The organism is Pseudomonas nitroreducens (assembly GCF_024170165.1).
Taxonomy (GTDB): Bacteria; Pseudomonadota; Gammaproteobacteria; order Pseudomonadales; family Pseudomonadaceae; genus Pseudomonas; species Pseudomonas nitroreducens_C.
Genome location: NZ_JALJXP010000006.1, coordinates 339,984 through 397,654, shown reverse-complemented (window position 1 = coordinate 397,654; position 57,671 = coordinate 339,984). Strand labels below are relative to the sequence as shown.

General features: G+C 65.3%; 49 protein-coding genes and 1 riboswitch (2 of these 50 cut by a window edge). Of the genes, 15 read left to right on the top strand and 34 right to left on the bottom strand.

Annotation, left to right across the window (positions count from 1 at the left end; all coding sequences use genetic code 11):
* The 11 genes from hemE to J2T47_RS14995 all read right to left on the bottom strand — a co-directional run.
* Positions 1-912, bottom strand: the 5' portion of a protein-coding gene (hemE, locus tag J2T47_RS15045) for a uroporphyrinogen decarboxylase (protein WP_253448135.1). The gene continues 153 nt to the left of window position 1, outside the view; the window shows 912 of its 1,065 coding nt (coding positions 1-912); its start codon is at positions 910-912; its stop codon lies beyond the left edge, outside the window.
* Between the two features lie 279 nt (positions 913-1,191).
* Positions 1,192-2,610: an FAD-dependent oxidoreductase gene (locus J2T47_RS15040; RefSeq protein WP_081515425.1), complete on the bottom strand. Its 1,419-nt coding sequence runs from the start codon at positions 2,608-2,610 to the stop codon at positions 1,192-1,194.
* A gap of 27 nt (positions 2,611-2,637) precedes the next feature.
* Positions 2,638-7,083, bottom strand: coding sequence for a glutamate synthase large subunit (gene gltB / locus J2T47_RS15035; RefSeq protein WP_253448132.1), 4,446 nt, complete (start codon positions 7,081-7,083; stop codon positions 2,638-2,640).
* A gap of 461 nt (positions 7,084-7,544) precedes the next feature.
* A complete protein-coding gene (locus tag J2T47_RS15030; RefSeq protein ID WP_253448130.1) occupies positions 7,545-9,236 on the bottom strand; it encodes an AAA family ATPase in 1,692 nt (563 codons plus the stop codon).
* Between the two features lie 6 nt (positions 9,237-9,242).
* Positions 9,243-10,349, bottom strand: coding sequence for a 3-dehydroquinate synthase (gene aroB, locus J2T47_RS15025; protein WP_253448127.1), 1,107 nt, complete (start codon positions 10,347-10,349; stop codon positions 9,243-9,245).
* A 50-nt stretch (positions 10,350-10,399) separates the two neighbouring features.
* Positions 10,400-10,918 (bottom strand): shikimate kinase AroK, encoded by a 519-nt coding sequence (aroK, locus tag J2T47_RS15020; protein WP_081515781.1) that lies wholly within the window; start codon positions 10,916-10,918, stop codon positions 10,400-10,402.
* Positions 10,919-10,926: 8 nt separating this feature from the next.
* Positions 10,927-13,005, bottom strand: coding sequence for a type IV pilus secretin PilQ (gene pilQ / locus J2T47_RS15015; protein WP_081515421.1), 2,079 nt, complete (start codon positions 13,003-13,005; stop codon positions 10,927-10,929).
* Between the two features lie 53 nt (positions 13,006-13,058).
* Positions 13,059-13,583, bottom strand: a complete 525-nt coding sequence (gene pilP / locus J2T47_RS15010; protein ID WP_192293164.1) for a type 4a pilus biogenesis lipoprotein PilP — start codon at positions 13,581-13,583, stop codon at positions 13,059-13,061.
* A complete protein-coding gene (gene pilO / locus J2T47_RS15005; protein ID WP_253448122.1) occupies positions 13,580-14,230 on the bottom strand; it encodes a type 4a pilus biogenesis protein PilO in 651 nt (216 codons plus the stop codon). The genes pilP and pilO overlap by 4 nt, the downstream gene beginning before the upstream one ends.
* A complete protein-coding gene (gene pilN, locus J2T47_RS15000) occupies positions 14,227-14,820 on the bottom strand; it encodes a type 4a pilus biogenesis protein PilN (RefSeq protein WP_253448119.1) in 594 nt (197 codons plus the stop codon). Before pilN ends, pilO begins: the two co-directional genes overlap by 4 nt.
* On the bottom strand, positions 14,820-15,884 hold the full coding sequence (locus tag J2T47_RS14995; RefSeq protein WP_017520515.1) for a pilus assembly protein PilM: 1,065 nt from the start codon (positions 15,882-15,884) through the stop codon (positions 14,820-14,822). Before J2T47_RS14995 ends, pilN begins: the two co-directional genes overlap by 1 nt.
* Positions 15,885-16,070: 186 nt before the next feature.
* On the opposite strand from J2T47_RS14995, the gene J2T47_RS14990 reads away from it, so the two are divergent.
* Positions 16,071-18,500 carry a penicillin-binding protein 1A gene (locus J2T47_RS14990; RefSeq protein ID WP_253448115.1) on the top strand — a complete coding sequence of 810 codons (2,430 nt, stop codon included), beginning with the start codon at positions 16,071-16,073 and terminating at the stop codon, positions 18,498-18,500.
* A gap of 176 nt (positions 18,501-18,676) precedes the next feature.
* A complete protein-coding gene (locus J2T47_RS14985) occupies positions 18,677-19,144 on the top strand; it encodes a hypothetical protein (RefSeq protein ID WP_253448113.1) in 468 nt (155 codons plus the stop codon).
* Here J2T47_RS14985 and J2T47_RS14980 read toward each other — a convergent pair.
* From J2T47_RS14980 to tkt, 8 genes are all read right to left on the bottom strand, one after another.
* The gene (locus J2T47_RS14980) at positions 19,138-19,632 is read right to left on the bottom strand and encodes a YgjP-like metallopeptidase domain-containing protein (protein WP_253448110.1); all 495 of its coding nucleotides are present in this window, start codon (positions 19,630-19,632) and stop codon (positions 19,138-19,140) included. The genes J2T47_RS14985 and J2T47_RS14980 overlap by 7 nt on opposite strands.
* 50 nt (positions 19,633-19,682) lie before the next feature.
* Positions 19,683-20,453: a class I SAM-dependent methyltransferase gene (locus tag J2T47_RS14975; RefSeq protein WP_253448107.1), complete on the bottom strand. Its 771-nt coding sequence runs from the start codon at positions 20,451-20,453 to the stop codon at positions 19,683-19,685.
* Between the two features lie 37 nt (positions 20,454-20,490).
* Complete coding sequence (locus J2T47_RS14970; protein WP_253448105.1) at positions 20,491-20,904, bottom strand: hypothetical protein; 414 nt, start codon at positions 20,902-20,904, stop codon at positions 20,491-20,493.
* 73 nt (positions 20,905-20,977) lie between these two features.
* Entirely contained in the window at positions 20,978-22,042 is a 1,065-nt protein-coding gene (gene fba, locus J2T47_RS14965; RefSeq protein WP_253448102.1) for a class II fructose-bisphosphate aldolase, read from the bottom strand.
* Between the two features lie 120 nt (positions 22,043-22,162).
* On the bottom strand, positions 22,163-22,498 hold the full coding sequence (locus J2T47_RS14960; protein WP_253448098.1) for an MliC family protein: 336 nt from the start codon (positions 22,496-22,498) through the stop codon (positions 22,163-22,165).
* Between the two features lie 423 nt (positions 22,499-22,921).
* Positions 22,922-24,085, bottom strand: coding sequence for a phosphoglycerate kinase (locus J2T47_RS14955; protein ID WP_253448095.1), 1,164 nt, complete (start codon positions 24,083-24,085; stop codon positions 22,922-22,924).
* A gap of 29 nt (positions 24,086-24,114) precedes the next feature.
* Positions 24,115-25,161 (bottom strand): erythrose-4-phosphate dehydrogenase, encoded by a 1,047-nt coding sequence (gene epd / locus J2T47_RS14950; RefSeq protein ID WP_138213923.1) that lies wholly within the window; start codon positions 25,159-25,161, stop codon positions 24,115-24,117.
* A gap of 91 nt (positions 25,162-25,252) precedes the next feature.
* The gene (gene tkt, locus J2T47_RS14945; RefSeq protein WP_253448092.1) at positions 25,253-27,250 is read right to left on the bottom strand and encodes a transketolase; all 1,998 of its coding nucleotides are present in this window, start codon (positions 27,248-27,250) and stop codon (positions 25,253-25,255) included.
* 224 nt (positions 27,251-27,474) lie between these two features.
* Here tkt and J2T47_RS14940 point away from each other — a divergent pair, with 224 nt between their 5' ends.
* The 3 genes from J2T47_RS14940 to ligB all read left to right on the top strand — a co-directional run bounded on the left by J2T47_RS14940 (position 27,475) and on the right by ligB (position 31,500).
* Positions 27,475-28,476, top strand: a complete 1,002-nt coding sequence (locus J2T47_RS14940; RefSeq protein ID WP_253448089.1) for an ArsR/SmtB family transcription factor — start codon at positions 27,475-27,477, stop codon at positions 28,474-28,476.
* Between the two features lie 17 nt (positions 28,477-28,493).
* Entirely contained in the window at positions 28,494-29,684 is a 1,191-nt protein-coding gene (gene metK, locus J2T47_RS14935; protein WP_253448086.1) for a methionine adenosyltransferase, read from the top strand.
* Positions 29,685-29,832: 148 nt separating this feature from the next.
* Entirely contained in the window at positions 29,833-31,500 is a 1,668-nt protein-coding gene (ligB, locus tag J2T47_RS14930) for an NAD-dependent DNA ligase LigB (RefSeq protein WP_253448084.1), read from the top strand.
* Between the two features lie 5 nt (positions 31,501-31,505).
* Here the strand turns inward: ligB and J2T47_RS14925 are convergent, their stop codons facing one another.
* A complete protein-coding gene (locus tag J2T47_RS14925) occupies positions 31,506-32,810 on the bottom strand; it encodes a ferredoxin reductase family protein (protein WP_253448080.1) in 1,305 nt (434 codons plus the stop codon).
* Between the two features lie 171 nt (positions 32,811-32,981).
* Here J2T47_RS14925 and J2T47_RS14920 point away from each other — a divergent pair, with 171 nt between their 5' ends.
* Complete coding sequence (locus tag J2T47_RS14920; RefSeq protein ID WP_253448077.1) at positions 32,982-33,728, top strand: metallophosphoesterase; 747 nt, start codon at positions 32,982-32,984, stop codon at positions 33,726-33,728.
* Here the strand turns inward: J2T47_RS14920 and J2T47_RS14915 are convergent.
* A complete protein-coding gene (locus J2T47_RS14915) occupies positions 33,725-34,723 on the bottom strand; it encodes an alpha/beta hydrolase family esterase (protein WP_253448073.1) in 999 nt (332 codons plus the stop codon). The genes J2T47_RS14920 and J2T47_RS14915 overlap by 4 nt on opposite strands.
* A gap of 178 nt (positions 34,724-34,901) precedes the next feature.
* On the opposite strand from J2T47_RS14915, the gene J2T47_RS14910 reads away from it, so the two are divergent.
* Positions 34,902-35,300 carry a DUF1090 domain-containing protein gene (locus J2T47_RS14910; protein WP_253448070.1) on the top strand — a complete coding sequence of 133 codons (399 nt, stop codon included), beginning with the start codon at positions 34,902-34,904 and terminating at the stop codon, positions 35,298-35,300.
* A gap of 44 nt (positions 35,301-35,344) precedes the next feature.
* On the opposite strand, the gene J2T47_RS14905 is transcribed toward J2T47_RS14910, so the two are convergent.
* The 3 genes from J2T47_RS14905 to J2T47_RS14895 all read right to left on the bottom strand — a co-directional run bounded on the left by J2T47_RS14905 (position 35,345) and on the right by J2T47_RS14895 (position 37,274).
* Positions 35,345-35,812: a c-type cytochrome gene (locus J2T47_RS14905; protein ID WP_253448066.1), complete on the bottom strand. Its 468-nt coding sequence runs from the start codon at positions 35,810-35,812 to the stop codon at positions 35,345-35,347.
* A 144-nt stretch (positions 35,813-35,956) separates the two neighbouring features.
* Positions 35,957-36,343, bottom strand: coding sequence for an MAPEG family protein (locus tag J2T47_RS14900; protein ID WP_253448063.1), 387 nt, complete (start codon positions 36,341-36,343; stop codon positions 35,957-35,959).
* Positions 36,344-36,443: 100 nt separating this feature from the next.
* Complete coding sequence (locus J2T47_RS14895; RefSeq protein ID WP_253448060.1) at positions 36,444-37,274, bottom strand: EamA family transporter; 831 nt, start codon at positions 37,272-37,274, stop codon at positions 36,444-36,446.
* Between the two features lie 146 nt (positions 37,275-37,420).
* On the opposite strand from J2T47_RS14895, the gene J2T47_RS14890 reads away from it, so the two are divergent.
* Positions 37,421-38,035 (top strand): LemA family protein, encoded by a 615-nt coding sequence (locus tag J2T47_RS14890; RefSeq protein WP_192293211.1) that lies wholly within the window; start codon positions 37,421-37,423, stop codon positions 38,033-38,035.
* On the top strand, positions 38,032-39,024 hold the full coding sequence (locus J2T47_RS14885) for a TPM domain-containing protein (RefSeq protein ID WP_253448057.1): 993 nt from the start codon (positions 38,032-38,034) through the stop codon (positions 39,022-39,024). Before J2T47_RS14890 ends, J2T47_RS14885 begins: the two co-directional genes overlap by 4 nt.
* A gap of 19 nt (positions 39,025-39,043) precedes the next feature.
* Here the strand turns inward: J2T47_RS14885 and J2T47_RS14880 are convergent, their stop codons facing one another.
* From J2T47_RS14880 to gcvA, 5 genes are all read right to left on the bottom strand, one after another.
* Positions 39,044-39,820 carry an ABC transporter ATP-binding protein gene (locus J2T47_RS14880; RefSeq protein ID WP_253448054.1) on the bottom strand — a complete coding sequence of 259 codons (777 nt, stop codon included), beginning with the start codon at positions 39,818-39,820 and terminating at the stop codon, positions 39,044-39,046.
* Positions 39,820-40,626: an ABC transporter permease gene (locus tag J2T47_RS14875; protein ID WP_184588097.1), complete on the bottom strand. Its 807-nt coding sequence runs from the start codon at positions 40,624-40,626 to the stop codon at positions 39,820-39,822. The genes J2T47_RS14880 and J2T47_RS14875 overlap by 1 nt, the downstream gene beginning before the upstream one ends.
* An 83-nt stretch (positions 40,627-40,709) precedes the next feature.
* Positions 40,710-41,717, bottom strand: coding sequence for an ABC transporter substrate-binding protein (locus J2T47_RS14870; RefSeq protein WP_253448051.1), 1,008 nt, complete (start codon positions 41,715-41,717; stop codon positions 40,710-40,712).
* 194 nt (positions 41,718-41,911) lie between these two features.
* Positions 41,912-42,319: an acyl-CoA thioesterase gene (locus J2T47_RS14865; RefSeq protein ID WP_045215897.1), complete on the bottom strand. Its 408-nt coding sequence runs from the start codon at positions 42,317-42,319 to the stop codon at positions 41,912-41,914.
* Positions 42,320-42,424: 105 nt separating this feature from the next.
* Positions 42,425-43,333, bottom strand: coding sequence for a transcriptional regulator GcvA (gene gcvA / locus J2T47_RS14860; RefSeq protein ID WP_253448048.1), 909 nt, complete (start codon positions 43,331-43,333; stop codon positions 42,425-42,427).
* A gap of 228 nt (positions 43,334-43,561) precedes the next feature.
* Between gcvA and J2T47_RS14855 the strand changes: the two genes are divergently transcribed.
* From J2T47_RS14855 to J2T47_RS14830, 6 genes are all read left to right on the top strand, one after another.
* Complete coding sequence (locus tag J2T47_RS14855) at positions 43,562-44,743, top strand: acyl-CoA dehydrogenase (RefSeq protein ID WP_253448044.1); 1,182 nt, start codon at positions 43,562-43,564, stop codon at positions 44,741-44,743.
* Between the two features lie 124 nt (positions 44,744-44,867).
* Complete coding sequence (locus J2T47_RS14850; RefSeq protein ID WP_253448041.1) at positions 44,868-46,091, top strand: CaiB/BaiF CoA transferase family protein; 1,224 nt, start codon at positions 44,868-44,870, stop codon at positions 46,089-46,091.
* A gap of 330 nt (positions 46,092-46,421) precedes the next feature.
* Positions 46,422-46,534: riboswitch (S-adenosyl-L-homocysteine riboswitch) on the top strand.
* Positions 46,535-46,542: 8 nt separating this feature from the next.
* Positions 46,543-47,949 (top strand): adenosylhomocysteinase, encoded by a 1,407-nt coding sequence (gene ahcY / locus J2T47_RS14845; protein WP_253448037.1) that lies wholly within the window; start codon positions 46,543-46,545, stop codon positions 47,947-47,949.
* Between the two features lie 58 nt (positions 47,950-48,007).
* A complete protein-coding gene (locus J2T47_RS14840) occupies positions 48,008-48,538 on the top strand; it encodes an HD domain-containing protein (protein ID WP_253448033.1) in 531 nt (176 codons plus the stop codon).
* A gap of 54 nt (positions 48,539-48,592) precedes the next feature.
* A complete protein-coding gene (gene metF / locus J2T47_RS14835; protein WP_081515389.1) occupies positions 48,593-49,441 on the top strand; it encodes a methylenetetrahydrofolate reductase [NAD(P)H] in 849 nt (282 codons plus the stop codon).
* Between the two features lie 154 nt (positions 49,442-49,595).
* Positions 49,596-51,692: a DEAD/DEAH box helicase gene (locus J2T47_RS14830; RefSeq protein WP_253448030.1), complete on the top strand. Its 2,097-nt coding sequence runs from the start codon at positions 49,596-49,598 to the stop codon at positions 51,690-51,692.
* 207 nt (positions 51,693-51,899) lie between these two features.
* Here J2T47_RS14830 and J2T47_RS14825 read toward each other — a convergent pair whose 3' ends face one another.
* The 5 genes from J2T47_RS14825 to J2T47_RS14805 form a co-directional block, all read right to left on the bottom strand.
* The gene (locus tag J2T47_RS14825; RefSeq protein ID WP_253448027.1) at positions 51,900-52,634 is read right to left on the bottom strand and encodes an amino acid ABC transporter ATP-binding protein; all 735 of its coding nucleotides are present in this window, start codon (positions 52,632-52,634) and stop codon (positions 51,900-51,902) included.
* Positions 52,627-53,529 carry an amino acid ABC transporter permease gene (locus J2T47_RS14820; RefSeq protein WP_301295549.1) on the bottom strand — a complete coding sequence of 301 codons (903 nt, stop codon included), beginning with the start codon at positions 53,527-53,529 and terminating at the stop codon, positions 52,627-52,629. Before J2T47_RS14820 ends, J2T47_RS14825 begins: the two co-directional genes overlap by 8 nt.
* A gap of 133 nt (positions 53,530-53,662) precedes the next feature.
* Positions 53,663-54,460 (bottom strand): transporter substrate-binding domain-containing protein, encoded by a 798-nt coding sequence (locus tag J2T47_RS14815; protein ID WP_253448024.1) that lies wholly within the window; start codon positions 54,458-54,460, stop codon positions 53,663-53,665.
* 223 nt (positions 54,461-54,683) lie between these two features.
* The gene (gene mdoH / locus J2T47_RS14810) at positions 54,684-57,257 is read right to left on the bottom strand and encodes a glucans biosynthesis glucosyltransferase MdoH (RefSeq protein WP_253448021.1); all 2,574 of its coding nucleotides are present in this window, start codon (positions 57,255-57,257) and stop codon (positions 54,684-54,686) included.
* Positions 57,250-57,671: the final stretch of a glucan biosynthesis protein G gene (locus tag J2T47_RS14805; RefSeq protein ID WP_437180981.1), read on the bottom strand. The gene runs 1,150 nt beyond the window's last position; the window shows 422 of its 1,572 coding nt (coding positions 1,151-1,572); its start codon lies beyond the right edge, outside the window; it ends in the stop codon at positions 57,250-57,252. Before J2T47_RS14805 ends, mdoH begins: the two co-directional genes overlap by 8 nt.

Genomic DNA, 57,671 nt, shown 5'->3' with positions numbered 1-57,671 from the left:
GGCTTCCGGCTTGGCGTAGAGCACCGCCGGGTCCATGTTGCCCTGCAGGGCCACCTTGTCGCCAACGCGGGCGCGGGCGCTGCCGATGTCGCAGGTCCAGTCCAGGCCGAGCGCCTCGGCACCGGTGTTGGCCATGGATTCCAGCCACAGGCCGCCGCCCTTGGTGAAGAGGATCACCGGCACGCGGCGCCCTTCGTGTTCGCGGATCAGACCGTCGACGATCTTCTGCATGTAGGCCAGGGAGAACTCCTGATAAGCCGCCGCCGACAGCGCGCCGCCCCACGAATCGAAGATCTGCACCGCCTGGGCACCGGCGAGGATCTGGCCGTTCAGGTAGCTGGTGACCGACTGCGCCAGCTTGTCCAGCAGCGCGTGCAGGGCCTGCGGATTCTCGTAGAGCATCGCCTTGGTTTTGCGGAAGTCGCGACTGGAGCCGCCTTCGACCATGTAGGTGGCCAGGGTCCAGGGGCTGCCCGAGAAGCCGATCAGCGGCACGCGGCCGTTCAGCTCGCGGCGGATGGTGCGCACGGCGTCCATCACGTAGCCCAGGTCCTTTTCCGGATCGGGGATCGGCAGCGCCTCGATGTCGGCCAGGTTGCTGACGACCTTCTTGAAGCGCGGACCTTCGCCGGTCTCGAAGTACAGGCCCTGGCCCATGGCGTCGGGAATAGTGAGGATGTCGGAGAAGAGGATCGCCGCGTCCAGTTGCGGGTAGCGGTCCAGCGGCTGCAGGGTCACTTCGCAGGCCATCTGCGGGTTCATGCACAGGCTCATGAAGTCACCGGCCTTGGCGCGGGTGGCGCGGTACTCCGGCAGGTAGCGGCCGGCCTGGCGCATCATCCAGACAGGGGTGACATCGACGGGCTGTTTGAGCAGGGCGCGGAGGAAGCGATCGTTCTTCAAGGCAGTCATAACGGCATCCGGCAAAAAAGTGCGGGTATTTTCGCAAAGCCCAAAAGAAAAGGCACGGCGGGTGCCGTGCCTTTCGTCCATCGCGGCATTCTGCCGCAGCGGTAGGTGTACTACTCATTTCTTGGAAATTCGTGCCAGTGATTTCCCTCTCCCCCCGCCCTCTCCCTGAAGGGAGAGGGAGCTGTCCGCAGCGAGAGGGTAGTTCCGAACCCTCCGGCAACGCCGATCGGTCCCCTCTCCCTTCAGGGAGAGGGTTAGGGAGAGGGCCGTAGCGGCCGGCTAAACGCCGAGGTAGTCGAGGATGCCTTCGGCGGCGGTGCGGCCTTCGAAGATCGCCGTCACCACCAGATCGGAACCGCGGACCATGTCGCCACCGGCGAAGATCTTCGGGTTGCTGGTCTGGTGCTTGAACTGCGAAGCCGCCGGGGCGATGACGCGACCCTGGCTGTCGATTTCCACCTGATGCTGGTCGAACCACGGGGCCGGGCTTGGGCGGAAACCGAAGGCGATCAGCACGGCTTCGGCCGGGATGATCTCCTCGGAGCCCGGGATCGGCTCGGGGCTGCGACGGCCACGGGCGTCCGGCTCGCCGAGACGGGTCTCGACCACCTTCACGCCTTCCACCTTGTCCTCGCCGACGATGGCGATGGGCTGGCGGTTGAAGAGGAACTTCACGCCTTCTTCCTTGGCGTTCTTCACCTCTTTGCGCGAGCCGGGCATGTTCTCTTCGTCACGGCGGTAGGCGCAGGTCACGCTCTTGGCGCCCTGGCGGATGGAGGTGCGGTTGCAGTCCATCGCGGTGTCGCCACCGCCCAGTACCACGACGCGCTTGCCCTTCATGTCGACGAAGTCTTCCGGCGACTTCTCGAAGCCCAGGTTGCGGTTCACGTTGGCGATCAGGAAGTCCAGCGCATCGTGCACGCCCGGCAGGTCCTCGCCGGGGAAGCCGCCTTTCATGTAGGTGTAGGTGCCCATGCCCATGAACACGGCATCGTACTCATCGAGCAACTGCTCCATGGTGACGTCCTTGCCGATCTCGGTGTTCAGGCGGAACTCGATGCCCATGCCGGTGAAGACTTCACGACGGCGCGAGAGCACCTGCTTCTCCAGCTTGAATTCGGGGATGCCGAAGGTCAGCAGGCCGCCGATTTCCGGGTTCTTGTCGAACACCACCGGGGTCACGCCGTTGCGCACCAGCACGTCGGCGCAGCCCAGTCCCGCCGGGCCCGCGCCGATCACGGCGACGCGCTTGCCGGTGGGCTTGACCTTGGACATGTCCGGGCGCCAGCCCATGGCGAAGGCGGTATCGGTGATGTACTTCTCCACCGAGCCGATGGTGACCGCGCCGAAGCCGTCGTTGAGGGTGCAGGCACCCTCGCACAGGCGGTCCTGCGGGCACACCCGGCCGCAGACTTCCGGCAGGGTGTTGGTCTGGTGGGAAAGCTCGGCGGCGGCGAGGATGTTGCCTTCGGAGACCAGCTTCAGCCAGTTGGGGATGAAGTTGTGGACCGGGCACTTCCATTCGCAGTACGGGTTGCCGCAGCCCAGGCAACGGTGGGCCTGGTCAGCCGCCTGCTGCGGCTTGAACAGGTCGTAGATTTCCACGAACTCGCGCTTGCGCTGGCGAAGAAGCTTCTTCTTCGGATCCTTGCGCCCGACTTCGATGAACTGGAAGTCATTGTTAAGACGTTCAGACATTTTCAGACCTCATCAAACTTCAGGCGCTTATTGCGGGTTGGCACGAGTGCTGGTCAGCAGCGAACCGAGGCTGGCGGCCTTCGGTTTCACCAGCCAGAACCGACGCAGGTAGTCGTCGAGGTTCTCCAGCAGATGCGCGCCCCACTCGCTCGCCGTTTCCGCCACGTACTCGACCAGCACCTTGCGCAGATGGTTGCGCTGGGCCTCCATCGCTTCGCCGCTGATCCGCTGGATTTCCACCAGCTCATGGTTCACGCGGTCGACGAAGGTGTTGTCCATGTCGAGGACATAGGCGAAGCCGCCGGTCATGCCGGAGCCGAAGTTGTAGCCGGTCTTGCCCAGTACGCAGATGAAGCCGCCGGTCATGTATTCGCAGCAGTGGTCACCGGTACCTTCAACCACGGCATGGGCGCCGGAGTTGCGCACGCCGAAACGCTCACCTGCGGTGCCGGCGGCGAACAGCTTGCCGCCAGTGGCGCCGTACAGGCAGGTGTTGCCGACGATGGCCGACTCCTGCGACTTGAACGGGCTGCCCTTGGGCGGGGTGACGATCAGCTTGCCGCCGGTCATGCCCTTGCCGACGTAGTCGTTGGCGTCGCCTTCCAGGTACAGGTGCAGGCCGCCGGCGTTCCACACGCCGAAGCTCTGGCCCGCAGTGCCCTTGAAGCGGAAGGTGATCGGCGACTTGGCCATGCCCTGGTTGCCGTGAACCTTGGCGATCTCGCCGGAAATCCGCGCGCCGATGGAACGGTCGCAGTTGCAGATGTCCAGTTCGTACTCGCCGCCCTTGGCGCCCTGGATGGCGGAGCGCGACAGCTCGACCATCTTCTCGGCCAGCAGGCCCTGGTCGAACGGCGGGTTCTTCTCGACTTCGCAGAACTGCGGCTTCTCGGCCGGGATCAGGTCGCTGCCCAGCAGCGGCGTGAGGTCGAGGTTGCCCTGCTTGGGCGTCTCGCCCGGGAGGATTTCCAGCAGGTCGGTGCGGCCGATCAGTTCTTCCAGGCTGCGCACGCCGAGCTTGGCCAGCCACTCACGGGTCTCGCTGGCGATGAAGGTGAAGAAGTTCACCACCATGTCCACGGTGCCGATGAAGTGGTCCTTGCGCAGCTTGTCGTTCTGGGTGGCGACGCCGGTGGCGCAGTTGTTCAGGTGGCAGATGCGCAGGTACTTGCAGCCCAGGGCGATCATCGGCGCGGTGCCGAAGCCGAAGCTCTCGGCGCCGAGGATGGCTGCCTTGATGACGTCCAGGCCGGTTTTCAGGCCGCCGTCGGTCTGCACCCGGACCTTGCCGCGCAGGTCGTTGCCGCGCAGGGTCTGGTGCGCCTCGGCGAGGCCCAGCTCCCACGGGGAACCGGCGTACTTGATGGAGGTGATCGGCGAGGCGCCGGTACCACCGTCGTAGCCGGAGATGGTGATCAGGTCGGCATAGGCCTTGGCCACGCCGGCGGCGATGGTGCCGACACCCGGCTCGGAGACCAGCTTCACCGAGACCAGCGCCTGCGGGTTGACCTGCTTGAGGTCGAAGATCAGCTGGGCGAGGTCTTCGATGGAGTAGATGTCGTGGTGCGGCGGCGGCGAGATCAGGGTCACGCCGGGCACGGCATAGCGCAGGCGGGCGATCAGGCCGTTGACCTTGCCGCCGGGCAGCTGGCCGCCTTCGCCGGGCTTGGCGCCCTGGGCCACCTTGATCTGCAGGACCTCGGCGTTGACCAGGTATTCCGGGGTCACACCGAAGCGGCCGGTGGCCACCTGCTTGATCTTCGAGCTGCGCAGCGTGCCGTAGCGCGCCGGGTCTTCGCCACCCTCACCGGAGTTGGAGCGGCCGCCCAGGCGGTTCATGGCTTCTGCCAGGGCTTCGTGGGCCTCCGGCGACAGCGCGCCGAGGGAGATGCCGGCGGCGTCGAAGCGCTTGAAGATGGATTCCAGCGGCTCGATCTCGTCCAGGCTCAGCGGCTGCTCGCTGGTTTTCACCTTGAGCAGGTCGCGCAGCATGGACACCGGACGCTGGTCGACCAGCGCGGTGTATTCCTTGAATTTGGCGTAGTCACCCTGCTGCACAGCGGCCTGCAGGGTGTTCACCACGTCCGGGTTGTAGGCGTGGTATTCGCCGCCGTAGACGAACTTCAGCAGGCCGCCCTGCTGGATCGGCTTGCGGTTGTTCCAGGCCTCGAAGGCCAGCAGCTTCTGCTCGTTCTCGATGTCGAGGAAGCGCGCACCCTGGATGCGGCTCGGGGTACCCGGGAAGCACAGACCGGTGACTTCGTCGGCCAGGCCGATGGCCTCGAACAGCTGGGCGCCACGGTAGGAGGCGATGGTGGAGATGCCCATCTTCGAGAGGATCTTCAGCATCCCCTTGGAGATGCCCTTGCGGTAGTACTTGAAGACCTCGTAGAGGTCGCCCAGCACTTCGCCAGTGCGGATCAGGTCAGCCAGCACCTCGTAGGCGAGGAACGGGTAGACCGCGGACGCACCGAAGCCCACCAGCACCGCGAAGTGGTGCGGGTCACGGGCGGTGGCGGTTTCCACCAGGATGTTGGAGTCGCAGCGCAGACCGGTCTGCACCAGGCGGTGGTGCACGGCGCCGACGGCCAGGGCCGCATGCACCGGCAGCTTGCCGGGGGCGATATGACGGTCGGAGAGCACCAGCAGGACCTTGCCGGCGCGCACGGCTTCCTCGGCCTGGTCGGCGATGTTGCGCACGGCCGTCTCGAGACCGACGGACTCGTCGTAGTTCAGGTCGATGTGGTGCAGGTCGAAGCCCGGGCGCTCCAGGTTCATCAGGGTCCGCCACTTCGCCGGGGAGATCACCGGGGTGGTCAGGATCGCCTGGTTGGCGTGGTGCGGGGACTCTTCGAAGATGTTCTGCTCGATGCCCAGACAGGTTTCCAGGGACATCACGATCGCTTCGCGCAGCGGGTCGATCGGCGGGTTGGTGACCTGCGCGAAGACCTGGCGGAAGTAGTCATAGGGCGAGCGGATGCGCTTGGACAGCACCGCCATCGGGGTGTCGTCGCCCATCGAGCCAACCGCTTCCTGGCCCTGCTCGGCGAGCGGGCGCAGCACCTGGTCACGCTCCTCGAAGGTGACCTGGAACATCTTCATATACTGCTTGAGCTGGTCGCCGTCGTAGCTGGCAACGCCCTGGTCATCGTCCAGGGTGGCCTGGATGCGCAGCGCGCTCTGGCGCAGCCACTGCTTGTACGGGTGGCGCGACTTCAGACGGTTGTCGATGTCTTCGGTCTGCAGCAGCTGGCCGGTCTCGGTGTCCACCGCGAGGATCTGGCCCGGGCCGACGCGGCCCTTGGCGATGACGTCCTCGGGCTTGTAGTCCCACACGCCGATTTCCGAGGCGAGGGTGATGTAGCCGTTCCTGGTGGTGACCCAGCGCGAGGGACGCAGGCCGTTGCGGTCGAGCAGGCAGACGGCGTAGCGACCGTCGGTCAGCACGACGCCGGCGGGGCCGTCCCACGGCTCCATGTGCAGCGAGTTGAATTCGTAGAACGCGCGCAGGTCGGCGTCCATGGTCTCGACGTTCTGCCAGGCCGGCGGAATGATCATGCGCAGGCCGCGGAACATGTCCATGCCGCCGGTGACCATCAGCTCGAGCATGTTGTCCATGCTGGAGGAGTCGGAGCCCACGCGGTTGACCAGCGGGCCGAGCTCGTCGAGATCGGGCATCCATTCGTTGGCGAACTTGGCGCGACGGGCCTGGGCCCAGTTGCGGTTGCCGGTGATGGTGTTGATCTCGCCGTTGTGCGCCAGCAGGCGGAACGGCTGGGCCAGCGGCCATTTCGGCAGGGTGTTGGTCGAGAAGCGCTGGTGGAAGACGCAGATGGCGGTCTTCAGGCGCTCGTCGGAGAGGTCCGGATAGAAGGCGGCGAGGTCCGCCGGCATCATCAGGCCCTTATAGATGATGGTCTTGTGCGAGAAGCTGCAGATGTAGTGGTCGGCGTCCTCGGCGTTGGCCACGGAGGAGCGGCGACGGGAGCTGAACAGCTTGACCGCGAATTCCTGGTCGGAGAGGCCTTCACCGCCGATGAACACCTGCTCGATCTGCGGCAGGCGCTCCAGCGCCAGGCGACCCAGAACGCTGGTGTCGATCGGCACCTTGCGCCAGCCGACCAGCTTCAGGCCGGCGCGCTCGATCTCGCGATTCATGTTCGCGCGGGCGGCTTCGGCTTTCACCGGGTCCTGGTTGAAGAAGACCATGCCCACGGCGTACTGCGCAGGCAGCTCGGCGCCGAAGGACTCCTGGGCGACGGCGCGCAGGAACTGGTCGGGCTTCTGGATCAGCAGCCCACAGCCGTCCCCGGTTTTCCCGTCCGCGTTGATCCCACCTCGGTGGGTCATGCAGGTCAGTGCTTCGATGGCGGTTTGCAGAAGTTCGTGGCTTGCCTCGCCCGTCATATGGGCGATCAGACCGAATCCGCAGTTATCCTTGAACGTCTCAGGATGGTACAGACCTGCTTTCATAGGGAACTCTCACCGGCAAAACTTTTATAAATTCCAGGGTCTGCTGACGTTTCACCATCGCCCTGTTTCGCCGTGCAGGCTCGTTTCCCGCGCACCCTAAAGGCTCGGGCCGCATCTATCGTGCAGCGCCGTTGTAGCCCCTGGTTCACCTGGAATGACCATCCCGCACGAGTTGCCACGTCTTACCCAACGTAGCGGCGGTGACGGCCCTGGCCATGACGAAACGTCAGCAGACCCTCTTCAAGCACTTCGCCTGTCTACTCGCTCAAGCGGCAAGTTTCCGATAGGCAAAGGGAGGTCATTGTACACATGGGGAAAGCGACGTCACTGTTTTTTTTGACGCACTGCTGACACCCGATGTCGCATTTTTATAAGAATGCAGCAAAAGACACAAGCCAATAAAAAAGCCGAACCCCAGGGTACGGGGCTCGGCTTTTTCAGTATTGCGACACTGCGACCTTTCAGCGCGCCCCGGCGATGTCCTGCTGGATGCTGGAGAACGGACGAGCCCAGGGCTTGGAAGCCTGGATCTTCGCCGGCAGCTTCTTGATCGCTGCCTGTGCGGCAGTACGATCGGCGAAGTTACCGTAGGTCACGACGTAGAACGGCTTGCCCTGCAGGTTCTTGCGGAAGTAGCGGTAGTCACCACCACCCTGCTGGCTGATGAAGGCCTTGGCGCTGGCTTCGGAGCCGGTGCCCAGCACCTGCACGGAGTAGCGCGAACCGGCCTGGGACTGGTACCAGCTGCTGCCACCGGCACTACCGGTAGCTGCAGCGGGCTTGCTGGCGGCGGTCGCCGGCTTGGCGCTGGCGACAGTAGTGGCCGGCTTGGTCGCAGCCGGCTTGGCAGCCTGGACAGGCTTGGCCGGCGCGGTGGCGGCAGGTTTGACCGGCTCCGGTCGCGGAGTGGGCGCAGGCGTCGGGGCCGGCTGGATGGCAGCCTGCTGCTGGACGGGAGCCGCCGGCACCGGGTTCAACGGTTTCGGGCCATTGTTCGCCAACGGGGTCACTGGCGGCGCAGTGGTGGTCACGGTCGGCGGAATGGCGGCGGAAGGCATGGCGCCTTCGTCGGCATCTTCCTGGCCACCGGCCTGGGCCATGGGTTCGCGGATCACCGGCTGGCTTTCGCCTACCAGCGGCAGCGGCAGCGGCTGGTTGGAACCCGCGAACTCCACCGACGGGCCATTGCCCTGGGCATCCGGCTGCGGCTGCGCGCTCGGCTGCGGCGCAGCACCACCACCCAGCGGCAGTTGCGACGACGTCTGCGCGGCAGTGTTGCTCGCGGTCTCCGGCTTGGTGGTCTTGCCCTGCATGAACCAGGCAGCGATGACGCCGATGGCGACCACACCGAGGATCGCCAGGTGCTTCTTCGGCAGCTTGAAGCCGGCACCGGCGGCTTTGCGCTCGCCACTGCGATCAGCCAGCATTGCTTCGATCATGGCGTCGCGAGCGGTCTGGTTGATGGTGCCGGGCCAGCCGCCGGATTGCTCGTGGATGTCGGCCAGCAGGTCGGCCGAGATCAGCTCGATGCCCTGGCCAGCGCCCTCGAGGCGCTGCGCCAGGTACTCGCGGGTCTCTTCCTCGCTGTACGGCTGCAGTTCGATGGCGTGGAAGCGCTCCTCGCCCTCGGACAGGACCTCGAGGCGCGACAGCAGCTCGGGCTCGCCGAACAGGAAGACGTGCAGGCGCGCTTCGGAATTACCGGCGGCCAGCAGCAGGAGGACTTCGAGGGCGTCTTCGCGCAGTTGCTCGGCGTCATCCACCAGCAGATAGACGTCCTGGCCGGTGATCGCCAACTGGGCGACCTTGGCGAGAATCGCCTCGATGCTGGTCTGAGTGATGCCCAGCCCTTGCGCCAACTGGCGCAGCAGGGTGGCCTCGTCAGTCACCGAGCGACCGGAAATCACCACGCTGGAGACGGCATCCTTGTTGGTGCTGGCCACCAGGGCCTGGCGCAACAGGGTCTTGCCGCTGCCCAGCGGGCCGGTGACGGCCAACAGCAGCTGGCTGTAACGCGCCAGGTGGTGCAGCTGCCCCAGTACGGGCTTGCGCTGCGCCGGGAAGAACTTGAAGCCCGGAACCCGCGGTGCGAACGGGTCGTGGCTGAACTGGTAGTGGGCCAGGAAGGCCTCATCGGCATGCAAGCTGGACATGGGACCTCAGTGTTTTCCTGCCTGACCGACCAGTGCCTGGTAGTCAGCGCGCAGTGTTTCTTCCAGAATCTCACGGGGGAATTCGGCGGTGACGACCGCGCCCCCCAGCCCTTGGAGCAATACAAGACGCAGACGGCCATCGAGCACTTTCTTGTCGACGGCCATGTGCTCGAGAAAATGCTCGGCATTCATTTCCTGCGGCGGGACCACCGGCAACTTCGCTGCAGCGAGCAGGCGGACGCCACGATCGAGTTCGGCAGTTGTCAGCCACCCCAGCCGATGCGACATCTCAAGTGCCATCACGGTTCCCGCACCCACGGCTTCGCCGTGCAGCCAGACGCCATAACCCATGTGGGTCTCGATGGCGTGGCCGAAGGTATGGCCCAGGTTGAGGGTCGCGCGCACGCCGTTTTCCTTCTCGTCGGCGCCAACCACGCGGGCCTTGGCTGCGCAGGAGCGCTCGATCGCCTCGGTCAGCGCCGCCTGCTCCAGCGCCAGCAGGTCATCCATGTGCGCTTCCAGCCAGGTGAGGAAAGGCTCGTCGCAGATGAAGCCGTACTTGATCACTTCCGCCAGGCCCGCGGACAGCTCGCGCGGCGGCAGGGTCTTCAGGGTCGCGGTGTCGATGACCACGGCCTGGGGCTGGTAGAAGGCCCCGACCATGTTCTTGCCCAGCGGGTGGTTGATGCCGGTCTTGCCGCCCACGGAGGAGTCCACCTGGGACAGCAGGGTGGTCGGCACCTGGATGAAGTCGACGCCGCGCTGGTAGCAGGCCGCGGCGAAACCGGTCATGTCGCCGATGACACCGCCGCCGAGGGCGATCAGGGTCGTCTTGCGGTCATGGCGCGCGGTCAGCAGGCCATCGAAGATCAGTTGCAGGGTTTCCCACTGCTTGTAGGCCTCGCCGTCAGGGAGCACGACCGTGGTGACCTTGTAGCCGGCCAGGGTCTTCTGCAGTCGATCCAGATACAGCGGCGCGATGGTTTCGTTGGTGACGATGGCTACCTGACGGCCGCGAATGTGCGGCTCGAAGTAGCGCAGATCGTCCAGCAGCCCCTCACCGATGTAGATCGGGTAGCTGCGATCGGCCAGATCGACGTTGAGTGTGCGCATGAAACCCCCAGGCAAGAAAGGGGACTAGGATACCGCAGATTGCAGCGCCGTTAATGGCGCTCCAACTCACGCAGGCGCTCGATGATCTCCAGCACGACAAGACGCGGAGGCCGCTCGTCGGTTTCGATGATCACGTCGGCAATTTCGCGATAAAGCGGATCGCGCATCTGCATGAGATCACGAAGGATCTGCTCCGGATTGGGCTTCTGCAGCAACGGGCGATTCTTGTCGCGCGCCGTTCGGGAAATCTGCTGCTCGACCGATGCGTGCAGGTAGATCACCTTGCCGCCACCCTTGAGGATGAGCCGATTGGCGTCACGCATGACGGCGCCACCGCCCGTGGCGATGACCATGCCCCCTTCATCGCACAGCTCGGCCAGCATCGCCTGCTCACGCTCACGGAAGCCAGCCTCGCCCTCGACATCGAATATCCAGGGGATGTTGGCTCCGCAGCGCTGCTCGATCTCTTTATCCGAATCTTTGAAGACGAGGTGAAGCTCTTTGGCGAGAAGACGCCCGATGGTGCTTTTACCAGCTCCCATCGGGCCTACCAGAATCAAATTGGACACGACATTGATCAACGGCCGATTGCAATGGCCTGATTATTCATGATCCGCGGGGTAAGGAAAACCAGCAGCTCGTTCTTGCTGTCGGTCACATAGTCGTTCTTGAACAGGCGGCCGATCATCGGCACGTCGCCCAGGAACGGCACCTTGGCCGTGGACTTGGTCTGGGTATTGGAGAACACGCCACCGATCACGATGGTTTCGCCATCGTTGACCAGCACTTTCGCGTTCACCTCGTTCTTCTTGATCGGCGGCACGCCGTTCAGGGCGTTGGCGTAGTCCGGCTCGTCCTTGTTGACCTTCACTTCCATGATGATGCGGTTGTCCGGAGTGATCTGCGGAGTCACCTCCAGGGACAACGCCGCTTCCTTGAAGGACACCGAGGTCGCGCCGCTGGAGCTGGCTTCCTGGTAGGGAATCTCCGAGCCTTTCAGGATCTTCGCGGTTTCCTTGTCCGAGGTGACGACCTTCGGCTGGGACACCACTTCACCGTTACCGGTTTTCTCCATGGCGTTGAGCTGGAGGTCCAGGATGGTGTTGTTGGTGGTGAAGCCGATGCTGATGCCCGAAGTCGGGGTGGCATTCGACGTGCCCAGGTCAACGAAGGTGTTGCCGGTACTGTTGGTACCGCCGGAGACATCGAAGTTGCCGTGGCCAGAGAGCGAACCGCTCCAGTTCACACCCAGTTCCTTGGTGTAATCGACGTTGGCTTCGACGATGCGCGCCTCGATCATCACCTGACGAACCGGGATGTCCAGCTGGGCGACGATGCGGCGCAGCTCGTCCAGGCGGTCCTGGGTCTGGTAGGCGATGATGCTGTTGGTACGGTCATCCACGGTGATCGAACCGCGATTGTCACCCTGTGCCGCCGCTGCGACACCCGGAGCGCTGGCACCGCTGCCGGTCACCGAGCTGAACAGCTTGGCGATATCAGCAGCCTTGGCGTAGTTCACCTGAATCAGCTCGCGACGCAGCGGAGCCAGTTCGGAGATCTGTTTCTGCGCTTCCAGCTCCTGGCGCTCGCGAGCCGCGATCTCGTCAGCCGGCGCGACCAGCAGTACGTTGCCGACCTTGCGCTTGTCCAGACCCTTGGTCTTGAGTACCAGGTCCAGCGCCTGATCCCACGGCACGTTCTGCAGGCGCAGGGTGATGTTGCCCTGTACGGTGTCCGAAGCCACCAGGTTCAGGTCGGTGAAGTCAGCGATCAGCTGCAGCACCGAGCGCACATCGATGTCCTGGAAGTTAAGCGACAGTTTTTCACCGGTGTAGGCGAAGGTGTCCTTCTTGCGCTTCTCGGCATCGTCCTGGGTCAGCGGCTTGATGCTGACGGTCATGCGATTGTCGGTCTGGTAGACGAGGTAGTCGTACAGGCCGGTCGGCTCGATGGTGATGCTGGCCTTGTCGCCGACGGCGGAAGCATTGACCAGCTGTACCGGGGTAGCGAAGTCCTTCACGTCCAGGCGGACGCGCAGGTTGTCCGGCAGTTGGGTACGCGGGAAGTCCAGGCGAATCTTGCCGCCCTGCTCCTGAATGTCCGGGCTGACAGTCGGATCGGACAGATCGATCACGACATTGCCTTCGCCCTGCTCGCCACGCTGGAAGTCGATGTTACGAATCGCCTTGCCAGCGGGAACGTACGGTTTGGGCTGAGCGGGCCTGGCGGCCGGAGCAGCTGCCGGCGCCGCGGAGGCGTAGGAGCTGGAAGTCGCTGCGCCCGCACCGACCACGACGTACAGATTCGAACCTTCCGCCCGGGTGCTGTAAGGCACCAGGGTCGCCAGATTGACGATCAGGCGAGTACGGTCCTTCGCCTCGACCACGGTCAGGCTGCGGGCATTGCCCACTCCCAGCTCGCGGTTCTTGCTGCCCAGCTTGTTCTGCACACCCGGGAGGTCCAGCGCGATGCGCGCCGGCTGCTCGATGGTGTAGCCACGCGGCGCAGCCACCGGCTCGTCGAAGCCCAGCTTCAGCTCCACGCGATCGCCCGGCAGGGCCGCCACGTCGACACTCTGCAGGTTCGCGGCCAGCAGGGCCGGCGCGAATACGGCCGCGAGCACGGAAATGCCGAGGCGGGAAAGCTTTCTATTCATCGTCTGAATCCGTCGTGCAGACTGCTGTTTGTTATCCATGTTCATCCCCGCCCTTAGGAGCGTTCCTTGAGAGTCAGACTGCGCGGACGCTCCAGCCAGCCACCCTCACCATCAGGAACGATTTCAATCACGTCGATCTTGGCTTCGTTGATCGCAACGATCTTGCCGTCGTTGCGCCCAAGGTAGTCACCCACTCGTACCCGATGCACCCCTCCTGCACCTTTGACGAGAGCAAATACCTGACTGTCCTTGGCCAGGGTGCCGACCATTTCGAAGGTTTCTATGTTGAAGCCCTCGAGAAACTGCTTGACCCGTGTTTCATCGGGCTTGATGACCCTGTTGCCCTTCTGCTTGACCGCCAGGTCGATCTTCACCGGCGGCTGGAAGGGGCTGCGCAGAGACGAAGCACTATAGGTAAAGGCCTCGTAGGTCTGGAACTTGGGTAGCGGCTCGATCGTCCCCTTCGGGCGGGCGCGGACTTCGTCCATATAGCCCTGCAGGTCGGCAAAATCACTGCCCGAACCACAACCGTTCAAAGTCAGGAGCAGGAAACTGCAAATGATCAGGCGCCCCCTCATTTCTTCGCTCCCGCAGTCGGGGCAGTCGCTTTCACGCCCTTGTCGTTGTACCGGTAGGTTTTCGCCAGGATGCTCATGCGCAGCTTGGAGGTGCTGTCCGAACTCGCCGGTTTGATATCGAAGTCATGCAGCGTGACGATCCGCGGCAGGCTGGACACGCCACTGACGAAGGTCGCCAGGTCGTGGTACCCACCGACGACACTGATCTGGATCGGCAGTTCGATATAGAACTGCTGAGTCACTTCCGGCAGCAGCTTGATCTCTTCGAACTCCAGACCGCTACCCAGGCCCGTGCGGGTGATGTCTTCCAGCAGGCCGGGCACCTCGGTATCACTCGGCAACTGGCGCAACAGGGCGCCGAAGGATTCTTCCATCTCCTTCATCTGCACCTTGTAGGCTTCCAGGTTCGCCGCCTGGAAGGCCTTGGTCGAGAACTGCTGCTTGAGGGTCTGCTCTTCCTCGCGGTTGCGATCGAGCTGATCCTGCAGGTCCTTCAGATGGAAGTTGTAGCCAAGCGCCAGAACCACGGCCATCAGCAGGATGCAGGCGATGACCTTGACGGCTGCCGGCCAGGAACCAAGGTTGTTCAGGTCAAGATCGTTGATATCGACCTTGCGCAAGCTCTCAAGAGAACTGGCCAGACTCATTTCTTGGCTCCTTGCGAGGTACTCTGCTTGTCCTGCTCCTCGCTGCCGGGCTGGGTCTGCTGCACCGTCAACTGGAAGACGTTCGCCTGATCCAGGGCTCCCTGGGTAACGGCCTTCACTTCGGTCAGGTTCGGCGAAGTCAGCCACTCCGACGAATCGAGGTTGCGCATGAGATTGGAGACGCGGTTGTTGGACTCGGCCGCGCCGGCAATGGAAATGGACTTCCCGGACATCTTCAGCTCAGTGAAGAAGACGCCATCGGGCAAGGTGCGGACCAGCTGGTCGAACACCCGGCCGATGATCGGGCGGTTGCCCTGCAGGTCCTGAATGATCTTCATCCGCTCCAGCAACTGCTGGCGACGAGTCTTCAGCTCGCTGATCTCCTTGATGCGCGCATCCAGCACGGCGATTTCCTTGCGCAGGAAGTCGTTGCGTGCAGTCTGGTTCTCGATGGCCGAGTTGAAGTACTGATCACCCAGGAAAACGATTGCACCGGAGGCCAGCAAAACGGCCCCCAGAATCACCAGGAAGCGCTGCTTGCGCTCCTCGCGCAGCTGCTCCCGCCACGGCAATAGGTTGATGCGTGCCATCAGTCGAAACTCCTCATCGCCAGACCGCAGGCAATCATCAGCGCGGGCGCATCACTGGCCAGCGCACCGGCGTTGACCTTGCCGCTCAGCACCATGTCGGCGAACGGGTTGGCCACCAGGGTCGGAGTACCGATCTTCTGCTGGATCAGGCGATCCAGGTCAGGGATGGAGGCAGTGCCTCCCGCCAGCAGGATGTAGTCCACATCGTTGAACTGGCCGGCCGCGAAGAAGAACTGCAGCGAACGCGACACCTGCTGAACCACGGCGTCCTTGAACGGCTGCAGCACTTCGCTGTCGTAGTCATCCGGAAGACCGCCCTGCTTCTTGGCGAGCCCCGCTTCCTCGACCGACAGTCCATAGCGACGCTGGATCTCTTCGGTGAGCTGACGCCCGCCGAACAGTTGCTCACGCGTATAGATGGTGCGGCCATGGTGCAGGACGCTCAGCGTGGTCATGGTGGCGCCGATATCGACCACGGCAACTGTGAGCTCGTCGGCATTGCCGCCCAACTGATCTCCCAGCAGACTGAACGCTCGCTCCAGCGCGTAGGCTTCGACGTCGACGACCTTGGCCGTCAAGCCCGCGAGCGCCAGCGCAGCTTCACGCACCTCGACGTTCTCCTTCCGACAGGCGGCGAGAAGAACATCGACGCGATCCGCATTGCGTGCGGACGTGCCCTGCACCTCGAAGTCGATCGCGACTTCTTCGAGGGGATAGGGGATGTACTGGTCGGCCTCGATCTTGAGCTGATTCTCCAGCTCGTCGTCCGAGAGTCCACCGTCCATCTCGATGGTTTTAGTGATGACCGCCGAGCCGGCAACCGCGACCGCAGACGTTTTCACTGCGGTCCGCGCCTTGGCGACCACACGTGACAACGCCTGGCCGACACCCTCCAGCTCAGCGATGTTCTTTTCTACCACTGCATTGGGCGGGAGCGGCTCGACAGCGTAGGCCTCTACCTTGTAGCGGCCTCCAGAGCGGCTCAATTCGAGAAGTTTGACCGAAGTCGAACTGATGTCTATCCCCAGCAGCGTGTTCGCTTTCTTATTGAAGAGCCCTAGCACGACTGATTTCCTATCAGCATCCGAGACTTACGGACGATTTATGTTTTTCCACATTAGATACCAGACTTGACAGCTTCGCAAATGGCTCGCCAGCAAAAAAACTGCTTATAATGTGATCAGCTTTTCCCTTTTTACCGCGCCATCCGCTTAACTCTTTCTTTTCCCTGGAAATCCAAGACCTTCCCGATGCGCCTGCTGAAGTTTCTGTGGTGGACCTGCGTCACCATTATTTGTGGAGTGCTGCTCAGTTTCAGCGGCGCCTATCTGTACCTCAGCCCGAACCTCCCGTCCGTGGAGGCCTTGCGCAATGTGCGGTTGCAGATGCCGCTGCGCGTGTACAGTGCTGATAACAAATTGATAGCAGAGTTTGGCGAGATGCGCCGAACGCCGATTCGATTTGCTGAAATCCCCCCGGATTTCACCCACGCACTGTTATCGGCTGAAGATGACAATTTCGCCAACCATTATGGCGTGGACGTCAAAAGCCTGATGCGTGCTGCCGCGCAATTATTGAAGACCGGCCACATCCAGACCGGCGGCAGTACCATCACCATGCAGGTGGCGAAGAACTACTTCCTCACCAACGAGCGCAGTTTCTCCCGCAAGATCAATGAGATCCTGCTCGCCCTGCAGATCGAGCGCTCGCTTACCAAGGACGAGATCCTCGAGCTCTACGTCAACAAGATCTACCTGGGCAACCGTGCTTACGGCGTCGAAGCTGCCGCACAGGTCTATTACGGCAAGTCCATCAAGGACCTGAGCCTGGCGCAGATGGCGATGATTGCCGGCCTGCCCAAGGCGCCGTCGCGCTACAACCCGCTGGCCAACGCAGCGCGCAGCCTGGAACGACGCAACTGGATTCTCGAGCGCATGCTCAAGCTCGGCTTCATCGACCAGCCGCGTTACCAGGCCGCCATCCAGGAGCCGGTTGGTGCGTCCTACCACGTCCAGACTCCGGAACTGGCGGCCCCGTATATCGCCGAGATGGCCCGCGCCGAACTGGTCGGCCGCTTCGGTGGCGACGCCTACACCGAAGGCTATCGCGTCTACACCACGGTACGCAGCAACCTGCAGGAAGACGCCAACACCGCCCTGCGCGAAGGCCTTCAGGACTACGATCAGCGCCACGGTTACCGTGGCCCCGAAACGCGCCTCCCCGGCAAGACTCGTGACGCCTGGCGCCAGGCCATCAGCCAGCAGCGCCCGCTGGGCGGTCTTGAACCGGCCATCGTCACCCAGGTCGAGAAGAGCGGCGCCATGGTCATGACCCGCGACGGCAAGGAGGAAGCCCTGAGCTGGGACGGGATGAAGTGGGCCCGCCCCTACCTGAGCAACAACAGCATGGGGCGCATGCCCAGCCAGCCCAGCGACGTGGTGCAGGCCGGCGACGTGATCCGCGTGCAGCGCAAGGACGACGGCTCGCTGCGGCTGACCCAGGTGCCGGCCGCGCAGAGCGCCCTGGTCTCGCTCAATCCGCAGGACGGCGCGATCATGGCGCTGGTGGGCGGCTTCTCCTTCGAACAGAGCAACTACAACCGCGCCACCCAGGCCCGTCGCCAGCCCGGCTCCAGCTTCAAGCCGTTCATCTACAGCTGTGCGCTGGACAACGGCTTCACCGCCGCCTCGCTGATCAACGATGCCCCGGTGGTGTTCTACGACGAATACCTGGACAAGGTCTGGCGTCCGAAGAACGACACCAACACCTTCCTCGGCCCGATCCCCATGCGCGAGGCGCTGTACAAGTCGCGCAACATGGTGTCGATCCGCATCCTGCAGGCCCTGGGCGTCGACCGAGCGCGCAATTGCATCAGCAAGTTCGGCCTGAACAAGGACGATCTGCCGCCGAACCTGTCCATGGCCCTGGGCACCGCGACCCTGACGCCCATGGAGATCGCCAGCGCCTGGACCGTCTTCGCCAACGGCGGCTTCAAGGTCGCGCCCTACATCGTGCAGCGCATCGAAAGCCGCGACGGGCAGGTGCTGTACCAGGCCAACCCGCCGAGCATTCCGCAGAACGAAGAGCAGGTGCAGGCGCAGCCACAAGCGGCCGCCACCGACGCCTTCGGCAACGATGACCCGAGCCAGGCCAAGACCACCATCGAGCCGGCGGCCGCCGAACGCGTCATCGATGCGCGCACCGCGTACATCATGACCAGCATGCTGCAGGACGTGATCAAGCGCGGCACAGGCCGTCGCGCCCTGGCACTCAAGCGCGATGATCTGGCGGGCAAGACCGGCACCACCAACGAATCGAAGGACGCCTGGTTCTCCGGCTTCAACGCCGACTACATGACCACCGTCTGGGTGGGCTTCGACCAGCCGGAAAGCCTCGGCCGTGCCGAATACGGCGGCAACGTCGCCCTGCCGATCTGGATGCGCTACATGGGCGCGGCACTGAAGGACAAGCCGTCGCACCTGCTGCCCGAGCCACCCGGCCTGGTCAGCCTGCGCATCGACCCGGTCACCGGCCGCGCGGCGCCTCCGGGCACCCCGGGCGCGTACTTCGAACTGTTCAAGAACGAAGACACACCGCCGTCGATGAACGAACTGGCGCCCGGCAGCGCTCCCGGCAGCGGCATGCCGGCGGACGAAGAAGCGCCGATCGACCTGTTCTGACAGAGAGGCCCCTCCCCGGAGGGGCCTTCTCATTTTCGGGAATCATTCCCGACAAAGTTATGGCATTTCGCCAAATCATTGATTAATCTGGGCTTTGCAGCGGTGAACAACCCCAGACGACCGACCCCATCCGGCGCGTCAGGGGCTTCCCGCAGCAACTTCATCAGGAGTTTCGGATGCCACGCGCCCTGCCAGGCTGGCTGTTCTGCCTGATTGCCCTTCTGCTCGGCGCGCCCTTGCTGCGCCTGCTCGCGCAACCCCGCTCGCTCGAATCAGCGCCCGACCTCGTCTATCTCGACCAGATGCTCGCCGTGCTGATTGCCAGCGCCGGCCTGGCGGGGTTGCTGATTGCCTTCCTGCTGCGCCTCGCCGGGCGAGTCCTGGTGGCGCTGGCCCTTCTGGTGCCGGCAATCGGCCTTTGCGCGTGGCACCTCACCCACACCCATCTCGGCCCGGTCTCCCCCACCACAGAGCAATACGAGTGGCTGCTGGCGGGCCTCGTGGCCTACGCACTGGTACTGGCGGGCACCAACTGGCTGAACCGGGGCGAGAGCGGCCCGCGCGCGGCGCTGCGCTACCTGGGCCTTGCCCTGCTGCTGCCGTGGTGCCTGGGGCTGCTCTATCTGGGGCGCCTGTACTACTGAGGCAGGTCGCGCCAGGTCAGGTAGACACGCAGGTCGAACTCCAGCTGGTGATAGCCGGGCAGCATGTGCTCACAGAGCTGGTAGAAGGCCTTGCTGTGGTCGCGCTCCTTCAGGTGCGCCAGCTCGTGGACGACGATCATCTGCAGGAATTCGGGGGCCGCGTCCTTGAACAGTGAGGCGACGCGGATTTCCTTCTTCGCCTTGAGCTTGCCGCCCTGCACCCGGGAGATCGCCGTGTTCAGGCCCAGCGCGCGCTGCACCACGTCCAGCTTGTTGTCGTAGAGCACCTTGTCCACCGCCGGCGCGGTGCGCATGTACTGCTGCTTGAGATCCATGGCATAGCCATACAGCGCCTTGTCGCTCTGTACGTCATGACGACCGGGATAGCGGCGCTCCAGGTACTCGCCGAGGCGGTCCTGCTCGATGAGCTGGCGCACCTGATCCTGGAGTTGTGGCGCATAGGCCTGGAGATAGCGAAGCGGCTGCATGGGAAACGGACTGGCGGAGGAAACGTCCGCCAGTCTACCGCATTCCCCGGTCAGGCCAGCGCACGGGTGCTGTAAGCCTCGGTGCGATAGGGGAAGGCAACTTCGCTGCGCCCCTTCAGCGCCGGGTGCGTGGCGATCAGCTCATGCAGTTGCTCGGCGACGCGCCGCTTCTGCTCGTCGGGCAGCGCCGCGATAAAGCTCACCGACAGAGTGCGCGCAACAATCACCTGCTCCGGCGGACCGATGTGCTGGTAGCTGAACTCGCGCAGGCGCAGGTCTTCGAAGCGCGAACCCGCAAAGGCGCGCCGCCATTGCCCGGTGTGGAAGCGCGGCGTGCTGCCTTCGTAGCGCTCGAGAATGCGCGTCACCTGGGCGACCCAGTCGACGCGCTCGTCGCGCACATTCCAGACCAGCCCGAGGTGGCCACCCGGCCGCAGCACGCGATGGATTTCTTCCAGCGCGCGCTCGTCGGCGAACCAGTGGAAGGCCTGGGCGCAGGTCAGCGCGTCGATGCTTTCCGCCACCAGCGGCATCGCCTGGGCCGTGCCACTGAGCACCTTCACCGCAGGCAGAGTGGCACTCAACTGTTCGCGCATCGCCGCCACCGGCTCGATGGCGGCGACCTGTGCACCGGTACGCAGCAATAGGGAAGTGAACTTCCCGGTACCCGCGCCGAGGTCGACCACCTCTTTGCCGGCCCCTATGCCCAGCTCTTCGCCGAGCCAGCCCAGCAGCTCTTCGGGATAGTCCGGTCGCCCGTGGGCGTAAGCTTTCGCCTCGCGGGAGAAACCCTCCTGCGCACTGTCATGTACATCCGTCATCGTGCCTCCAGAGCCGGACCGTCCCGAGCACCAGCGCTCAGCGGAACCGGCAGGTCTTTCCATCCAGATAACTACGGTAGCAGGCGAGCAGGCGCGATTCCTTGATACGGCAGCGCTTCTGCCGGCATTCGCTGGAGAACTCGAAGCGCCCACCGTCCGGATCGGCCAACTGGATGCGAATCGCCGGCCAACCCTTCTTCGGTGCCTTTTCCGGCGTGCTGAGCACGCGGTTCTCGTTCTCCACCAGGGCCGCACCCGCCTCGGCATAATCGAAGACGAACAGCAGCGTGCGCGAGGTTTTCAGCGTGCACTCCTGATGAGTCAGGCAATTCTGCGCGTCCACTGGCAGCTCCACCGGCGGCCTGGGCGGCGGTGCGGACGGCTGCGCCGGGCGCAGCGAGCAACCGGCGAGTAACGCCAGCAGTAGAACGGAAAGCAAGGCGCGCAGCATCGATGGCTTCCTTCTGGCAGATACGAAAGAGCCCCGCAGGGCGGGGCTCTTCAAGGTCAAAACCGGCGCGGGATCAGTTGACCTTCGACACCAGCTCACCCTTGGCGTAACGCTGGAACATGCCTTCCAGGGAGATCGGCTTGATCTTCGAGGCATGGCCGGCAGTGCCGAAGGCTTCGTAGCGGGCGATGCAGATATCACGCATGGCGACGATGGTCTTGGCGAAGAACTTGCGCGGGTCGAACTCGCTCGGCTGCTCGGCCATCATGCGGCGGATGGCACCGGTGGAGGCCAGGCGCAGGTCGGTGTCGATGTTGACCTTGCGCACGCCGTGCTTGATGCCTTCGACGATTTCCTCGACTGGCACGCCGTAGGTTTCCTTGATGTCGCCGCCGAACTCGTTGATCACCTTCAGCCACTCTTGCGGCACCGAGGAGGAGCCGTGCATCACCAGGTGGGTATTGGGGATGCGCTTGTGGATTTCCTTGATGCGCTCGATGGAGAGCACGTCGCCGGTCGGCGGCTTGGTGAACTTGTAGGCGCCGTGGCTGGTGCCGATGGCGATGGCCAGGGCGTCGACCTGGGTCTTCTTGACGAAGTCGGCGGCCTCTTCCGGGTCGGTCAGCAGCTGGCTGTGGTCCAGCACGCCTTCCGCGCCAACGCCGTCTTCCTCGCCGGCCATGCCGGTTTCCAGGGAGCCCAGGCAGCCCAGCTCACCTTCCACGGAAACGCCGCAGGCGTGGGCGAAGGCAACGGTCTGCTGGGTGACGCGGACGTTGTAGTCGTAGTCGGCCGGAGTCTTGCCGTCTTCCTTCAGCGAGCCGTCCATCATGACGGAGGAGAAGCCCAGCTGGATGGAGCGCTGGCAGACGTCAGGGCTGGTGCCGTGGTCCTGGTGCATGCACACCGGGATGTGCGGGAATTCTTCGATGGCCGCAAGGATCAGGTGGCGCAGGAAGGGCGCACCGGCGTATTTGCGGGCACCAGCGGAGGCCTGCACGATCACCGGGGAATCGGTCTTGTCGGCCGCTTCCATGATGGCGCGCATCTGCTCGAGGTTGTTGACGTTGAAAGCCGGAACGCCGTAGCCGAACTCGGCGGCGTGGTCCAGCATTTGGCGCATGCTGATGAGTGCCATGGTCTTCGCTTCTCCCAGAAGTCAGGCTCGGTTTCACGAGCCCCTTAACTACATGTTTGGAAGCCTGCCGCAGGGGCAGGCCGTGTTCAAGTCTTCCGGCGCATGCCGGACAATCGGCGCTCAGGGCGCCTTGCAACCACGGCCGATCAGGTCGTTGCTCTCGACCCAGTAGACCAGGCCCTGGTCACCTTTGATGCTCAAGCCGATCAGCCCGTCGCTATAGAAAGCGCCGGAGCCGCCGGGTTCCTCTTCCAGGTGATGAACCACGTCATCCTCACCCAGCTTCAGGTCGACGACCGACTTGCTGGGGTCGACGTAACGCCACCGCACCTCGGCCTGGCTGTCGCAGACCCAGTGATTCCAGCCGCCCTGCGCAGCGGAGTTGCCGCCTGTCGAGTGACTGGAACAACCCGCCACCAGCGCAAGCGCCAGGACCGGGACGAGATAACGCAGCATCGGGCGATTCTCCTTCGGGCGGACACGCCGCCGGATATCCAATACGCCAGATTGCCCGTCCCGCCGCAGGAACGCCAGTGCCGCCTGCACCGGGGCGCGGGCGGCACTGTCAGATCGTGATCCCGGCCGCCACGCCGCTGCCTCAGGGGCAGTTCACCGGCTTCTGGTCGGGCGTCGGATCGCCGCTGCTCTGGCTATCCACCCGTTCGCGGTTCTGGTCCGAGGGCACCATGACCGAGGGCGGGCTCATCACTTCACAGGTACTGGGGACTCCACCGCTTCCGGTACAGCCGACCAGCACGAGACAAAACGACAGCAGAGGGGTGACAGCTCGCATGACCGTTCTCCTTGGCATCCGTACTAGGCTTGTGACCCGGGGATGCCGCAGAGGTTTGCTTTACTGTCGCCCGCCTGCCGTGCGGATCAGGCCTTGGCGCGCTGCTCCAGCACTTCCACGGCCGGCAGGACCTTGCCCTCGACGAACTCGAGGAAGGCGCCACCACCGGTGGAAATGTAGGAGATCTGCTCGCCGATGCCGTACTTGTCGATCGCCGCCAGGGTGTCGCCACCGCCGGCGATGCTGAAGGCGGAGCCTTCGGCGATGGCCTTGGCCAGGGTCTTGGTGCCTTCGCCAAACTGGTCGAACTCGAACACACCCACCGGACCGTTCCACAGGATGGTCTTGGAGGTCTTCAGCAGCTCGGCGAACTGGGCGGCGGTCTTCGGGCCGATGTCCAGGATCATGTCGTCGTCGGCCACGTCGGCGATGTCCTTGACGGTGGCGACGGCGGTCTCGGCGAACTCCTTGGCAACCACCACGTCGACCGGCAGCGGCACGCTGACTTTGGCGGCGATGGCCTTGGCGGTATCGACCAGATCGGCTTCGTACAGCGACTTGCCGACCTTGTGGCCCGCCGCGGCGAGGAAGGTGTTGGCGATGCCGCCGCCGACGATCAGCTGGTCGCAGATCAGCGCCAGGCTGTTGAGCACGTCGAGCTTGGTGGACACCTTAGAGCCGGCGACGATGGCGGCCATCGGGCGCGCCGGGTTGCCCAGGGCCTTGCCCAGGGCTTCCAGTTCGGCAGCCAGCAGCGGGCCGGCCGCGGCGACCTTGGCGAACTTGGCCACGCCGTGGGTCGAGCCCTCGGCGCGGTGGGCGGTGCCGAAGGCGTCCATGACGAATACGTCGCACAGGGCCGCATATTGCTGGGCCAGCTCGTCGGCGTTCTTCTTCTCGCCCTTGTTGAAGCGCACGTTTTCGAACAGCACGACTTCACCCGGCTTCACTTCAACGCCGCCCAGGTAGTCCTTGACCAGCGGCACGGCGCGGCCCAGGGCCTTGGACAGGTAGTCGGCGACCGGCTGCAGGCTGTTCTCCTCGGAGAACTCGCCTTCGGTCGGGCGGCCCAGGTGCGAGCAGACCATCACCGCCGCGCCCTTCTCCAGGGCCAGCTTGATGGTCGGCAGCGAGGCCAGGATGCGCGCGTCGCTCTTGACCACACCGTCCTTCACCGGAACGTTGAGGTCTTCGCGGATCAGCACGCGCTTACCTTGGAGGTCGAGGTCGGTCATCTTCAACACGGTCATGACAGTCAGTCCTGTTGGGGCTGTTTTGATTAACGTTCGGTAGCGGCGACCCGCAGGAAGTGCCCTGCGGTGTCGAGCATGCGGTTGGCGAACCCCCACTCGTTGTCGAACCAGGCCAGCACGTTCACCAGCCGGGGGCCGGAAACGCGGGTCTGGCTGCCATCGACGATGGCCGAGTGCGGGTCATGGTTGAAATCGCAGCTGGCGTGGGGCAGCTCGGTGTAGGCCAGCAGGCCTTTCAGCGGGCCTTCGGTGGCGGCCTGGCGCAGCACGCGGTTGATCTCCTCGGCGGAGGTATCGCGGGAGACCTGCAGGGTGATGTCCAGGGCCGAGACGTTGACCGTCGGTACCCGAATGGCTTTGGCCTGGATTCGCCCGGCGAGTTCCGGCAGCAGGCGCTCGATGCCGCGTGCCAGCCCGGTGGACACCGGGATCACCGACTGGAAGGCCGAGCGCGTGCGGCGCAGGTCTTCATGGTGGTAGGCGTCGATCACCGGCTGGTCGTTCATCGCCGAGTGGATGGTGGTGATCGAGACGTACTCGATGCCCACGGCCTCGTTCAGCAACTTGAGCAGCGGCACGCTGCAGTTGGTGGTGCAGGATGCGTTGGACACCAGCGTCTCGGCGCCGGAGAGGCCCTGCTGGTTGATGCCGAAGACCACGGTGGCGTCGATGTCCGCCTCGCTGGCCATCGGCTGGGAAAACAGCACCCGCGGCGCGCCAGCGCCAAGGAAGCGCTCGCCGTCGGCGCGGGTGTTGTAGACGCCGGAGCATTCCAGCACCAGGTCGATGTCCAGGGCGCGCCAGTCGATGGCCTCGGGTTCGGCTTCGCGGAACACCTTCACGCAGTCGCCGCCCACATGCAGGCAGCCGTCGGCCACGCTCACCTCGCCGGGGAAACGGCCGTGGGTGGAGTCGAAGCGGGTCAGGTATTCCAGGCTGGCCAGGTCCGCCAGGTCGTTCAGCGCGACGATGGAGAAATCAGCCTTGGCGCCGCGTTCGTGCAGGGCACGGAAGACGCAGCGGCCGATACGGCCGTAGCCGTTGAGGGCAACTCGGTAAGGGCGCTTGGACATTGTTATCCCTTGGTGATCTTCATAGGAGCGAGCCTGCTCGCGAAGGAGCTTGCCCGGTTCGCGAGCAAGCTCGCTCCTACAAGAGCCTCGATCAGGCTTCGAGCAGCTCGGCGGCGACTTCCAGCACGTTCTCGACGGTGAAGCCGAAGTGCTCGAACAGCGCCGGGGCCGGGGCCGACTCACCGAAGGTGGTCATGCCGATGACGCGGCCTTCCAGACCGACGTACTTGTACCAGTAGTCAGCGTGGGCAGCTTCGATGGCGATACGCGCTGCCACCTGGACCGGCAGCACGGCCTGCTTGTAGCCGGCGTCCTGCTGGTCGAAGACGCTGGTGGACGGCATGGAGACCACGCGCACCTTGCGGCCTTCGGCGCTGAGCTTGTCGAACGCCTGGACGGCCAGACCGACTTCGGAGCCGGTGGCGATCAGGATCAGTTCCGGCTCGCCGTCGCAGTCCTTCAGCACGTAGGCGCCACGGGCCACGTCGGCCAGCTGGGCAGCGTCGCGCGGCTGGTGCGGCAGGTTCTGGCGGCTGAAGATCAGCGCGGACGGACCGTCGGCCCGCTCGATGGCGTACTTCCAGGCCACCGCGGATTCCACCGCGTCGGCCGGGCGCCAGGTGTCCAGGTTCGGCGTCAGGCGCAGGCTGGCCAGCTGCTCGATCGGCTGGTGGGTCGGGCCGTCTTCGCCCAGACCGATGGAGTCGTGGGTGAACACGTAGAGCACGCGCTGCTTCATCAGGGCGGACATGCGCACTGCGTTGCGGGCGTATTCCATGAAGATCAGGAAGGTCGCGCCGTAGGGGATGAAGCCGCCGTGCAGGGCCACGCCGTTCATGATGGCGCTCATGCCGAACTCGCGTACGCCGTAGAACAGGTAGTTGCCGTTGGCGTCGTCGGCGCTCACACCCTTGCAGCCTTTCCACAGGGTCAGGTTGGAACCGGCGAGGTCGGCGGAGCCGCCCAGCAGTTCCGGCAGCAGCGGGCCGAAGGCGTTCAGGGCGTTCTGGCTGGCCTTGCGGCTGGCGATGGTCTCGCCCTTGATGGCGACGTCGGCGACGTAGGCAGCGGCCTTCTCGGCGAAATCGGCCGGCAGCTCACCGGCAACGCGGCGCTCGAACTCGGCGGCCAGTTCCGGGTGCGCGGCCTGGTAGGCGGCGAAACGCTTGTTCCACTCGGCTTCGCGGCTGGCGCCGGTGTCCTTGGCGCTCCACTCGGCGTAGATGTCCGCCGGGACTTCGAACGGCGCGTGGTTCCAGCCCAGCGCGGCGCGGGTGGCGGCCACTTCGTCGACGCCCAGGGCGGCGCCGTGGCTTTCTTCCTTGCCCTGTTTGTTCGGCGAACCGAAGCCGATGATGGTCTTGCAGCAGATCAGGGTCGGCACGTCGCTCTTGCGGGCGGTCTCGATGGCGGTCTTGATCTCGTCGGCGTCATGCCCGTCGACGTTGCGGATCACCTGCCAGCCGTAGGCCTCGAAGCGCTTGGGGGTGTCGTCGGTGAACCAGCCGTGGACTTCGCCATCGATGGAGATGCCGTTGTCATCGTAGAAGGCGACCAGCTTGTTCAGGCGCAGGGTGCCGGCCAGCGAAGCGACTTCATGGGAGATACCCTCCATCATGCAGCCGTCGCCCAGGAAGGCGTAGGTGTAGTGGTCGACGATGCTGTGGCCGTCACGGTTGAACTGCGCAGCCAGCACTTTCTCGGCCAGCGCCATGCCCACGGCATTGGCGATGCCCTGGCCCAGCGGGCCGGTGGTGGTCTCGATGCCGGCGGTGTAGCCGTACTCCGGGTGGCCCGGGGTGCGCGAGTGCATCTGGCGGAAGTTCTTCAGGTCATCGACGGTGACGTCGTAGCCGGTGAGGTGCAGCAGCGAGTAGATCAGCATCGAGCCGTGGCCGTTGGACAGCACGAAGCGGTCACGGTCAGCCCACTGCGGGTTGCTCGGGTTGTGCTTGAGGAATTCGCGCCAGAGGACTTCGGCGATATCCGCCATGCCCATGGGGGCGCCGGGATGGCCGCTGTTGGCTTTCTGCACGGCATCCATGCTCAGTGCGCGGATGGCGTTGGCTCGCTCACGACGGCTGGGCATCGCTAATCTCCTGCGGGGGCTGCTTCGAAAGATCGAAGGGAATGAAAAAAGGCCGGTATTTTCGCCCAGCCAGGGCCTGCGGGGCAATGACAGATCGGCAGATGCCTGATGCAAGGCACAGGCGGGAGTGGTCTGACTGATCAAAAACCGCCCATCCGCCAATATCAAAACTTTTTGATACAGCTATTGCCCACCCCGGAAGCCGCGACTAGACTGCGCGACCTATGAGTCTGCGCCTGCCCGAAATCCGCCACGACGATTGCGACCAGCTGGCTGCCCTGTGCAAGGCCGGCGGCGATCCGCTGCGGCTGAACGTGCTGCGGGTGCTGGCCAACGATTCGTTCGGCGTGCTGGAGCTGGCGCATATCTTCGGCGTCCGCCAGTCGGGCATGAGCCACCACCTGAAGGTGCTGGCCCAGGCCGGCCTGGTCGCCACCCGCCGCGAAGGCAACGCGATCTTCTATCGCCGCGCCCTGCCCCAGGGCGAAAGCCTGGGGGGCACGCTGCACGGGGCGCTGCTCGAAGAGGTCGACGAACTGGCGCTGGCCGATGACGTCAGCGCACGCGTCGATGGCGTACACGCCCAGCGTGCCGCCGTCAGCCGCGACTTCTTTGCCCGCAGTGCGGAGAAGTTCCAGGCGACCCAGGACCTGATCGCAGGACTGCCGCAATACCGCGAAAGCGTGCTGGCGCTGCTCGATGCCCTGAGCTTCGCCCCCGGCGCCACGGCGCTGGAAGTCGGCCCCGGCGACGGCGGATTCCTCCCCGAGCTGGCCCGGCGCTTCGAACAGGTCACGGCGCTGGACAACAGCGAGACCATGCTCGAAATGGCGCGACTACGTTGCGCCAGCGAAGGTTTGAACAACGTCCGGCTGCGGCTGGGCGACGCCCTGCAGGATGTCGACGACGCGGCCGACTGCGTGGTGTTGAACATGGTGCTGCACCACTTCGCCGCACCGGCAGAGGCCGTGAGGCAGCTGGCGCACCTGGTGAAACCCGGTGGCAGCCTGCTGGTGACCGAACTCTGCAGCCACGACCAGAGCTGGGCCCGCGAGGCCTGCGGTGATCTCTGGCTGGGGTTCGAACAGGAAGACCTGGCCCTCTGGGCCGACGCCGCCGGGCTTGCGTCCGGCGAAAGTGTTTACATCGGTTTACGTAATGGCTTTCAGATCCAGGTGCGGCACTTCGCCAAGCCGGATTCGCGAAGCGTCCTCACCCACCGGTAAATGATAGGAACCGTTAGATGAGCGAATACTCTGTTTTCACCTCCGAATCCGTCTCCGAAGGCCATCCGGACAAGATCGCGGACCAGATTTCCGATGCGGTGCTCGACGCCATCATCGCCAAGGACAAATACGCCCGCGTGGCCTGCGAAACCCTGGTGAAGACCGGTGTCGCGATCATCGCCGGTGAAGTCACCACCTCCGCCTGGGTCGACCTGGAAGACCTGGTGCGCAAGGTCATCATCGACATCGGCTACGACAGCTCCGACGTCGGCTTCGACGGCGCCACCTGCGGCGTGCTGAACATCATCGGCAAGCAGTCGGTGGACATCAACCAGGGCGTCGACCGCGCCAAACCGGAAGACCAGGGCGCCGGCGACCAGGGCCTGATGTTCGGCTACGCCAGCAACGAAACCGACGTGCTGATGCCCGCGCCGATCTGCTTCTCCCATCGACTGGTGGAACGCCAGGCCGAGGCCCGCAAATCCGGCCTGCTGCCGTGGCTGCGCCCGGACGCCAAGTCCCAGGTCACCTGCCGCTACGAGAACGGCAAGGTCGTCGGCATCGACGCCATCGTCCTGTCCACCCAGCACAACCCGGAAGTCAGCTACAAGGACCTGCGCGAAGGCGTGATGGAGCTGATCATCAAGCAGGTGCTGCCGGCCGAGCTGCTGCACAAGGACACCCAGTTCCACATCAACCCGACCGGCAACTTCGTGATCGGCGGCCCGGTGGGCGACTGCGGCCTGACCGGCCGCAAGATCATCGTCGACTCCTACGGCGGCATGGCCCGTCACGGCGGCGGCGCGTTCTCCGGCAAGGACCCGTCCAAGGTGGACCGTTCCGCTGCCTACGCCGGCCGCTACGTGGCCAAGAACATCGTCGCCGCCGGCCTGGCCGAGCGTTGCGAGATCCAGGTGTCCTACGCCATCGGCGTGGCGCAGCCGACCTCCATCTCGATCAACACCTTCGGCACCGGCAAGATCAGCGATGACAAGATCATCCAGCTGGTCCGCGAGCACTTCGACCTGCGTCCGTACGCAATCACCAAGATGCTCGACCTACTGCACCCGATGTACCAGCCGACCGCGGCCTACGGCCACTTCGGTCGCAACCCGTTCGAAATGACCTACGGTGACGACACCTTCACCGCCTTCACCTGGGAGCGCACCGACAAGGCTGCCGCCCTGCGTGACGCCGCCGGCCTGTAAGACCCGGTAGCAGGAAAAGCCCCGCCTCGGCGGGGCTTTTTCGTTTCCGCTCTCCGACAAGGCCTCGCGAAGAATCCACGTCCATCCCGGCACCGGACACTGCGTCCCAGTCCTAGCCTTGCGGCTTACTGCCACCCGGACGCTCGCCATGCTTCGCCTTGCCCTCGCTTTCCTGCTGTGCCTTCCCCTCCTCACCCACGCCTGCCCCGACTGGCCGGCCGAGCAGGCACTCCAGCAGATCGACACGCTCCGCGCACAACTGCGGCAGTGGGATGACGTCTACCACCGCGACGGCCAATCACCGGTCGCCGATGAACTCTACGACCAGGCCCGCGAGCGCCTGCGCCAATGGCAGGCGTGCTTCCCGCAGGCCTCCGCCACCTCCGAATCGCCGCTGGCCAGCAGTGCCGGGGAGATTCGCCACCATTTCCCCCACACCGGCCTCGACAAGCTTCCCGACGCCTCGGCCGTGCGCGACTGGCTGGCGAACCGCAGCGATCTCTGGGTGCAGCCCAAGGTGGACGGCGTAGCGGTCACGCTGCTCTACCGTGACGGCCGCTTCATCCAGGCGATTAGCCGCGGCGACGGCAGCGCTGGGCAGGACTGGACCGCCAATGCACGGCGAATTGCCGCCATCCCCAGGCAGCTGCCCGGCGAGCGCGGCGCCCTGGTGCTGCAGGGCGAGCTCTACTGGCGCCTGCCGCAGCACGTCCAGGCCCGGCAGGGCGGCGCCGGCGCGCGCGGAAAAGTCGCCGGACTGATGGCGCGCAAGGAGCTGGGCGATGAGGCTGAGCAGATCGGTCTGTTCGTCTGGGAGCTGCCGGATGGTCCGCTGGACATGCCCGAGCGCCTGGCACGCCTGCGCCAGCTGGGTTTCGCCGACAGTGCCGAGCTGACCGAGCCGGTAACAGGCCTGAGCGATATCGAGGCCTGGCGCGAGCGCTGGTATCACCAGCCCCTGCCGTTCGCCAGCGACGGCATCGTCATCCGCCAGGGCCGCCGGCCGCCGGGCAAGGCCTGGAGCGCACAGGCGCCGGGCTGGGCAGTGGCCTGGAAGTACCCGCATCAACAGGCGCTGGCAGAAGTGCGGCGCGTGGAGTTCAAGGTAGGCCGCAGCGGGCGGGTGACGCCGGTGCTGCATCTCGCCCCGGTGGCACTGGATGGGCGGACCATTCAACGCATCGGCGCCGGCTCGCTCAAGCGCTGGCGCAGCCTCGACATCCGCCCCGGCGATCAGGTCGCCATCGCCCTCGCCGGGCTGACCATTCCGCGCCTGGACGGTGTGGTCTGGCGCTCGCCGACCCGTGTCGAAATATCTGCACCGGATGACGGGCACTACAACGCCCTCTCCTGCTGGCAGCCCACCGAGGGCTGCGCGGAACAGTTCCTCGCCCGCCTGCACTGGCTGGGCGGCAAGAACGGCCTGGGACTATCGGGCGTCGGGCCCGGAACCTGGCGGCGCCTGCACGACGCAGGTCTGCTGGCGGGGCTGCTCGACTGGATGACGCTGACGCCGGAGCAACTGAGCCAGGCACCCGGCCTGGGCGAGCGCAGCGCCGCCACCCTGCACCAGCAGTTCCAGCTGGCCCGTCAGCGCTCGTTCGCCGTCTGGCTGCGCGCGCTTGGCGCGCCCTCCCCAGACGCTCATCCGGCAGACGCAGACTGGTCCGCGCTGGCCGCCCGCAGTGCACCGCAGTGGCAAGAGCAACCCGGCGTCGGCAAGGTACGCGCAGCGCAACTGGAAGCCTTCTTCAAGGCGCCGGAAGTCGTGCTGCTGCGCGAGCGATTGCACGACCTCGGCGTCGCCGGTTTCTGAGCGCCTCAGCGCATCTGGAAGGCTTCCTGGTGGAAGCGATTGCCCGGCATGCCCTGGCGGCGCAGGTCACGGCGCAGCAGGTCGGCCAGCGCCTGCGGGCCGCAGAACCAGACACTTGGCCAGCGCCCCTGCGCACCGGGCTGCAAGCCCAGGTCCGCCGCCTGCAGGTAGCCTTCGCTTTCGCTGTAATGCACGCGCAGGTCGATGCGCGTCAACGTCGCGCACAGCTCACGCAGGCGCCCGGCGTAGATCGCGTCGGAAGGCGAACGCACGCAATACAGCAGCGTCACTTCCGGGCAGTCCGCCGGCCGCACCTGTAGCGACTCGAGCCAGGCCAGGAACGGCGTGATGCCGATTCCGCCAGCGATCCACACTTGCCGTTCGCCCTTGTCGCGGCGGAAGTCGAAGCAGCCGTAGGGCCCTTCTACCTTCACCGGATCACCAACCTTCAGAGCATCCTGAAGGCGCCGTGTGTAGTCCCCCAGCGCCTTGATGCTGAAGCGCACCTCACCGTTACCCCGGTCGCTACTGGAAAGGGTGAAGGGATGCTGCCCTTCCAGTCGATCGCAGGTGAGGAAGGCGAACTGGCCGGCACGGTGCTGCCAGCGCCCTCGCAGCTTGCAGGTCACTTCCAGCATGCGCTCGCCGGGACGCTCGATCGCCACCACGACGCCCTCGTGGGTGCGCCGACGGCCGATCTGCCCGGCCAGCGACCAGAGCGCGCAGAGGCTGCCCACCACGGCGCAGAACGCCACCAGCCAGCCCACCGGCTGCATCCAGTACCCCGCGGGTGCCAGCACCACGCCGTGGAAGGCGAGCACCAGGTAGACCACCGCCAGGGTTTTGTGGACGTAGCGCCACAGGTGGTACGGGAAGCGCTGCCAGAGGGTGATGACCAGCATCGCCGCCAGCAACCAGGCCGACCATTCGCCCAGGCCCTTGGCCGAGCCGCGGAACACGTCGAGGAAGGTTTCCACCCGCGGCCCCTTGGCCGGCTTGGCGATGAATTCGGCGAGCAGCGGACCGCCCAGCTCCATCAGGTAGTGCAGCAGGCCCAGCACGATGGCCAGGATTCCCGCCCACTTGTGCGCGCGGTACAGGCGATCGAGGCCGTCCTGGGGCTTTTCCAGCCAGACCGGGCGCACCGCCAGCAGCATGATCAGCGACATCAGCGCAAAGGACGCGACACCGGTGAAGAGGATGGCCTGCTTGCGCAGGACCCAGATGTCCAGGGTTGCCGGCGGGTCAAGGAACAGTGCCAGGCCGAAGGTGGTCAGCACCGCCAATAAGACGATCCAGATGAGTTTCATGAGTCCTCCTTGGGGCGCCAAAACAGCGGGCCCAAACGGAAGCTGAGGGAATCTTCTGAATCATCCCTTAATTTCGAAAGGTCTTTAGGCCGGCAGCGGCAATGCCATGACCCATGTCAAACGCATCTTCCTTCGTTATCCTCGGCACTTTCCTACAGACAGTTACGTGCCATGCGCCTGCGAGTATTGTCCGACCTCCACCACGAACACTTTCCCAACGGCCGCCGCGAACTGCCGCAAGTCGCCGCGGATGTCATCGTGCTGGCCGGCGACATCCACGAACACCTGCAAGGCCTGCATTGGGCGCGCGAGGAGTTCCCGGACAGCGAAATCCTCTATGTCGCCGGTAACCACGAGTTCTACCACTCCGACCTGCCCGAGCTGACGCAGGCCATGCGCAACCTGGCCCGCGCGCTGGAGATCCACTTTCTCGAGAAGGATGCCGTGATCCTCGATGGCGTGCGCTTCCTCGGCACCACGTTGTGGACGGATTTCCAGCTCTACGGCGAAGGCGCGGCGGAACTGGCCTGCGAGCAGGCGCAGTTGCTGATGCCCGATTTCAGTACGGTGGATTACTTCACCCGGCCCTTCACGCCGCAGATGAGCCGCGAACTCTGCGGCGCCAGCTGCGAGTGGCTGGCGGCGGAGCTGGACCAACCCTTTGCCGGCCCGACGGTGGTGGTGACGCACCATGCGCCCAGCGCCCGGTCCATTCCCTCGCACTACGTCGGCGACGCCCTGTCGCCCGCCTTCGCCTCGAACCTGGAAGGCCTGGCCGAACGCTGTGACCTGTGGATTCACGGGCATGTGCACGAGTGCCTGGACTATCGCATCGGCGCGGCGCGGATCGTCGCCAACCCCGGCGCCTACCCTGGCGAAGACAGCGGCTTCGATCCCCGCCGGGTGATCGAACTCTAGAACGGCGGCTCGATGCGTGGCGGCTCGTCAGGTGACAGCTCGCTGAAGAAGCGCCAGATCTCAGCCGGCCCGTCCAATTGCGGGTCGGCCTGGCCGAGCTGGCGCGGCGCGCGGTAGAGCGGCTGCGAGATCAGGTGCCCACCGCCGAATACCGTCAGCAGTTCCACCGGCGGCCCGTCGCCGGCAGCCCAGCGCTGCCGTTGCGTCCACACCGGGCCCGGCTGGGTCAGCTTGTCCACCTGCGGCTCGCCGCCCTGGCCGTTGCGCCGGGCCAGCGCGAGGGCAGACCCCTCGGCGGAGAGCACGTCGCCGCGATCACCGAAGCCGAACAGCGTGACCCGGCCGCCGGCATAGGGATTGATCGGGTCCCGCGTGCCGTTCATCAGCAGCGCGGCCTTGGGCTGTTCGGCGGGACGGCAGGCGTCATTGCCCGTGCTGGGCAGACTGGCAGCCACGGCGGCGACGCCATCGACCTTGTCCGGCGCCTCGGCGGCCAGTCGCAGTGCCATCTGCCCGCCGTTGGAGTAGCCGGTGACGAATACCCGCGCGGGATCGACGCCACGCTCGCGCTGCAGGCTTTCGATCATCTGCGAGAGGAAGCCGACGTCGTCGATGTTCAGGCGCCGCGCGCTGTAGGAAGCCACCCGTCGACAGTCGTTCCAGTGCCCTTCGAAGCCATCGGGATAGAGCACCAGGAAGCCATCGCGATCAGCCAGGGCATCGAAGCGGTAGCCGCTGTCGCGGCGCATGCGCTCGCCGTTGCTCTGCGAGCTGTGCAGCACCACCAGCAGCGCCGGACGCTCAGCCAGCTTCTGCGGCACGTAAAGGACATAGCTGCGGCGCCGTTCGCCCTGGCGTACCGAAGCATCCTCACTGCTGCCGGTCAACACGGGTTGCAGCTTCAGCTCCCCGGGCAAGTACCACCAGCCCCCCGCCAGCAGCGCCAGCACCAGCAGCGCGATGAGTGCCTGCACGATCCGCATCGCCACCCGCATACCGCCTCTCCTTGCCCGCCTGGCGGGCCCTGCGAGTCCCGGCCGTCTCCTGAAGCCATCGAACGGGGGCAACCGAACTGGCGCAATTGTCCTGTGGCAGCCCCTCGCCCGTCCGTCCATGGCAAACTCTAGCCGTTGACTCCAACGTCATAGTGTTTGGTAACCAAGGACTCCGAAAATGTTCCGAAGCTCTGCCCTGATGGCCGCCGTTCTTGCCCTCGGCTGCGCCAGCCCGCTGTTTGCAGCCGAGACGGCCAAGCAGCCGCTGACCGGCTGCGCGGCCAAGCGCGCCAACCTCGAAACCCAGCTGGAGCAGGCCCGGGCGCAAGGCAACGACAACCGCGTCGCCGGCCTGCAGACCGCCCTGGACAAGGTGAAGACCTATTGCACCGACGCCAGCCTCAGCCAGGAGCGCAAGCAGAACGTGCTGGATGCGGAGAAGGATGTCGCCCAGCGCGAGAAGGACCTGCGCAAGGCGATGAGCAAGGGCGATCCGGAGAAGATCGAGAAGCGCAAGGACAAGCTGGCCGAGGCCCGCGCCGAGCTGGAGCAGGCCAAGCGCGAGCTGGAGGAGTAAAGGCCCCCGCTTCGCAGGTCACGCTGACTGTAGGAACTCCGGCGTTAGAGCGCGCGGAATTTCTTGTGGCAGGCTTCGCAGGCGTCTTCCACCGCGGCGAAGTCCTTGCGCACGCCCTCGGGCGTCGGCGCGGCGTTGCGGGTGTTCTCACCCAGGGTGCGGACGGCCTGCTGGAAGGTCTTGGCATCGGCCTGGAACTCCAGCTGACGCTGCCAGATTTCCGCCTTGGCGCGGGTGTCGTCGCTTTCTACCTTGTCCGCCGGCGGCTGGGTGGTGGGGAAATACTGCCACGGCTTGTCGGCCAGCTCGCCGAGTTTGGTCGAGCCCGCGCGGAACTTGTCCGCGTCGAAGGGAATCCGTCCACGCAGCATGCCGCCCATGTCCTCGCTGGTCTTGAGCATCTCCTTGAACACCGCCTGGCGCTTGTACTCCGGCGAGTTGGGGTCCTGGCGATGGCAGCCGGCGAGCGCCGTGCCGGCGAGCAGCAGAACGAGCAGGGTCTTCAACTTCATGGGGGACTCTTGTAGGACGGCTATTCACGGAAGCGCCGGATTATCCGCCCCGAACTCCGAATGTTCCAGACCACGCGCCAGCCGCTGCGTCCATCCGCCGCAGCGGCGCGTGTTTCGTTCAGCCGCCGTTCAGGCGACGTCAGGTCAGGCCGAAACGACGAAGATCGCGATGATCAGGCCCATGCCGAGGAACCACACCAGCGAGCGCAGCAGCGCCAGGTCGGCCACGTAGAAGATCAGGTAAAGCAGGCGGCTGGTGATCCAGGCGATGGCCAGGCGGTCGATGGTGGCGGGTTCGGCGTTGTTCACCACGTAGGCGATGATCACCGCCGCGGCGAAGGCCGGGGTGACCTCGAAGCTGTTCATCTGGAAGGCGTTGGCGCGCTTGCGGTAGCCCTCCAGGGTGGCGAGGAAGGTGCGCGGGTCGTGGTTCTGCCGGGGACCGAAGCCGCCACCGGTGAACTTGGCGAGGCTGGTGCCGACGTAGGGCAGGAAGATCGCGATCAGGACGCACCAGAAGGCAACGGGCATGGGGAAGGTCTCGTCGAGGGGAAAGTCCGCAGCTTAGGTCATCGCCCCACGCCGCGTCCTTGACCGGTTTGGCGTCGCGCAGCGTAGCGCGGGCCAATCCTCAGAGCTTCATCACCAGCATGCCCGCCAGTACCAGGCTGCACGCGGCCAGGCGCGGCAAGCCGAAGGGTTCCTTGAGGAAGCGCATGCCGAACAGCACCACCAGCAGCACGCTGGTCTCGCGCAGCGCGGCGGCCTCGGCGATGGAGCCCATCTGCATGGCCCAGAGCACCAGGCCGTAGCTGAGCAGTACGCAGAAGCCGACGCTCAGGCCGAGTTTCCAGTCATTGATCCAGAATCTGGCGAAGGCACGGGTGCGCCCGACCAGCGCCACCAACGGGAACGGCAGGCCGGACAGCAGCGACAGCCAGACCAGGTAGTCCAGCGGCTTGGGCCAGAGCTTCAGCGCGTTGCCGTCGGTCCAGGTGTAGCTGCCGATGCACACGCCCATCAGCAGCACGGTGGGATAGGCGATCCATGGCAGCTTCGAGCCGCCGCCGCCCTTGAGCAGGAACAGCATGCCGACCGGGATCAGCAGGATGCCGAGGATCTGCCTGTCAGTCAGGTGTTCGCCGCCGAAATACAGGGTCAGCGCCAGCACCACCAGCGGCGACAGGCCGCGCATCAGCGGGTAGACCAACCCCAGGTCGCCGACCTTGTAGGCCTGGATCAGCAGCACCCGGTAGACCAGCTGCAGCGACACGGCAGCCAGCAGCCAGGGCCAGACCTCGGCGGGGGGGATCTCGATCCAGGGCAGCAGGACCAGGGCGGCCGTCAGGCCGACCATGTCCATGCAGGCGACCACCAGCAGACGATCACTGCTGAATTTGACGAGGGTGTTCCAGGTGGCGTGCAGCAGGGCGGCCAGCAGCACCAGGGTAGTGGCGAGCACGAAAACGAACTCCTGGTATAGACCAGCATGATTCTACCCCGAGCCACCCCATGGCCGGCAAGCACTGGCCGTTTCGGACATTTCCAACTGACTCCTCAGCCGGAACTGACCTAGACTGGGCCTTTTCGCCTGCACGAGCATCTGCCATGCCCCGTTTGATCAAGTTCCTCACCGGCTACATCCTCGTCACCCTGCTCTCCGGCTGCGGCTACAACGCCATGCAGGCCGGCGACGAACAGGTGAAGGCCGCCTGGTCGGAAGTGCTCAACCAGTACCAGCGCCGCGCCGACCTGATCCCCAACCTGGTCAGCACCGTGAAGGGCTACGCCGCCCATGAAGCCAGCGTGCTGACCCAGGTGACCGAGGCCCGCGCCAAGGTCGGCAGCACCACACTCAATGCCGACCAGTTGGACGATCCGGAAGCGGTCAAGCGCTTCCAGCAGGCCCAGGGCCAGCTCAGTTCGGCGCTCTCGCGCCTGCTGGTGGTCTCGGAAAACTACCCGCAGCTCAAGGCCGACGGCCTGTTCAAGGACCTGCTGACCCAGCTCGAAGGCACCGAGAACCGCATCACCGTCGCCCGTGGCCGCTACGTGAAATCGGTGCAGGAATACAACGTGATGATTCGCCAGTTCCCGCAGGTGATCACCGCGAAAATCTTCGGCTACAAGCCCAAGGCCAACTTCAGCGTCGAGAATGAAGCCGCCATCTCCACCGCGCCTAAAGTGGACTTCGGCAACGCGCCGGCGCAGCCCGCGCAATGACCCTGCCGCGCTGGCTGCTGGCCGCCCTGCTGCTGTGCTGGGCGGGCCTGCTGCAGGCGGCACCGGTCGCCATCCCGCCGCTCAGCGCCCGCGTCACCGACCTCACCCAGACCCTCGACGCAGGCCAGCGCGCGCAGCTGGAAAGCCAGCTCGCCGGCCTGGAGCAGCGCAAGGGCGCGCAGATCGCCGTACTGCTGATCCCCAGCACTGGCGATGACAGCATCGAGGACTACGCAGTCCGTGCCTTCGAGCAGTGGAAGCTGGGCCGCAAGGGCGTGGACGACGGCGTGCTGCTGGTAGTAGCCAAGAATGACCGAGCGCTACGCATCGAAGTCGGCTACGGACTGGAAGGCACCATCACCGACGTGCAGGCCGGGCGCATCATCCGCGACACCATAGTCCCGCACTTCAAGACCGGAGACTTCGCCGGCGGCATCCAGGCCGGCGTGGACAGCCTGGTAGCGCTGATAGAGCCGCCCGCCGCGGCCCCTGCCGAACCCGACGAAAGCGCCGCGGATCAACTGCCGCAGACAGGCCCGGTGACGGGCTACAGCGATGCCTACTCCAACCGCAACGCCAGCGCCGCCGAGGAAATCCCGCCTGCGCGCCTGCTCGGCCTGCTCGCGCTGCTGGTCGGTGTGCCGCTGCTGTGCCTGCTGTTCCCGGTGCAGTGGCTGCGCCAGCGCAGCATGGGCCGCTACCTGCTGTGCAGCGCGCTGGTCGGCGGCGTGGCCTCGGCGGTACTGCTGTTCAGCGAAAGCAATCCGGCAGCCCTGCAGCAGCAGATGATCGGTTCCTTCTCGATCCCGCTGGTGCTGTACATCTTCTTCCTGCCGCCGATGTGGCTGACCTCGGGCGTACTGCAGTTGCTGCTGATGATCATCAGCTCGATCGGCCGAGGCGGACGCGGGGGTGGCGGCGGAGGTGGCGGTGGCTTCCGCGGCGGTGGCGGCTCCAGCGGCGGCGGCGGAGCCTCCGGCCGCTGGTAAGCACCAGTAGCGCCGAGAATTACAGGGCGGCGACGCCCTGTTCTTCTTCGCGGATCGACCGCAGTACCTGGCGCTGCAGGTCGATGAACTCGGCGCTGGCGGCCATGTCTTCGTGGCGCGGGCGACCGAGTTTGACGTCGAAGGTGGTCTTGATCCGCCCCGGCCCCAGGCCCATCACCACGATGCGGTCGGACAGGTAGACCGCCTCTTCCACGTCATGGGTGACGAACATCACCGTCAGCCGGTGGGTCTCCCAGATGCGCGTGAGCAGCTCCTGCATCTGGTGGCGGGTCATCGCATCCAGCGCACCGAAGGGCTCGTCCATCAGCAGGATCTTCGGCCGGTAGGACAGCGCACGGGCAATCGCCACGCGCTGCTTCATGCCGCCGGAGAGCTCGTTCGGGTAGGCCTCGGCGAACTTCGTCAGCTTCACCAGCTCCAGGTGCTCATCGGCGATCTCGCGGCACTGCGCGCGGGACAGGCCGGCCGCCTTGAGGGCGAACTCGACGTTCTGCCGCGCGGTGAGCCAGGGCAGCAGGGTGTAGGACTGGAACACCACACCACGGTCCAGGCCCGGCCCGGTGATCGGCACGCCATCCACCCTGACACTGCCGCTGTCGAATTCCTCCAGGCCGGCGGCGATGGACAGCAGCGTGCTCTTGCCGCAGCCCGAGGTGCCGACGATGGAGACGAACTCGTTGTCCGCCAGGGTCAGGTCGATATTGCGCAGCACCTCGCGGCGTTCCTTGCCGACCGCGAAGCTCTTGTTCAGGCCGGAGATTTCCAGGGTTGCCATCAGCTGCGTCTCCGGTTGTAGCGGAACAGGACCTTCTCGCCGGCGCGCATGGCCTGGTCGGTGACCAGCCCGAGGAAGCCCAGCAGAAGGATGTAGCCGATGATGGTATCGGTCTGGAAGAAGCGCTGGGACACGGTGATGCGGTAGCCCAGGCCCGAGGTCGCGGCCACCAGTTCGGCCAGCACCAGCCAGGTCCAGGCCCAGCCGAGGCTGATCCGCAGCGCGTCCCAGATGCCCGGCAGCGCGCTGGGCAGGACGATCTTCAGGAGGATGCGGCGGTCCGGCATGCCGAGGGTGCGACCGAGGCCGACGAAGTCCGCCGGCACGCGCTTGATGGCGTCCATCACCATCAGCACCTGCTGGAAGAAGGTGCCGATCCAGATGATGAGGAATTTCTGGAAGTCGCTGGTGCCGGCCCAGAGGATGGTCAGCGGGACGAAGGCGACCACCGGCATGTAGCGCACGAAGTCCACCAGCGGCTCGGTGGCGGCCTTCCAGAAGCCGTAGCAGCCGGCGAACACACCGATCACGATGGACATCGCCGAGGACACCAGGAAGGCCACGGCGATGCGGTACACGCTGACCTTCAGGTCCGACCACAGGGTGCCGTCGGCGGCCAGCTTGAGCATGCGCGCCCAGACGTCGCCGGGCGCCGGCAGGAAGATCTTCGGCACCGCGCCGCTGGCGCCGGCCAGCCACCAGAGCAGCGCCAGCAGGACGAACACGGCGCCGCCGATGAGCAGGAAGTGGCGCTGCGCGATCGGCTTGCCGATGGTGAACAGCGGGTTGGATTTGCGGGCTTTCATGTCGGGCTCGTCGAACGGAGAAAGACGCGCGCCGGCTCAGGGCCGGCGCGCGCCGTGTCTCGGAAGATCAATGAATCAGAGGATCAGAGCGCCTCGACGAAACGTGCGTCGATGGCCTGCGCCGGGGTGACCGGCTGCTGGAGAATGCCGGCTTCGCTGGCGGCCTTCTGGATGTGCTCGAAGGAGCCCTTCTGGAAGGCGCCCTTCAGCTCGGCCTGGTTTTCCTTCACCGAGTAGAAGTGCACGCCGTCGAAGGCGCTGGTCAACTCGGACTCGTCGGCGCCCACGCCCTTGGCGATGGCCGCGCGGCTTTCGGCATTCTTCTCGTTGAAGTGCTTGAGGCCGGCTTCCCAGCTCTTGATCAGCGCCAGCACCTGGCCGGGACGCTCCTTGAGGACTTCGTCACGGACCACGAACACGTCACTGATGATGCCCGGGTCATCCGAGCCCTTGTACAGCAGGTTGACCTTGGGGTTCTGCTGCTTGGCAGCGGACAGGTAGGGCTCGTAGGTCACGGCGGCCGGAACCTGGCCGGCGATCAGCGCACTGCCGGCGTTGGCGGCGGGCATCGGCACCGGCTGCACGTCGGCGATGTTCAGGCCGGCCTTGCGCAGGGCACTGTGCAGTAGGATGTCGCTGGTAGTGCCTTCTTCGTAGGCGACCTGCTTGCCCTTGAGGTCGGTCAGGGTCTTGATCGACGGATCGACGATCAGCGCGTCGGCGCTGGTGCTCTGGTCCAGCAGCAGGACGATCTTCACCGGCAGGCCGGCAGCGACCATGGCCATGGCCGTGTGCGTGGCGAGGTTGCCACCGTCGATCTGGCCGCTGGCCAGGGCGGCGTTCATGTCCTTGTCTTCGGTGAAGTTGACCAGCTCGACCTGTTCCAGGCCGTTGGCCTTGAAGGCGCCAGCCTGTTCGGCGACGTACCACTGGCCGTAGCCCAGCCAGGGCTGCATGCCCATCTTGAAGGTGCCGGCCTCGGGCTTGGTGTCGGCCTTGATCGCTGCGGCGTGCGCGGCGCCGGCCAGCAGCAGGCTGGCACAGGTGGCCAAGGCCAGTTGGCGCAGCGCGGATGCGAAGGTGGTGTGCATGGTCTCTCCCCGGTCATTGTTTTGCAGGCACTTTTGGAAGGTGCGTGTTCTGCTGATTCGGCGGGGAGCGTGCGTCGGCCCATGCCCGCCGTGGGCGGGCACAGGCTCACACTCAATCGACGCAAATGCAAAGGTTTTCGCCGCGGTTCGGCTTGGCTCCGGGCACGCTGGCAATCACCCTGGCGGATCAGCGGTCAGGGCTGGGGAATGGCATCGTCCTTGAACTGATCCTTGATATAGAGGATCTCGGTACGGCCGTGGGGCGCGGGCTGACCGTCCGGGCCGATGTTGACGAAGACCATCTTGTCGACCGTGAGGATGCTCTTGCGGGTGATCTTGTTGCGCACTTCGCAGGTAAGGGTGATCGAGGTGCGGCCGAACTCGGTGGCGGTGATGCCCAGCTCGATGATGTCGCCCTGGCGCGCCGAGCTGACGAAGTTGATCTCCGAGATGAACTTGGTCACCACGCGCTGGTTGCCCAGCTGGATGATGGCGTAGATCGCCGCTTCTTCGTCGATCCACTTCAGAAGACTGCCGCCGAACAGGGTGCCGTTCGGGTTGAGGTCTTCAGGCTTGACCCATTTGCGGGTATGGAAATTCATGGAAGCTCCTTCTTGGGAGGTTGCGCCTCGTGAGCGCGATGACGGGGAAAGCCCCGCCGGCTATGCAAGTCTGGACCCGGCCGGCGCCAGGCACCTTGCCATGGCTCAGCCGAGCCCGGCTTCGGCGCGATAACGGGCGGCTTCATCCACCAGCCAGTCGCGGAACGCGCCCAGGGTGGCCGATTCCACCTTGCGTTCGGGAATCATCAGGTAATAGGCGTTTTCGCTCAAATAGGCATGCTGCATCGGCACGATCAGCCGGCCGTCAGCCAGCTCCTGCTGGATCAGCATCGGCGGGATCAGCGCCACGCCCATGCCGTGCATCGCCGCCTGGGCGAGCATGGAGAACAGCTCGTAGCGGGTGCCACTCATGTCGTGCGCGATGCTCATGCCCAGCGAGCCGAACCACTGGCGCCAGGCATAGGGTCGGGTGGTCTGCTGCATCAGCGGCAGCTCGGCGATCTGCGCCGCGGACAACTCTCTCCGTCCGCCCAGCAGCTCGGGACTGCATACCGGCACCGGGTTCTCGTGCATGAGGAAGTTGGCCACCGTACCGGACCACACGCCATCGCCGAAATACAGCGCGGCGTCGAACTCGGTATCGGCGAAGAGGAACGGGCGGGTGCGGTTGGTCAGGTTGACCGTGACTTCCGGGTGCAGCCGCTTGAAGTCCTTCAGCCGCGGCAACAGCCACTGGGTGGCGAAGGTCGGCACCACCGCCAGCTCCAGCGTGCCGCCGCCCTGCTGGCCCATCACCGCCAGGGTGTCGCGCTCCACGGCGTCCAGGCGCTGGGCGACACGGCGGCTGTAGTTGAGCCCCGCCTCGGTCAGCTTCACCCCGCGCCGCGAGCGACGGAACAACTCGACGCCGAGGAATTCCTCCAGCGTGGCGATCTGCCGGCAGATCGCGCTCTGGGTCAGCGACAGTTCGTCGGCGGCCTTGGTGAAGCTTTCATGGCGGGCGGCGGATTCGAAGGCGACCAGCGCCGCGGTAGTCGGGATCTTGCGTCGCATCGAATGCCTCTTCGGAATATCGGGATGCGCAGGAAACGCCAGGAACGCCTGATATAGAGACTGAAGCGCAAGATAGCGCCGCAGCCAGGCGATCACGGAGTGACAAAATAGCACAACAGCGTGCGAATTAGTCGGTTGCCCGGCTTCCCGACGGCTGACTAGGATGGCCCACACCGAGCCCGCCTAGACTTGTGCGGGTCTTTCACTGTCTGCGTTCGAGGTTTCTCCATGGCGACCAAAGCAAGCTTCAACTGGGAAGATCCGCTGCTGCTGGATCAGCAACTCACCGAAGAAGAGCGCATGGTGCGCGACAGCGCCCAGCAGTTCGCCCAGGACAAGCTGGCCCCGCGCGTGCTGGAAGCCTTCCGCCATGAGCAGACGGACCCGGCGATCTTCCGCGAAATGGGCGAAACCGGCCTGCTCGGCGCGACCATCCCCGAACAGTACGGCGGCAGCGGCCTGAACTACGTGTGCTACGGCCTGATCGCCCGTGAAGTCGAGCGCATCGACTCCGGCTACCGCTCGATGATGAGCGTGCAGTCCTCCCTGGTAATGGTGCCGATCAACGAATTCGGCAACGAAGCCACCAAGCAGAAATACCTGCCGAAACTGGCCAGCGGCGAATACATCGGCTGCTTCGGCCTGACCGAGCCGGACCACGGTTCCGACCCGGGCTCGATGATCACCCGCGCCAAGAAAGTCGATGGCGGCTACCGCCTGACCGGCGCCAAGATGTGGATCACCAACAGCCCGATCGCCGACGTCTTCGTGGTCTGGGCCAAGGACGACGAAGGCCAGATCCGCGGCTTCGTCCTCGAAAAAGGCTGGGAAGGCCTGTCCGCCCCGGCGATCCACGGCAAGGTCGGCCTGCGCGCCTCGATCACCGGCGAGATCGTGATGAACAACGTGTTCTGCCCGGAAGAGAACGCCTTCCCGGACGTAAGCGGCCTGCGTGGCCCGTTCACCTGCCTGAACTCCGCCCGCTACGGCATCTCCTGGGGCGCCCTGGGTGCCGCCGAAGCCTGCTGGCACACCGCTCGCCAGTACACCCTGGACCGCAAGCAGTTCGGTCGCCCGCTGGCTGCCAACCAGCTGATCCAGAAGAAACTGGCCGACATGCAGACCGACATCACCCTCGCCCTGCAAGGCTGCCTGCGCCTGGGCCGGATGAAGGACGAAGGCACCGCCGCCGTCGAAATCACCTCGATCATGAAGCGCAACAGCTGCGGCAAGGCCCTGGACATCGCCCGTCTGGCCCGCGACATGCTCGGCGGCAACGGCATCTCCGACGAGTTCGGCGTCGCCCGTCACCTGGTCAACCTGGAAGTGGTGAACACCTACGAAGGCACCCACGACGTCCACGCGCTGATCCTCGGCCGCGCCCAGACCGGCATCCAGGCGTTCTTCTAAGCGCCTCGCGCCAGTTCCTTCGGAGCTGGCGCCCGTTTTACCTCTCGCCCGAGAGGCCCCGGGGAGGACCGGGGAGTCCCCGCACTGCGCCCTCCCCGCCCCTATCCAAGCTGCAGGTGATTGCATGTCCGGCGCCCTTTCGCACATCCGTGTCCTCGACCTCTCCCGCGTTCTCGCCGGCCCCTGGGCCGGGCAGATCCTCGCCGACCTCGGCGCGGAAGTGATCAAGATCGAGCGTCCCGGCAGCGGCGACGACACCCGCGCCTGGGGCCCGCCGTTCCTCAAGGACAGCGATGGCCGCGACACCAGCGAAGCGGCCTATTACCTGTCGGCGAACCGCAACAAGAAATCCCTGACCATCGACTTCACCCAGCCCGAGGGCCAGCGCCTGGTGCGCGAGCTCGCCGCCAAGGCCGACATCGTGCTGGAGAACTTCAAGGTCGGCGGCCTCAAGGCCTACGGCCTGGACTATGAGTCGCTGAAAGCCCTGAATCCGAAGCTGATCTACTGCTCGATCACCGGCTTCGGCCAGTTCGGCCCCTACGCCAAGCGCGCCGGCTACGACTTCATGATCCAGGGCCTGGGCGGCCTGATGAGCCTGACCGGCCGCTCCGACGCCGAGGAAGGCGCCGGCCCGGTGAAGGTCGGCGTGGCGCTGACCGACATCCTCACCGGTCTCTACTCGTCCACGGCGATCCTCGCCGCCCTCGCCCACCGCGACGTCAGCGGCATCGGCCAGCACATCGACATGGCGCTGCTGGACGTGCAGGTCGCCTGCCTGGCCAACCAGACCCTGAACTACCTGACCACCGGCAACCCGCCGCGTCGCCTGGGCAACGCGCACCCGAACATCGTGCCGTACCAGGACTTCCCGACCGCCGATGGCGACCTCATTCTCACCGTCGGCAACGACGGCCAGTTCCGCAAGTTCGCCGAGCTGGCGGGCCACCCGGAATGGGCCACCGACGAGCGTTTCGCCACCAACCAGGCGCGCGTGGCGCACCGCGAAGTGCTGATCCCGCTGATCCGCCAGTCCACCGTGATGCGCACCACTGCCGAATGGATCACGTTGCTGGAACAGGCCAGCGTACCCTGCGGCCCGATCAACGACCTGGCGCAGGTCTTCGCCGACCCACAGGTGATTGCCCGCGGCCTGCGCGTGGACCTGCCGCACCCGCTGGCCGGCAGCGTGCCGCAGGTGGCCAGCCCGATCCGCCTGTCCGAAACACCGGTGGAGTACCGCAACGCCCCGCCAACCCTCGGCCAGCACACCCAGGAAATCCTCGAAGGCGTGCTGGGCCTGGACCAGGCCGCCATCGGCAAGCTGCGCGACGACGGCGTGATCTGACGCCTTCTGCCGAACGATTAACCGCCCCGTAGGGCGAATAACGCCTCAGGCGTTATCCGCCGTATGTCGGCTCAAGCGCTAGGGCCGGCGGATAAAGCGCGCCGCTTTATGCGCCCTACGATCGACCATCGGCGCCCGCACGTGCGGGTGCCCCACGATCCCCGAACGACGCCCGCGTCAGGGTTTTCACGGCCCCTGGCGCGGGCGCGACGGGGATCCCGGCCGCGATCCGGTGCGCGGACGCGACCAAAAGCCTTTGGCTTGTCATGCACCATGGCTATAATCCGCGAGCTTCAATAACGGCCGGCGCTGCCCGGTCGTTCCCGCCACCTGTCCGAGGGGCGCTGCAGCAGGTCGATTCGCTTCGGCTTGTCAGGCTCGGACGGGGCGCGTCACGGTCGGCTGCCGCCGATCGCCAAACGCATCAACGGCGCCCATTCGCAGACAACGAATGGAGTTACACATGAGCGCTGCTTTTACTGACTACAAAGTCGCCGACATTTCCCTGGCCGCCTGGGGCCGCCGCGAGCTGATCATCGCCGAGTCCGAAATGCCGGCTCTGATGGGCCTGCGCCGCAAGTACGCCGCCAGCCAGCCGCTGAAAGGCGCGAAGATCCTCGGCTGCATCCACATGACCATCCAGACCGGCGTGCTGATCGAGACGCTCACCGCGCTCGGTGCAGAAGTCCGCTGGTCGTCCTGCAACATCTTCTCCACCCAGGACCAGGCCGCCGCCGCCATCGCCGCCGCCGGCATTCCGGTATTCGCCTGGAAAGGCGAGACCGAGCAGGAGTACGAGTGGTGCATCGAGCAGACCATCCTGAAAGATGGCCAGCCGTGGGACGCCAACATGGTGCTGGACGACGGCGGTGACCTGACCGAAATCCTGCACAAGAAATACCCGCAGATGCTCGAGCGCATCCACGGCGTCACCGAAGAGACCACCACCGGTGTGCACCGCCTGCTCGACATGCTCAAGGCCGGCACCCTGAAAGTCCCGGCGATCAACGTCAACGACGCGGTCACCAAGAGCAAGAACGACAACAAGTACGGCTGCCGTCACAGCCTGAACGACGCCATCAAGCGCGGCACCGACCACCTGCTGTCGGGCAAGCAGGCCCTGGTGATCGGCTACGGCGACGTGGGCAAGGGCTCCGCACAGTCCCTGCGTCAGGAAGGCATGATCGTCAAGGTCTCGGAAATCGACCCGATCTGCGCCATGCAGGCCTGCATGGACGGTTTCGAACTGGTCTCCCCCTACAAGAACGGCCTAAACGACGGCACCGAAGCCAGCGTTGATGCCGCCCTGCTGGGCAAGATCGACCTGATCGTCACCACCACCGGCAACGTCAACGTCTGCGACGCCGGCATGCTGAAAGCGCTGAAGAAGCGCGCCGTGGTGTGCAACATCGGTCACTTCGACAACGAGATCGACACGGCCTTCATGCGCAAGACCTGGGCCTGGGAAGAGGTCAAGCCGCAGGTGCACAAGATCCACCGCACCGGCGCCGGCGACTTCGATCCGGCCAACGACGACTACCTGATCCTGCTGGCCGAAGGCCGCCTGGTGAACCTGGGCAACGCCACCGGCCACCCGAGCCGCATCATGGACGGCTCCTTCGCCAACCAGGTGCTGGCGCAGATCTTCCTGTTCGAGCAGAAGTACGCCGACCTCTCCGCCGAGAAGAAAGCCGAGCGTCTGACCGTCGAAGTCCTGCCGAAGAAACTGGACGAAGAAGTGGCCCTGGAAATGGTCAAAGGCTTCGGGGGCGTGGTCACCCAGCTGACCCCGAAACAGGCCGAGTACATCGGCGTGACCGTGGAAGGCCCGTTCAAGCCGGACACCTACCGCTACTGATGTGCCAGGGGGCAGACGAGCAATCGTCTGCCCTCTTTGCCATCTGGAACACGACCGCATGGACCTGCAGGACAGCTACAACCAGGCCTGGCTCTTCGCCGCCGGCGCGCACGCCGGACAGACGCTGACCGCCTCACCCCTGCCCTATGCGGTTCACCTGGCGATGGTGGCCAATGAAGTCATGGCTGCCGACCGCGAAGCGCCTATCCAGCGCCTGGCGGAAACCGTCCAGGTTGCCCTGCTGCACGACGTGCTCGAAGACACCCCGGTGCCCATCGAGGAACTGCAGACGCATTTCGGCGAGTTCGTCGCCGACGGCGCCCAGCGCCTGAGCAAGGTGGTGAATGGCGAGAAGCTGCCATTCGACATCTACCTCGAAAGGCTGGCGACCGGCGCGCCGCAGTATGCGATCGTCAAGCTGTGCGACCGGATCACCAACCTGCAGCCGCCACCCTCGACCTGGGCGCGGAGCAAGATCGCCGAATACCATGTTCAGTCGCAGCGCATCCTGGCCGTCCTCGGCCATGCGCACGAGCCCAGCGCCCAGCGACTGCGCACGAAGATAGACCACTACCGCCGTTACTTCTGAAGTCGACGGCACATGCCGGCAGCCGCGCAACGACGCGGCGCCGAAGGAACGACCATGAGTCAGAAAGAACGCCGTTTCAGCTTCGAGTTCTTCCCCGCCAAGACCGAAGCCGGCCATGAAAAACTGCTGGCCACCGCGAGCCAGCTGGCCGCGAAAAAACCCGACTTCTTCTCCTGCACCTACGGTGCCGGCGGCTCCACCCGTGACCGCACCCTGACCACCGTGCTGCAGCTGGATGGTGAAGTGAAGGTGCCGACTGCCCCGCACCTGTCCTGCGTCGGCGATACCAAGCCCGAGCTGCGCGCCCTGCTGGCGCACTACAAGGACGCTGGCATTCGTCGCATCGTCGCCCTGCGCGGCGACCTGCCTTCGGGCATGGGCATGGCCAGCGGCGAGCTGCGCTACGCCAACGAACTGGTGGAATTCATCCGCGCCGAAACCGGCGACCACTTCCACATCGAAGTTGCCGCCTATCCGGAAGTTCACCCGCAAGCGCGTAATTTCGAGGATGATTTGGCGAATTTCGTGCGCAAGGTCAAAGCCGGCGCCGACTCTGCCATCACACAATACTTCTTCAACGCCGACAGCTACTTCCATTTTGTCGAGCGTGCGGAGAAACTCGGTGTCAGCATTCCGGTCGTACCGGGTATCATGCCGATCACCAACTACACCAAACTGGCCCGCTTCTCCGACGCCTGTGGCGCGGAAATCCCCCGTTGGATTCGCAAGCAGCTGGAAGCCTACGGCGACGACATCGCCAGCATCCAGGCCTTTGGTGAGCAGGTCATCACCGACATGTGCGAACGCCTCCTCGAAGGCGGCGCACCCGGTCTGCATTTCTACACCCTGAACCAGGCTGAACCCAGCCTGGCGCTCTGGAACAACCTCAAGCTCCCCCGCTGAGGATCATTGCTCCGGGCTTACCGTCCGCGATCCCGGCCAGCGCAACGCCGGCGTATCGTGGACGGGGTGCTTCCAGCCATCGGCTGAGCGCTCGCCCCGAGCCTGAAATCACGCGCCCTCGAGCCGGCAGGTCGCCGGCCTACAGGAACCCCGCATGTCCTTTACTTCCCTCGGTCTCTCCGAGGCCCTGGCTGGCGCCGTTGAAGCCGCCGGCTACGCGCGCCCCACTCCCGTTCAGGAACGCGCCATCCCCGCCGTACTACAAGGCCGCGACCTCATGGTTGCCGCCCAGACCGGCACCGGCAAGACCGGCGGCTTCGCCCTCCCGGTGCTCGAACGCCTGTTCCCCGAAGGCCACCCGGATCGCGAACACCGCCATGGCCCGCGCCAGGCCCGCGTCCTGGTACTGACCCCGACCCGCGAGCTGGCTGCCCAGGTGCACGACAGCTTCAAGGTCTACGCCCGTGACCTGCCGCTGAAAAGCGCCTGCATCTTCGGCGGCGTCGGCATGAATCCGCAGGTGCAGGCGATGTCCAAGGGCGTCGACGTCCTGGTCGCCTGCCCCGGCCGCCTGCTCGACCTGATCGGTCAGGGCAGCGTCGACCTGTCCCGCGTGGAAATCCTCGTCCTCGACGAAGCCGATCGCATGCTCGACATGGGCTTCATCCACGACGTGAAGAAGGTCCTCGCCAAGCTTCCGGCCAAGCGCCAGAACCTGCTGTTCTCGGCGACCTTCTCGAAAGACATCATCGACCTCACCAACAAGCTCCTGCACAACCCGGAGCGCATCGAGGTCACCCCGCCGAACACCACCGTCGAGCGTATCGAGCAGCGTGTGTTCCGCATTCCGTCGGTACAGAAGCGCGCACTGCTGGCACACCTGGTGACCATGGGCGCCTGGGAACAGGTGCTGGTGTTCACCCGCACCAAGCACGGCGCCAACCGCCTCGCCGAATACCTGACCAAGCACGGCCTGCCGGCCGCCGCGATCCACGGCAACAAGAGCCAGAACGCGCGCACCAAGGCCCTGGCCGACTTCAAGGCCAACGACGTGCGCATCCTGGTCGCCACCGACATCGCCGCTCGCGGCCTGGACATCGACCAGCTGCCCCATGTGGTCAACTACGAGCTGCCCAACGTCGAGGAAGACTACGTCCACCGCATCGGCCGTACCGGCCGCGCCGGTCGCACCGGTGAAGCCATCTCGCTGGTGGCCCCGGACGAGGACAAGCTGCTCAAGGCCATCGAGCGCCTGACCAAGCAGCGCATCCCCGATGGCGACATGCTGGGCTTCGACCCCGATACCGTGCTGCCGGAAGTCCAGCAGCCCGAGCCGAAGGAAGCCCCCCAGCGCCAGCCGCGCAAGGACAAGGCCAAGCGCGGCGAGCGCAAGGACCGCAACAAGGACAAGCCGCAACAGCCGCAGACCGAGGAGCAGCAGAGCGCCGCTGCCAGCGCTGAAGGCGAAGGTGCCGAGGGCGACAAGCCCGCCGGCAAGCGCCGCCGTCGTGGCGGTCGTGGCAAGAAGAAGGGCGACGGCCAGGGCGGCGACGCTCAGCCCAATGCCAATGCCCAGGCTCGTGAGCCGCGCGAACCGCGCGAGCCCCGTCAACCGCGCCAGCCCCGCCAGCAGCAGGACCAGCAGGGCCAGGGCCGCCAGCAGCAGGCCAAGCCGGCGCGCGCGCCGAAAGCCGTTGATGGTAATCGCGATCCGGAAGAATTCCTCGACGACGACTTCGACAACTTCGGCAACCGCGCCGACTACGTCAGCCCCTACCCGGACAAGGACCAGCAACGTGGCCAGCGCCGCCGTGGCGGTCAGGGTCAGGGCCAGGCTCAGGGCCAGAACCAGGGTCAGGGCCAGCAGCGCGCTCGCGGCCAGGGTGGTCAGGGCGGCGGCCAGGGCGGAAGCGGTCAAGGCCGCAGCCAGGGTCAAGGCCAGGGCCAGGGTCGTGCCGCCAAGAAGCCTAACGGCGCCGGTCGCAGCCAGGGCAGTAACGGCCAGGGCAAGCAGGGCCAGGGTCAAGGCCAGCGCAAGCGCGGTGGCAAGGCTCCGGCCTCGCGCATGAACGACGCCCCGCTGCGCGAGCCGAGCGAGTACGGCGCTGCCAAGCCGACCCGCCAGCCGGTGGTGATCAACAAGCGCGACCTGGTCCGCACCGATCGCTTCCCGACGCCGGAGCAGCTGGAAGAGCTGGAACCGCGCCGCAAGACCGAGCGTCCCGCGCTGCTGACCCGCAACCGCGAGTGATGCTGTAGAAGAAACCGCCCCCCGGGGCGGTTTCTTTTTGCCTGGGATTTGAGGGATCGCCAGCGAGCGCCGAAGCGATTTTCGTAGGAGCGAGCTTGCTCGCGAACAGAGTTCGCAGCGGGGTTTGTTCGCGAGCAAGCTCGCTCCTACAAGATCACGGGCACAAAAAAGCCGCCCGAAGGCGGCTTTTTCACCGAGGCAAAAGCCTCACAGCACCTGCCGCAGGAAGGTCTGCGCACGCGCATCCCTGGGCTGGGCGAAGAACTCCGCCGGAGCGGCGTCCTCCAGCAGCTTGCCGTGATCGAAGAACAGCACGCGATCCGCCACTTCACGGGCGAAGCCCATCTCGTGGGTCACGCAGACCATGGTCATGCCTTCCACGGCCAGGGTCTTCATCACGTCCAGCACCTCGCCGACCATCTCCGGGTCGAGCGCCGAGGTGGGCTCGTCGAACAGCATCACTTTCGGCTCCATGCACAGCGCACGGGCAATCGCCACCCGCTGCTGCTGGCCGCCGGAAAGGCGTGACGGGTATTCGTTGGCCTTCTGGCCGATGCCGACCTTTTCCAGCAGTGCACGGGCCTTGGCCTCGCGCTCGGCCTTGCCGCGCTTGCGCACAACTTTTTGCGCGAGGCACAGGTTCTCCAGCACGGTCATGTGCGGGAACAGGTTGAAGTGCTGGAACACCATGCCGACTTCGCGGCGGTAGGCGTTGATGTCGGTCTTCGGGTTGGCGAGGTCGACGCCGTCGATGCTCACCGAGCCGGAGTCGAACTCTTCCAGGCCGTTCAGGCAGCGCAGGAAGGTGGACTTGCCCGAGCCGGACGGGCCGATCACCACCACCACTTCGCCGCGGGCGACGCCAGTGCTGACGTCATCCACCGCGCGCACGACCAGCCCGCGGGTGTCGTAGACCTTGGTCAGATTACGGACTTCAATCACTTTGGCCGAGCCTCCGCTCCAGGCGCCCCGCCAGATGCGACAGCGGCAGGTTGATCACGAGGTAGAGCGCGGCGACGCAGAACCAGATCTCGAAGGTGGAGAACGAGGTGGTGATCGCCTCGCGGCCGCTCTTGGTCAGCTCGGTGATGGCAATCACCGAGACCAGGGAAGTGTCCTTGACCAGGCTGATGAACTGCCCGGCCAGCGGCGGCAGTACGCGCTTGAAGGCCTGCGGCAGGATTACATGGCGCATCGACTGCGCAGCGTTCAGGCCCAGGGAGCGCGCGGCTTCATCCTGGCCGCGGGCGATGGACTGCACACCGGCGCGGACGATCTCGGCCACATAGGCGCCAGTGAACAGCGCCAGCGCCGCCACCCCGGCGAACTCGCGGGAGAGGTTCAGCACGGTGCCGATGAAGAAGTAGAAGATGAAGATCTGCACCAGCAGCGGCGTGCCGCGCACCAGTTCGACGTAGAGGGTCGAGAGGTCGTGCAGGGTCGGGTTCTTCGACAGGCGGCAGAGACCGGTGAACAGGCCGATGAACAGGCCGAACGCGCCGGAGACGAAGGAGATCCATACCGTGGTCCACAAGCCCCAGGCCAGCGGACCGGCGGCCCAGTGGCGGGTCGAGCCGACCACATCGCCTTCGGCGACATCGTCGTTCTCGGAGAACTGCAGACTGTCGGCGGCCACGGTCAGCACCTGCTGCTTGCCGTCCTCGTCCACCAGGGTGACGCGGGCGTTGCCGCCCTGATCCTCGATCTTCTCCACCCGCGAGACGTTGTCCGCCCGCAACGGTTCTTCGGCCTGGTAGGCGAAGTACTGCGGGACGCGATTCCAGCGCCACTCGTAGGAGATCAGCGAAGTGGAGTACCAGAGGGCCAGGCCGATCATCAGCAGGATCAGTCCGGTCAGCCCGTGCCAGGGCCAGGTTGCGCGTTTCGTTCTAGCCACGAATCTCTACCGTGAAAATGCGAACGCGCAGGCTTGTGGCCTGCGCGTCGGGTCGACTTGCGTCAGACGTGGATTATTCCATGTCCTTGAGCCAGTCGGTGTTCTTGAACCACTTGTCATGCAGACGATCGTAGGTGCCGTCTTCACGGATCTGCTTGAGGAAGTTGTTGATGAAGTTGATCGAGTCGTAGTCGCCCTTCTTCAGACCGAAGGCCAGCGGCTCGTAGGTGAACGGCTGGTCCAGGTGCACCAGCTTGCCGGCGCCGAACTTGCTCACGCCGACGACGTTGTAGGGCGAGTCGTAGATGAAGGCGTCGGCCTTGCCGTTGACCACGTCCATGACCGCTTCGGGCTCGTTGTCGAAACCGTGGTACTGGGCCTTGGACAGTTGCTTCTTGGCGACGAACTCACCGGTGGTGCCGATCTTCGAGGTGATGCGGTACTTCGCATCGTTCAGGTCCTTGTAGGACTTGATCTCGCCTTCCAGCTCCTTGCGGATCAGCAGGGTCTGGCCAACCACGATGAAGGGGTCGGAGAAGTTCAGGCGCAGGTTGCGTTCCTGGGTCAGGGTCATGCCCGAGCCGATCATGTCGAACTTGTCGGTGAGCAGAGCCGGGATGATGCCGTCGTAACCGGTGGAGACCAGCTCCAGCTTGACGTTCATGGACTTGGCCATGGCTTTGAGCAGGTCCACTTCGAAGCCGACGATCTGACCGCGCTTGTTGGTCATCTCGAACGGCATGTAGGTCGGGTCCATGCCCACGCGCAGGGTGCCGCGCTTGGCCGCTTCATCGATGGCGCCGGCCTGAGCCGCGCTGACGCTGACCAGGGCGCAGACGCCCATCACCAGCGATGCCAGGTACTTTTTCATCCCCATACTCCCAAGCAAGTGAAAGAACTTCTTGTTTTTTCCAGCGATCGAATCGCGCGCGCCCAGGCATGCCGGGCACAGAAGGGTGCGAAGCGTACCCCATGCGGCGGATATCTCAATCTTTTCTGGATAGCTGGCGAAGGGTACCAGCAGCGGTGCGCGGGGAAAACAGGCGAAACCGCCACGCCTCCCTCGCCCCGGGCGGGACGAGGGAGGCGCCGGGTCAGGATTGCGCGGCGGGCAGCGCCATGGCGCCCTGCTCCGCGACCGGAGCCAGGGGCACGGCCGGGGCATGGGCATCGGCCTGCAGCGATTGCCGCCAGGGGCCGATCCATTGCTCCTTGTCACCCTGCCAGAGCGCCAGGTGCAGGCGCGACAGCGCCACCGGGTCGCTCAGCAGCGCCAGACGACGGTTGCCGTCGAGCTGCTCGGGGCCGGCTTCCAGCGCCTTCTCGACCAGCGCAGTGCGGGTCGCTTCGATGGCGGCGGACTGGCCGTGGCGGGCAGTGCCCATGGCGCAGGCCAGCGCGTTCAGCACCGGGTCGACGGCGGAACGGACGAAGCCGTCCTTCAGCGCCTGCCAGCGGTTCTGGTAGGTGTACTCGTCGGTGGCACGCAGCTCGCGGGGAGTGTCGTATTCCTCGGGGATGAGGAACAGCTTCTCGTCACGCGAGGCCAGGCCCAGCTTGACCCGGCTGCTGATCACCGAGACCGGGATCGACAGCATCAGGGCGCCGACAATGGGCGAAAGCCACCACAGGAAGCGCGGGTTCAGCCAGGCCACCAGCAGCGCCCAGCACAGGCCCAGCAGGGTCTGCAGGCCATGGCGGCGGATCGCCTCGCTCCACGGGGTATCGTCGTCGTCTCGCTGCGGCGACTTCCACTGGGCTTCCCAGCCGAGGAACGCGGCCAGCACGAAACGGGTGTGGAAGAGCATGCGTACCGGGGCGAGCAGTACGGAGAAGAACATCTCCAGGAGCATGCTCATGGTCACCTTGATCACACCGCCGTAGCCCTTGGCGCCCTTGGCCCAGATCAGCATGACGCTGAGCAGCTTGGGCAGGAACAGCAGGGTCAGGGTGGTGGAGAACAGGGCGATGGCCTTTTCCGGGTGCCACTGCGGCCAGATCGGGAACAGCTGACGCGGCTCCAGGAAGTACTGCGGCTCCATCAGCTGGTGCACCGCCAGCAGCGCGGTGGACAGCACCAGGAAGAAGAACCACAACGGCGCCGACAGGTAGGACATCACGCCGGTGAGGAACACCGCGCGGTGCACCGGGTGCATGCCCTTGACCAGGAACAGGCGGAAGTTCATCAGGTTGCCGTGGCACCAGCGGCGGTCGCGCTTGAGCTCGTCCAGCAGGTTGGGCGGCAATTCCTCGTAGCTGCCTTCCAGGTCGTAGGCGATCCACACGCCCCAGCCGGCGCGGCGCATCAGCGCGGCTTCGACGAAGTCGTGGGAGAGGATCGCGCCAGCGAAGGAACCCTTGCCCGGCAACGGCGCCAGGGCGCAGTGCTCGATGAAGGGTTTCACCCGGATGATCGCGTTGTGGCCCCAGTAGTGGGATTCGCCCAGCTGCCAGAAGTGCAGGCCGGCGGTGAACAGCGGGCCGTAGACACGGGTAGCGAACTGCTGCATGCGCGCATAGAGGGTGTCCATGCCCGACGCCTTGGGCGCGGTCTGGATGATGCCGGCCTCGGGATTGGCCTCCATCAGGCGCACCAGCTTGGTCAGGCAGTCGCCGCTCATCACGCTGTCGGCGTCCATGACGACCATGTACTTGTACTGGCCGCCCCAGCGACGGCAGAAGTCGTCGATGTTGCCGCTCTTGCGCTTCACCCGGCGCCGGCGGCGGCGGTAGAAGATGCGACCGAAGCCCAGGGCTTCCTTGCACAGCTCGATCCAGGCCTTTTCTTCGGCCATGGCGATGTCGGGCTGGTTGGTGTCGCTGAGCACGAAGAAGTCGAAGCGATCCAGCTCGCCGCTGGCCGCCACCGATTCGTAGGTCGCCCGCAGGCCGGCGAAGACGCGCGGGACGTCCTCGTTGCAGATCGGCATGACGATGGCGGTGCGGGCGTCAGCGGCAATCGGCTCGCTGCCCGCGCTGCTACCGGAGATACGGTAGCGGTCGCGGCCGGTGAGCAGTTCCCAGAAGCCCATCAGGGCAGTCCAGAAGCCTGCCGAGACCCAGCAGAAGAGGATCGCGAAGAGCGCCAGCACGCCGAACTGGATGGCATAGGGCAGCACCTGTTCCAGGGTCTGCAGGAAGGTCTGGCGGTTGATCTCTTCGAGGTCGACGAAGGCCCAGCCCTGGTAGGGCAGGATGCCTTTCATGTAATAGGTGGCGACGCTGGTCTGGCCGAGCATGAGCAGGACCAGGATGAACCGGCGCAGCGAGCCGACGCGCTGCCAGCGGGCCTTGGGCAGGTCGCGGGAAGGCTTGGCCGGGTTGCTGCGTCCGGTCAGGCGGCGCCAGCCGCGCATGATCGGGTTGGTGCGCCAGGGTTCGGGGATCACCTTGGTGCGCTGGATCGGCGGCGCGGCCTTGAGGTAGGTGCGGCCGTTGTCGTCCATGCCCAGCATCTGCGCATCGTCGAGGTCCTGGCCGTAGCCGTGGCGCAGACGCGCACCGACCGAAGCCAGTGCAGCGTCGTCAGCATCGACGTCGCCAGCGAGCTGCTCGTGCAGCTCGCTGATGGAACCGGCCTTGGCCAGCCGCTCACGCTCCTGCGCCGACAGGGGCAGGTGCGCGAGATAATCGGCCACCGGCGCGGTGGTAGCGGTGGAGTTATTCATCGGCAGGCAGCTGGTAGCTCCAGGTTTCGGAAATGGTCTGGCCACCGTTCACCAGGGCAGCGCGCATTTCCGTCGGCTTCTTCGGATCCTTGACCTTGATCCGCAGGGTCAGACGCCAGCCCTGGGTCACCGCGTTGTAGCGCAGGGTATTTTCCTTCACTTCGGCGTTGTCGTCAGTGCTCACCTGGGTGCTCACCGGGGCATCTCCGGCCAGTGCCTTGAGGGTCGGGCCGACGAAGTCGACGACCAGGGCAACGCTGCCATCCGGCTGGCGGATCAGGTTCTTCTGCTTCACGTCCCCGACCGAGCGCAGGGTCTGCATGACCCAGGCGTTCTTCGGATCGTGCAGGGCCTGCTCGTCCTTGGTCCAGCGCATGCGGTAGGCGAAGTCCAGCGGCTCACCGACTTCCGGGC

Coding starts and splice junctions, on each gene's coding strand:
- metF (WP_081515389.1), top strand. CDS start 48,593: ATGAGTCAGAAAGAACGCCGTTTCAGCTTCGAGTTCTTCCCCGCCAAG.
- fba (WP_253448102.1), bottom strand. CDS start 22,042: ATGGCACTCATCAGCATGCGCCAAATGCTGGACCACGCCGCCGAGTTC.
- ahcY (WP_253448037.1), top strand. CDS start 46,543: ATGGAGTTACACATGAGCGCTGCTTTTACTGACTACAAAGTCGCCGAC.
- J2T47_RS14985 (WP_253448113.1), top strand. CDS start 18,677: ATGCCACGCGCCCTGCCAGGCTGGCTGTTCTGCCTGATTGCCCTTCTG.
- J2T47_RS15030 (WP_253448130.1), bottom strand. CDS start 9,236: ATGTCCAGCTTGCATGCCGATGAGGCCTTCCTGGCCCACTACCAGTTC.
- J2T47_RS14870 (WP_253448051.1), bottom strand. CDS start 41,717: ATGCACACCACCTTCGCATCCGCGCTGCGCCAACTGGCCTTGGCCACC.
- mdoH (WP_253448021.1), bottom strand. CDS start 57,257: ATGAATAACTCCACCGCTACCACCGCGCCGGTGGCCGATTATCTCGCG.
- gltB (WP_253448132.1), bottom strand. CDS start 7,083: ATGAAAGCAGGTCTGTACCATCCTGAGACGTTCAAGGATAACTGCGGA.
- pilO (WP_253448122.1), bottom strand. CDS start 14,230: ATGAGTCTGGCCAGTTCTCTTGAGAGCTTGCGCAAGGTCGATATCAAC.
- J2T47_RS14900 (WP_253448063.1), bottom strand. CDS start 36,343: ATGCCCGTTGCCTTCTGGTGCGTCCTGATCGCGATCTTCCTGCCCTAC.
- J2T47_RS14840 (WP_253448033.1), top strand. CDS start 48,008: ATGGACCTGCAGGACAGCTACAACCAGGCCTGGCTCTTCGCCGCCGGC.
- gcvA (WP_253448048.1), bottom strand. CDS start 43,333: ATGCGACGCAAGATCCCGACTACCGCGGCGCTGGTCGCCTTCGAATCC.
- J2T47_RS14920 (WP_253448077.1), top strand. CDS start 32,982: ATGCGCCTGCGAGTATTGTCCGACCTCCACCACGAACACTTTCCCAAC.
- ligB (WP_253448084.1), top strand. CDS start 29,833: ATGCTTCGCCTTGCCCTCGCTTTCCTGCTGTGCCTTCCCCTCCTCACC.
- tkt (WP_253448092.1), bottom strand. CDS start 27,250: ATGCCCAGCCGTCGTGAGCGAGCCAACGCCATCCGCGCACTGAGCATG.
- J2T47_RS14915 (WP_253448073.1), bottom strand. CDS start 34,723: ATGCGGGTGGCGATGCGGATCGTGCAGGCACTCATCGCGCTGCTGGTG.
- J2T47_RS14890 (WP_192293211.1), top strand. CDS start 37,421: ATGCCCCGTTTGATCAAGTTCCTCACCGGCTACATCCTCGTCACCCTG.
- J2T47_RS14830 (WP_253448030.1), top strand. CDS start 49,596: ATGTCCTTTACTTCCCTCGGTCTCTCCGAGGCCCTGGCTGGCGCCGTT.
- J2T47_RS14850 (WP_253448041.1), top strand. CDS start 44,868: ATGTCCGGCGCCCTTTCGCACATCCGTGTCCTCGACCTCTCCCGCGTT.
- J2T47_RS14905 (WP_253448066.1), bottom strand. CDS start 35,812: ATGAAGTTGAAGACCCTGCTCGTTCTGCTGCTCGCCGGCACGGCGCTC.
- metK (WP_253448086.1), top strand. CDS start 28,494: ATGAGCGAATACTCTGTTTTCACCTCCGAATCCGTCTCCGAAGGCCAT.
- J2T47_RS14875 (WP_184588097.1), bottom strand. CDS start 40,626: ATGAAAGCCCGCAAATCCAACCCGCTGTTCACCATCGGCAAGCCGATC.
- J2T47_RS14910 (WP_253448070.1), top strand. CDS start 34,902: ATGTTCCGAAGCTCTGCCCTGATGGCCGCCGTTCTTGCCCTCGGCTGC.
- J2T47_RS14815 (WP_253448024.1), bottom strand. CDS start 54,460: ATGAAAAAGTACCTGGCATCGCTGGTGATGGGCGTCTGCGCCCTGGTC.
- J2T47_RS14960 (WP_253448098.1), bottom strand. CDS start 22,498: ATGCTGCGTTATCTCGTCCCGGTCCTGGCGCTTGCGCTGGTGGCGGGT.
- J2T47_RS14820 (WP_301295549.1), bottom strand. CDS start 53,529: ATGATCGGCCTGGCCCTCTGGTACTCCACTTCGCTGATCTCCTACGAG.
- J2T47_RS14885 (WP_253448057.1), top strand. CDS start 38,032: ATGACCCTGCCGCGCTGGCTGCTGGCCGCCCTGCTGCTGTGCTGGGCG.
- J2T47_RS14975 (WP_253448107.1), bottom strand. CDS start 20,453: ATGACGGATGTACATGACAGTGCGCAGGAGGGTTTCTCCCGCGAGGCG.
- J2T47_RS14990 (WP_253448115.1), top strand. CDS start 16,071: ATGCGCCTGCTGAAGTTTCTGTGGTGGACCTGCGTCACCATTATTTGT.
- J2T47_RS14880 (WP_253448054.1), bottom strand. CDS start 39,820: ATGGCAACCCTGGAAATCTCCGGCCTGAACAAGAGCTTCGCGGTCGGC.
- J2T47_RS14980 (WP_253448110.1), bottom strand. CDS start 19,632: ATGCAGCCGCTTCGCTATCTCCAGGCCTATGCGCCACAACTCCAGGAT.
- J2T47_RS14940 (WP_253448089.1), top strand. CDS start 27,475: ATGAGTCTGCGCCTGCCCGAAATCCGCCACGACGATTGCGACCAGCTG.
- J2T47_RS15040 (WP_081515425.1), bottom strand. CDS start 2,610: ATGTCTGAACGTCTTAACAATGACTTCCAGTTCATCGAAGTCGGGCGC.
- J2T47_RS14955 (WP_253448095.1), bottom strand. CDS start 24,085: ATGACCGTGTTGAAGATGACCGACCTCGACCTCCAAGGTAAGCGCGTG.
- aroB (WP_253448127.1), bottom strand. CDS start 10,349: ATGCGCACACTCAACGTCGATCTGGCCGATCGCAGCTACCCGATCTAC.
- J2T47_RS14925 (WP_253448080.1), bottom strand. CDS start 32,810: ATGAAACTCATCTGGATCGTCTTATTGGCGGTGCTGACCACCTTCGGC.
- J2T47_RS14855 (WP_253448044.1), top strand. CDS start 43,562: ATGGCGACCAAAGCAAGCTTCAACTGGGAAGATCCGCTGCTGCTGGAT.
- epd (WP_138213923.1), bottom strand. CDS start 25,161: ATGTCCAAGCGCCCTTACCGAGTTGCCCTCAACGGCTACGGCCGTATC.
- J2T47_RS14865 (WP_045215897.1), bottom strand. CDS start 42,319: ATGAATTTCCATACCCGCAAATGGGTCAAGCCTGAAGACCTCAACCCG.
- pilN (WP_253448119.1), bottom strand. CDS start 14,820: ATGGCACGCATCAACCTATTGCCGTGGCGGGAGCAGCTGCGCGAGGAG.
- pilP (WP_192293164.1), bottom strand. CDS start 13,583: ATGAGGGGGCGCCTGATCATTTGCAGTTTCCTGCTCCTGACTTTGAAC.
- J2T47_RS14970 (WP_253448105.1), bottom strand. CDS start 20,904: ATGCTGCGCGCCTTGCTTTCCGTTCTACTGCTGGCGTTACTCGCCGGT.
- pilQ (WP_081515421.1), bottom strand. CDS start 13,005: ATGAATAGAAAGCTTTCCCGCCTCGGCATTTCCGTGCTCGCGGCCGTA.